At 71.9% G+C, this 57,671-nt stretch carries 45 protein-coding genes, 3 tRNA genes and 3 pseudogenes; 28 read left to right on the top strand and 23 right to left on the bottom strand.

The features are described 5' to 3' along the window. Positions 1-103 precede the first annotated feature (103 nt). Positions 104-409: a YtxH domain-containing protein gene (locus tag HDC93_RS26185; RefSeq protein ID WP_185013385.1), complete on the bottom strand. Its 306-nt coding sequence runs from the start codon at positions 407-409 to the stop codon at positions 104-106. A gap of 160 nt (positions 410-569) precedes the next feature. Here HDC93_RS26185 and HDC93_RS26180 point away from each other — a divergent pair. The 3 genes from HDC93_RS26180 to HDC93_RS26170 all read left to right on the top strand — a co-directional run bounded on the left by HDC93_RS26180 (position 570) and on the right by HDC93_RS26170 (position 987). After that, positions 570-642, top strand: a tRNA-Asn gene (locus HDC93_RS26180). A 5-nt stretch (positions 643-647) separates the two neighbouring features. Then, positions 648-720 (top strand) — tRNA-Asn (locus HDC93_RS26175). Between the two features lie 190 nt (positions 721-910). Continuing rightward, positions 911-987 (top strand) — tRNA-Ile (locus tag HDC93_RS26170). A gap of 672 nt (positions 988-1,659) precedes the next feature. On the opposite strand, the gene HDC93_RS26165 is transcribed toward HDC93_RS26170, so the two are convergent. Beyond that, on the bottom strand, positions 1,660-2,073 hold the full coding sequence (locus HDC93_RS26165; protein WP_185013271.1) for a PIN domain nuclease: 414 nt from the start codon (positions 2,071-2,073) through the stop codon (positions 1,660-1,662). Beyond that, entirely contained in the window at positions 2,070-2,285 is a 216-nt protein-coding gene (locus tag HDC93_RS26160; RefSeq protein WP_018889935.1) for a type II toxin-antitoxin system VapB family antitoxin, read from the bottom strand. Before HDC93_RS26160 ends, HDC93_RS26165 begins: the two co-directional genes overlap by 4 nt. A gap of 739 nt (positions 2,286-3,024) precedes the next feature. On the opposite strand from HDC93_RS26160, the gene HDC93_RS26155 reads away from it, so the two are divergent. Then, positions 3,025-3,474: a hypothetical protein gene (locus HDC93_RS26155; RefSeq protein WP_185013270.1), complete on the top strand. Its 450-nt coding sequence runs from the start codon at positions 3,025-3,027 to the stop codon at positions 3,472-3,474. 125 nt (positions 3,475-3,599) lie between these two features. On the opposite strand, the gene HDC93_RS26150 is transcribed toward HDC93_RS26155, so the two are convergent. Genes HDC93_RS26150 through HDC93_RS26130 form a run of 5 tightly spaced genes read right to left on the bottom strand, consistent with a single transcriptional unit; the run spans position 3,600 to position 9,483 of the window. Beyond that, on the bottom strand, positions 3,600-5,000 hold the full coding sequence (locus tag HDC93_RS26150; protein ID WP_185013269.1) for an MATE family efflux transporter: 1,401 nt from the start codon (positions 4,998-5,000) through the stop codon (positions 3,600-3,602). 44 nt (positions 5,001-5,044) lie between these two features. Continuing rightward, the gene (locus HDC93_RS26145) at positions 5,045-6,103 is read right to left on the bottom strand and encodes a cysteine synthase family protein (protein ID WP_185013268.1); all 1,059 of its coding nucleotides are present in this window, start codon (positions 6,101-6,103) and stop codon (positions 5,045-5,047) included. A 13-nt stretch (positions 6,104-6,116) separates the two neighbouring features. Beyond that, entirely contained in the window at positions 6,117-7,478 is a 1,362-nt protein-coding gene (locus tag HDC93_RS26140) for an alanine racemase (RefSeq protein WP_185013267.1), read from the bottom strand. Then, positions 7,475-8,497, bottom strand: a complete 1,023-nt coding sequence (locus tag HDC93_RS26135) for an ornithine cyclodeaminase family protein (protein WP_185013266.1) — start codon at positions 8,495-8,497, stop codon at positions 7,475-7,477. Before HDC93_RS26135 ends, HDC93_RS26140 begins: the two co-directional genes overlap by 4 nt. Further along, entirely contained in the window at positions 8,494-9,483 is a 990-nt protein-coding gene (locus HDC93_RS26130; RefSeq protein WP_185013265.1) for a TauD/TfdA family dioxygenase, read from the bottom strand. Before HDC93_RS26130 ends, HDC93_RS26135 begins: the two co-directional genes overlap by 4 nt. 286 nt (positions 9,484-9,769) lie before the next feature. Between HDC93_RS26130 and HDC93_RS26125 the strand changes: the two genes are divergently transcribed. The 6 genes from HDC93_RS26125 to HDC93_RS26100 all read left to right on the top strand — a co-directional run bounded on the left by HDC93_RS26125 (position 9,770) and on the right by HDC93_RS26100 (position 16,017). Further along, a complete protein-coding gene (locus HDC93_RS26125) occupies positions 9,770-11,302 on the top strand; it encodes an ABC transporter substrate-binding protein (RefSeq protein WP_185013384.1) in 1,533 nt (510 codons plus the stop codon). Continuing rightward, complete coding sequence (locus tag HDC93_RS26120) at positions 11,287-12,312, top strand: ABC transporter permease (RefSeq protein WP_185013264.1); 1,026 nt, start codon at positions 11,287-11,289, stop codon at positions 12,310-12,312. Before HDC93_RS26125 ends, HDC93_RS26120 begins: the two co-directional genes overlap by 16 nt. Continuing rightward, complete coding sequence (locus tag HDC93_RS26115) at positions 12,309-13,124, top strand: ABC transporter permease (RefSeq protein WP_185013263.1); 816 nt, start codon at positions 12,309-12,311, stop codon at positions 13,122-13,124. The genes HDC93_RS26120 and HDC93_RS26115 overlap by 4 nt, the downstream gene beginning before the upstream one ends. A 35-nt stretch (positions 13,125-13,159) precedes the next feature. Continuing rightward, complete coding sequence (locus HDC93_RS26110) at positions 13,160-14,680, top strand: ABC transporter ATP-binding protein (protein ID WP_185013262.1); 1,521 nt, start codon at positions 13,160-13,162, stop codon at positions 14,678-14,680. A gap of 699 nt (positions 14,681-15,379) precedes the next feature. Continuing rightward, entirely contained in the window at positions 15,380-15,613 is a 234-nt protein-coding gene (locus HDC93_RS26105) for a type II toxin-antitoxin system VapB family antitoxin (protein ID WP_033530157.1), read from the top strand. Continuing rightward, positions 15,610-16,017 (top strand): PIN domain nuclease, encoded by a 408-nt coding sequence (locus HDC93_RS26100; RefSeq protein WP_185013261.1) that lies wholly within the window; start codon positions 15,610-15,612, stop codon positions 16,015-16,017. The genes HDC93_RS26105 and HDC93_RS26100 overlap by 4 nt, the downstream gene beginning before the upstream one ends. Before the next feature lie 541 nt (positions 16,018-16,558). On the opposite strand, the gene HDC93_RS39405 is transcribed toward HDC93_RS26100, so the two are convergent. Both HDC93_RS39405 and HDC93_RS38735 read right to left on the bottom strand, forming a co-directional pair. Continuing rightward, the gene (locus HDC93_RS39405; RefSeq protein WP_311774623.1) at positions 16,559-18,520 is read right to left on the bottom strand and encodes a helicase C-terminal domain-containing protein; all 1,962 of its coding nucleotides are present in this window, start codon (positions 18,518-18,520) and stop codon (positions 16,559-16,561) included. 28 nt (positions 18,521-18,548) lie between these two features. Further along, positions 18,549-18,977 (bottom strand): hypothetical protein, encoded by a 429-nt coding sequence (locus tag HDC93_RS38735; RefSeq protein WP_260419774.1) that lies wholly within the window; start codon positions 18,975-18,977, stop codon positions 18,549-18,551. 1,073 nt (positions 18,978-20,050) lie between these two features. Between HDC93_RS38735 and HDC93_RS26090 the strand changes: the two genes are divergently transcribed. After that, positions 20,051-20,452: a transposase gene (locus HDC93_RS26090; protein WP_398986482.1), complete on the top strand. Its 402-nt coding sequence runs from the start codon at positions 20,051-20,053 to the stop codon at positions 20,450-20,452. 131 nt (positions 20,453-20,583) lie between these two features. Here the strand turns inward: HDC93_RS26090 and HDC93_RS26085 are convergent, their stop codons facing one another. Together HDC93_RS26085 and HDC93_RS38730 are read right to left on the bottom strand one after the other, a co-directional pair. Beyond that, the gene (locus tag HDC93_RS26085; RefSeq protein ID WP_185013259.1) at positions 20,584-21,666 is read right to left on the bottom strand and encodes a class I SAM-dependent methyltransferase; all 1,083 of its coding nucleotides are present in this window, start codon (positions 21,664-21,666) and stop codon (positions 20,584-20,586) included. 106 nt (positions 21,667-21,772) lie between these two features. Continuing rightward, positions 21,773-21,904 (bottom strand): hypothetical protein, encoded by a 132-nt coding sequence (locus HDC93_RS38730; RefSeq protein ID WP_260419773.1) that lies wholly within the window; start codon positions 21,902-21,904, stop codon positions 21,773-21,775. Between the two features lie 81 nt (positions 21,905-21,985). On the opposite strand from HDC93_RS38730, the gene HDC93_RS26080 reads away from it, so the two are divergent. The 6 genes from HDC93_RS26080 (at position 21,986) to dapE (ending at position 29,757) form a co-directional block, all read left to right on the top strand. Next, a complete protein-coding gene (locus HDC93_RS26080) occupies positions 21,986-22,639 on the top strand; it encodes a response regulator transcription factor (RefSeq protein WP_185013258.1) in 654 nt (217 codons plus the stop codon). After that, positions 22,630-23,898 (top strand): sensor histidine kinase KdpD, encoded by a 1,269-nt coding sequence (locus HDC93_RS26075; RefSeq protein ID WP_185013257.1) that lies wholly within the window; start codon positions 22,630-22,632, stop codon positions 23,896-23,898. The genes HDC93_RS26080 and HDC93_RS26075 overlap by 10 nt, the downstream gene beginning before the upstream one ends. Before the next feature lie 39 nt (positions 23,899-23,937). Further along, positions 23,938-25,209 carry a hypothetical protein gene (locus HDC93_RS26070; RefSeq protein WP_185013256.1) on the top strand — a complete coding sequence of 424 codons (1,272 nt, stop codon included), beginning with the start codon at positions 23,938-23,940 and terminating at the stop codon, positions 25,207-25,209. 679 nt (positions 25,210-25,888) lie between these two features. Next, the gene (locus HDC93_RS26065; RefSeq protein ID WP_260419772.1) at positions 25,889-26,902 is read left to right on the top strand and encodes a hypothetical protein; all 1,014 of its coding nucleotides are present in this window, start codon (positions 25,889-25,891) and stop codon (positions 26,900-26,902) included. Positions 26,903-27,232: 330 nt separating this feature from the next. Next, on the top strand, positions 27,233-28,699 hold the full coding sequence (locus HDC93_RS26060; protein ID WP_185013254.1) for an amino acid permease: 1,467 nt from the start codon (positions 27,233-27,235) through the stop codon (positions 28,697-28,699). Then, positions 28,696-29,757 carry a succinyl-diaminopimelate desuccinylase gene (dapE, locus tag HDC93_RS26055; protein ID WP_185013253.1) on the top strand — a complete coding sequence of 354 codons (1,062 nt, stop codon included), beginning with the start codon at positions 28,696-28,698 and terminating at the stop codon, positions 29,755-29,757. Before HDC93_RS26060 ends, dapE begins: the two co-directional genes overlap by 4 nt. 103 nt (positions 29,758-29,860) lie before the next feature. Here dapE and HDC93_RS26050 read toward each other — a convergent pair whose 3' ends face one another. Continuing rightward, positions 29,861-31,513 (bottom strand): helix-turn-helix domain-containing protein, encoded by a 1,653-nt coding sequence (locus tag HDC93_RS26050; RefSeq protein ID WP_311774622.1) that lies wholly within the window; start codon positions 31,511-31,513, stop codon positions 29,861-29,863. A gap of 125 nt (positions 31,514-31,638) precedes the next feature. On the opposite strand from HDC93_RS26050, the gene HDC93_RS26045 reads away from it, so the two are divergent. The 6 genes from HDC93_RS26045 to HDC93_RS26020 all read left to right on the top strand — a co-directional run bounded on the left by HDC93_RS26045 (position 31,639) and on the right by HDC93_RS26020 (position 42,105). Continuing rightward, positions 31,639-32,640, top strand: a complete 1,002-nt coding sequence (locus HDC93_RS26045; RefSeq protein ID WP_260419771.1) for a chorismate synthase — start codon at positions 31,639-31,641, stop codon at positions 32,638-32,640. Next, entirely contained in the window at positions 32,637-33,752 is a 1,116-nt protein-coding gene (gene menC, locus HDC93_RS26040; protein ID WP_185013252.1) for an o-succinylbenzoate synthase, read from the top strand. Before HDC93_RS26045 ends, menC begins: the two co-directional genes overlap by 4 nt. Before the next feature lie 157 nt (positions 33,753-33,909). Continuing rightward, a complete protein-coding gene (locus HDC93_RS26035) occupies positions 33,910-35,529 on the top strand; it encodes a TIGR02677 family protein (RefSeq protein ID WP_185013251.1) in 1,620 nt (539 codons plus the stop codon). Beyond that, positions 35,526-36,764 carry a TIGR02678 family protein gene (locus tag HDC93_RS26030; protein WP_185013250.1) on the top strand — a complete coding sequence of 413 codons (1,239 nt, stop codon included), beginning with the start codon at positions 35,526-35,528 and terminating at the stop codon, positions 36,762-36,764. The genes HDC93_RS26035 and HDC93_RS26030 overlap by 4 nt, the downstream gene beginning before the upstream one ends. Then, positions 36,761-40,861 carry a TIGR02680 family protein gene (locus tag HDC93_RS26025; protein ID WP_185013249.1) on the top strand — a complete coding sequence of 1,367 codons (4,101 nt, stop codon included), beginning with the start codon at positions 36,761-36,763 and terminating at the stop codon, positions 40,859-40,861. Before HDC93_RS26030 ends, HDC93_RS26025 begins: the two co-directional genes overlap by 4 nt. Then, a complete protein-coding gene (locus tag HDC93_RS26020) occupies positions 40,852-42,105 on the top strand; it encodes a TIGR02679 family protein (RefSeq protein ID WP_311774621.1) in 1,254 nt (417 codons plus the stop codon). Before HDC93_RS26025 ends, HDC93_RS26020 begins: the two co-directional genes overlap by 10 nt. 331 nt (positions 42,106-42,436) lie before the next feature. Here HDC93_RS26020 and uppS read toward each other — a convergent pair whose 3' ends face one another. The 4 genes from uppS to HDC93_RS26000 form a co-directional block, all read right to left on the bottom strand. Beyond that, positions 42,437-44,305, bottom strand: coding sequence for a polyprenyl diphosphate synthase (uppS, locus tag HDC93_RS26015; RefSeq protein WP_185013381.1), 1,869 nt, complete (start codon positions 44,303-44,305; stop codon positions 42,437-42,439). A gap of 76 nt (positions 44,306-44,381) precedes the next feature. Next, positions 44,382-45,347 (bottom strand): YihY/virulence factor BrkB family protein, encoded by a 966-nt coding sequence (locus HDC93_RS26010; protein ID WP_185013248.1) that lies wholly within the window; start codon positions 45,345-45,347, stop codon positions 44,382-44,384. A 57-nt stretch (positions 45,348-45,404) separates the two neighbouring features. Further along, positions 45,405-45,647 (bottom strand): DUF6411 family protein, encoded by a 243-nt coding sequence (locus HDC93_RS26005; RefSeq protein ID WP_185013247.1) that lies wholly within the window; start codon positions 45,645-45,647, stop codon positions 45,405-45,407. Between the two features lie 70 nt (positions 45,648-45,717). Continuing rightward, positions 45,718-46,416: an ANTAR domain-containing response regulator gene (locus HDC93_RS26000; protein ID WP_185013246.1), complete on the bottom strand. Its 699-nt coding sequence runs from the start codon at positions 46,414-46,416 to the stop codon at positions 45,718-45,720. Positions 46,417-46,607: 191 nt separating this feature from the next. Between HDC93_RS26000 and HDC93_RS25995 the strand changes: the two genes are divergently transcribed. Both HDC93_RS25995 and HDC93_RS25990 read left to right on the top strand, forming a co-directional pair. After that, the gene (locus tag HDC93_RS25995) at positions 46,608-46,964 is read left to right on the top strand and encodes an STAS domain-containing protein (protein ID WP_185013245.1); all 357 of its coding nucleotides are present in this window, start codon (positions 46,608-46,610) and stop codon (positions 46,962-46,964) included. Then, positions 46,961-47,914: an anti-sigma factor RsbA family regulatory protein gene (locus HDC93_RS25990; RefSeq protein ID WP_185013244.1), complete on the top strand. Its 954-nt coding sequence runs from the start codon at positions 46,961-46,963 to the stop codon at positions 47,912-47,914. Before HDC93_RS25995 ends, HDC93_RS25990 begins: the two co-directional genes overlap by 4 nt. A gap of 14 nt (positions 47,915-47,928) precedes the next feature. Here the strand turns inward: HDC93_RS25990 and HDC93_RS25985 are convergent, their stop codons facing one another. From HDC93_RS25985 to HDC93_RS25970, 4 genes and pseudogenes are all read right to left on the bottom strand, one after another. Further along, positions 47,929-48,966 carry a rod shape-determining protein gene (locus HDC93_RS25985; protein ID WP_185013243.1) on the bottom strand — a complete coding sequence of 346 codons (1,038 nt, stop codon included), beginning with the start codon at positions 48,964-48,966 and terminating at the stop codon, positions 47,929-47,931. A 718-nt stretch (positions 48,967-49,684) separates the two neighbouring features. Beyond that, positions 49,685-49,843, bottom strand: a pseudogene (locus tag HDC93_RS25980) (MoxR family ATPase); the annotation flags it as partial. A 176-nt stretch (positions 49,844-50,019) separates the two neighbouring features. Then, complete coding sequence (locus HDC93_RS25975; RefSeq protein WP_185013242.1) at positions 50,020-51,360, bottom strand: carboxyl transferase domain-containing protein; 1,341 nt, start codon at positions 51,358-51,360, stop codon at positions 50,020-50,022. Next, on the bottom strand, positions 51,353-52,798 hold the full coding sequence (locus HDC93_RS25970; protein WP_185013241.1) for an acyl-CoA synthetase: 1,446 nt from the start codon (positions 52,796-52,798) through the stop codon (positions 51,353-51,355). Before HDC93_RS25970 ends, HDC93_RS25975 begins: the two co-directional genes overlap by 8 nt. 261 nt (positions 52,799-53,059) lie before the next feature. Between HDC93_RS25970 and HDC93_RS39400 the strand changes: the two are divergent. Continuing rightward, positions 53,060-53,152 (top strand): annotated as a pseudogene (locus HDC93_RS39400) (GntR family transcriptional regulator); the annotation flags it as partial. Between the two features lie 40 nt (positions 53,153-53,192). Here HDC93_RS39400 and HDC93_RS25960 read toward each other — a convergent pair. Beyond that, complete coding sequence (locus HDC93_RS25960) at positions 53,193-54,269, bottom strand: MerR family transcriptional regulator (protein ID WP_185013240.1); 1,077 nt, start codon at positions 54,267-54,269, stop codon at positions 53,193-53,195. A 493-nt stretch (positions 54,270-54,762) separates the two neighbouring features. Here HDC93_RS25960 and HDC93_RS25955 point away from each other — a divergent pair, with 493 nt between their 5' ends. Together HDC93_RS25955 and HDC93_RS25950 are read left to right on the top strand one after the other, a co-directional pair. Next, on the top strand, positions 54,763-56,064 hold the full coding sequence (locus tag HDC93_RS25955; RefSeq protein WP_311774620.1) for a transposase: 1,302 nt from the start codon (positions 54,763-54,765) through the stop codon (positions 56,062-56,064). Positions 56,065-56,247: 183 nt separating this feature from the next. Further along, positions 56,248-56,940 (top strand): annotated as a pseudogene (locus HDC93_RS25950) (RimK family alpha-L-glutamate ligase); the annotation flags it as partial. Between the two features lie 25 nt (positions 56,941-56,965). Here HDC93_RS25950 and HDC93_RS25945 read toward each other — a convergent pair. After that, the gene (locus HDC93_RS25945) at positions 56,966-57,535 is read right to left on the bottom strand and encodes a hypothetical protein (protein ID WP_260419770.1); all 570 of its coding nucleotides are present in this window, start codon (positions 57,533-57,535) and stop codon (positions 56,966-56,968) included. Positions 57,536-57,671: the final 136 nt, after the last annotated feature.

Raw genomic sequence — 57,671 nt, 5'->3', positions numbered from 1 at the left:
GTGCGGGCTCGTCGTGGCTGGTCGCGCCCGCGCGGCGGAGCCGCACATCGATACAGCCCCGCGCCCCTTTCCAGGGGCGCGGGGCTGCTCGGCATCAAGAAGATCAGGTATTGCTCGTACCCCAGTCGTCCTCGCCGCCGTTGTGGGTGGCTCGGTCGCGGAGGTGGCGGACTCGTTCCGCCACCGAGTCGGGCACGCGGTCGCCGACCTTGTCGCTCACCATGTGGTACGCCTTGCCCGCGAACTCGCGGCCCTGGTGGGCCGCCGTCTCCGCGGTGTTGCGGACGGCGGGGTTCTGAGCGAACTGCCGGGCTGATGTCTTGAGCTGCTCGTAACGCTCGCGTCCGGCCCTCGTGCCCAGCACGTAACCCAGGACGACTCCGGCGACGAACGTGAGCCGGTAACGCATGGCGGCCACCCTTTCCTTGCGTAGGTCTCCGGTGCGGCGTCGGTGCCGGGGAGTACCGATTGGCGGAGCACCCCCCTGCTTGCGCTAATGTATGTGTCGCAGCGAACGAGCGCCCCCTGGCGGATACCCAGGTAGGTACGTTCGATGCACAACGAGACCTTCCTCGGTAGCTCAATTGGCAGAGCAGCCGGCTGTTAACCGGCAGGTTACTGGTTCGAGTCCAGTCCGGGGAGCTCGGTCCTCCGTAGCTCAATTGGCAGAGCAGCCGGCTGTTAACCGGCAGGTTACTGGTTCGAGTCCAGTCGGGGGAGCAGGATGAACGAGGACCCCTCTCAGGGGTCCTTTTTCATGTCCGTTTCCCTGGTCCGGGAACCGCGCGGCACCGGGCGCAGTCCTCAAGGTCACGTAGGCCGTGCGAAGCCGCCCAGCCGAAGCAGGAGATCGTATGAGCGGCTATGCTGCGGCAGACGGCGCGCACACATGTACGCGACACGCCGCTACGGGGCGGTAGCTCAGCCGGTTAGAGCAGCGGACTCATAATCCGTCGGCCGTGGGTTCGAGTCCCACCCGCCCCACCAGTAGCGCACCCTGACCTGCGGAAACGTCTCTTCCTGGCAGGGAGAGAAGGAACTCTGACTCAACGGAGAGAATCCGCTGCTCAGGGGCGCAGTTGGAAGCCGTAGAGAGTGACCTGACAGATCCAGGCAGGGCCCCTACCTGCAGTGATGCGAGCGATCGAGTGCGCAGGAAACCACCTCGCGGCTCCGTGCTCCAAGATCCAGTGGACGCATAGTGGACGCGAGGGCCTGGAGCTGCATACAGAGCGGCATGGCTCGTTCGAGTGGTGCAGCGGCAGCAGCCGGGCGGTCCACTACAGCCTGGATACGAGCGCCCCGCATGCCCTGGCCCGCCGCCCGCGGTATGCCGGGGGCATCACACCGTGGATCCGCGACAGCGTGAACACCCGCTTCGCATCGCGCAGATGACACCAGGCGTACAGATGCGGAGGGTCCAGGTCGCGCGCGGCCTCGTCCGCCGTCGCGTCCAGCGAATCCGCCAGGACGTCCCGAGAGGCCGACGCACTCAGCGCGGCCAGTGCTTCGGCTGCTGCACGGCGGGCAGCGGGAGCCGGGGCGGCGCGAGCACGACCGAGCCCGGGCGTTGCAGGCGTTCGGTCAGTTCGCTCACCGAGCGCGGCTCCGGGACCGGTCCTCGTCCTTCGCCACGCTTCCGTGTCAGGTTGGAAAGGATCACTGTCTGAGGTCGATCGTGCGTACTGGCTGTCCCGTGGTCCGGGCGATGGTTTCGAAGTCGCGGTCGTAGTGGAGCAGGGTGAGGCCCGCTTCTTCGGCGGCGGCTGCGACGAGGAGGTCGACCGGGCCCGCGCTGCGGTGTTCCCCCTTCGCGGTGAGCTGCTCCTGGACCACGCGGGAGCGGCGGTAGATGCCGTCCGGCATCGGACACCAGACGTAGTGGGCGTCGAGTGCCGCCTTCAGCCGAGCGCGGTCCGTGGAAGAGCGGGCGGAGTAGAGGACCTCAAGTTCCGTGAGGTCGCAGATCGCGACGAGGCCGGCGGCGATCCTGTCGTCCCACTCGGCCGTGTTCTGGGCGAGAAGGACGCGGGCGAGGGCGGAGGTGTCGATGAGGTAGTCGGCGACGGTCACGGCCGGTACTGGCTCTTGTCCAGGAGGATGTTGATGTCCAGGGCTCCGTCGGCCACCAGTTGCCGGGAGTCCTCGAGTGCGCGCAGGCGCCGGTAGCGAGCGGTGACCTCGCGTAGGGCGGTGTTGATCGTGTCGCGCTTGGTGGTGGTGCCGAGTTCCCTGGCGGCTGCCTCCAGTGCCTCGTCGTCGAGGTCGATGACGGTTCGGCTCACTGCGACTCCCTGTGTATACGGCAATGTATATCAGTATGCCTGCTCCACTGTATATCGAGGGGCGGGCTCCAGTCTGGTCCTGATCGGCGGGCTTCTTGGCCGGAAGGCGAGACCGGACGAGGTTCGAGAGCAGGTGCTCGCGCACAGCGAGGGCGGCGACCTGCCTCGCGCCCGGTTCCTCTGGAGCCACCTGCCCGCTGCCGACCGTGAGGTCCCCGCATCCGGCGCGTGGTCCGGTGCCTGCGCACCTGACTGCCAAGACGTGCGGAGCCCCACCCTCGGGCCAAGAGGGCGAGCCCTTGCTTCGCCGGTAAGGCACTCTGCTGCTCGACTCTTCGAGTCACGAGGCCTCTGCCTGCACACCTGCTCTCGGCGAGGTCCCGGTGGCCGCCGTGGATGGCTTGTCGTGCACCGTAGTGGACACGCAGTGGACGGAAGGATCCTGAAGGACTAGGAAGGTCACGCGCGGGTCCGCAGGGTTGCACGCCGCTGACCTGCTGAAATGGGAAGATCGGGGCAGGATCCGGCCGCAAGCGGAAGATCCGAAAAGGACTCATCATCCGTCGGCCGTGGGTTCGAGTCTCACCCGCCCCACTTCAGCAAGGCTGTGACCTGCGGAAACGTTCAATTTGTTCTGTCGGTTGGTCAACTTTGCTTGAACGGAGTGAATCCGCTGCTCGTGAGTTCGGCTCCGTTGCGGTCGGTGTGAGGTCGCATCGCTCTGACCTGCGTAGATGTCGTGTTCGAGGTCCGCACCGCGTGGGACGCCTACCGTGCCTCCGACGCCGTACCGGACCTGCTGGAGCAGCAGATGGAGCGTGACCTCGCCGCCCTGGGGAACGCCGCAGACGGCAAGAAGGCGGTGGACCTCGCCCTGCGCGTCGCCCAGAACGTGACGGACCTGCGGCTCCGCTACGAACCCCTGCCGACGGTCGACCGCGACCGACTCGCCCTCTGGACGCGCCAGTTGACGATCGACGCGAAGGCAGAGAACGAGGGCGCCGTGGCGGGCGACGTCACCAGCCTGCAGCTCGTGTGGGACCGGGTGCGGCTCGAGGCCCAGGGCGCCGCGTCGGTGGACACGCACCTGAAGAAGCTCCGCGCGGCGGCCGATGCCGGGGACATGGCGCAGGTGCAGCGCCTCGCGTCCGAACTCGCCCAGCGTGTCGCAGGGTTGAACGCCTCGTAGCTGCGCGCAGGAGAGCGTGCGCACGGCCGGGTTCCCAGGGACTCTCCGTGTTCCGGATTCCAGGAGTGGGCGACGGGGGTGAGAGCGCAGCGCGATGCCGGATTGCCGCTCCACGGTGCCGGCGGTCAGGCCTGGGACGGCTCCGGTTCCGTGGCCCGGGGCAGTTGGCCGAGGCCCCGGTCGAAGCGGCGTAGGAGGAGTATCGCGGTGGTGGCGAGGCCGGTGAGGAGGCCGAGCCAGATGCCGAGGGTGTCCAGGTCGAGGGCGGGGCCGAGGAGGGCCGCGGCGGGCAGGCCCACGAGCCAGTAGCCGACGAGGGTGACGCGGAAGCCGCCCTTCGTGTCGTCGAGGCCGCGCAGCAGGCCCACGCCGATGTTCTGGGCGCAGTCGAAGAACTGCAGCACCGCGGCGACCAGGAGCAGTTGCGTGGCGATGTCGACCGCCCTGTCGTCACCGCTGCCGAGGAAGGGGGCGAGCACCAGGCCGGGCACGGTCACGTACACCAGGCCGACCACGGCCATCACCGCCGCCGCGCAGGCCAGGGCTGTGGTCTTCAGCCGCTGGGCCGCGGCCAGGTTGTGCAGTGCCAGCTCCCGGCTGACGCCGATGGACGCGGCGTGGGAGAGGCCGACGGCGATCTGGAAGACGATGTAGACGAGCTGGTTGACGGCGGTGTGCGCGGCCAGCGCGGCCGTGCCGAAGCTGCCGGCGAAGAGCGCGACGACGAAGAAGAAGCCCGCCTCGGATCCGTACGTGGCGGCGATCGGCGTACCCAGGCCGGTGAGTCTGCGCAGGGTGGCCGGGCGGGTCTTCCAGATGCTCAGCGACAGTACGGGGGCCAGCCGGGGGTCGCGCCGGGCGGTGAGGTACAGGGCCAGGCAGGACAGGGCGTACACCAGGCTGGTGGACAGGCCGATGCCGGGCAGGCCCAGCTCGGGGAGGATCCAGGTGCCGTGGATGAGGGCCCAGTTGAGGCCCGCGTTGACGGCGATCGAGGCGAGGGTGATGCGCAGCAGGGCCTGCGGGCGGCGCATGCCGACGGTGAACTGCCGTATCGCCTGGAACCACAGGCAGGGGATCAGTCCGGGCGCCATCGTGTAGAGGACGGGTTTCGCGGCGTCGACCACCTCCGGGTCCTGGCCGAGCCAGATCACGGCGTGCCCGATGAGCACCATCAGCACGGCGCCCACGACGCCCACGAGGGTCGACAGCAGCAGGCTCGCCCGGACGAGATCCCGGACCTCGTCCTCGGCGCCCCCTGGTGACTCGGCCGACTCCGCCCGTGCGTCGGCCGCCGCGACCTGGTTGCCGACGGCGGTGACCATGCCGACGCCCATCGTGCGCAACTGGTTGAAGATCACCATGGCGAGGCCGCCCGCCGCCAGGGCCTCGGTGCCGAGCAGGCCCATCATGACGGTGTCGGTGGTGGTGAGGGCGACCTGCGCGAGCTGGGTGAGAGCCAGTGGCACGGCCAGCGAGGCGAGGGCGCGGCTGTCGCCTACGAGGCGGGCGAGGGCGGGCGGCATCGACTTCCGTTCCTGAGTGGAGGAGGAGGCTTACGACGGGGGAGCTACCCCTGGACTTCCGGTGCGACGCGGCGGAGCTTGGCCAGCAGCTCGTCCACCTCGCGTTCGGCGTCTGGGGAGAGCAGGTCCCGGGCGCTCATCCAGTCGTCGTCGAAGACGGTGTCCAGGTACTTCTCCCCGCCGTCGTTGATCAGGGCGACCATAGTCGTACCCGGCGCCAGCGAGGTCATCCGGGTCAGCGCCTCGTACACCACCCCGCCTGCCGAGCCGCCGAGCATGAGCCCCGTGCGGCGGGCCACGGCGCGGGCGGTGGCGAACGCCTCGACGTCACCGACCTTCGCGCCCTCGTCCAGCAGGCCGTAGTCGACCATGGCGCCGATCGTCGCGCCCTCCGGAGTGCCGGTGCCGGACTGGTGGTAGTCGTGCGCGGGCGGCCCGAAGGCGATGGACCCCTTGGGCTCGACCCCGACGATCCGGACGCCGGGCACGGTCCGGCGCAACTCGCCCCCGGTGCCGAACAGCCCGCCGCCGGTGCCGACAGCCCCGATCAGGATGTCGATACGGCCGTCCAGCGCGGTGTCCAGCTCCCGGGCCACCGGGTGGTAGCCGACGCCGTTGGCGAGGTTGTTGTGCTGCTCGGTGAAGTACGCGTTGCCCGACTCGGCGGCCATCCGCTCCGCCAGTTCCTCGCGCGCCGCCGTGGCGAGGTCCTCGTCGCCCGCGTCGGCCACGTAGACCAGTTCGGCGCCCATGGCCTTCATGGCGCGCAGCTTGTCCTTGGACGCGTGGTGGTCGACGACGGCGGTGAACGTGTAGCCGCGCTCGGCGGCGACCACCGCGAGGCCGAGGCCGGTGTTGCCGGAGGTGGACTCGATGATCCGCCCGCCCGGACGCAGCAGCCCGCGCTCCTCGGCGTCGACGACCATCTGCCGGGCCATGCGTATCTTCGCCGTCCCAGTCGGGTTGAACTGCTCCAGTTTCAGCAGCAGCCGGGCGTCGCTCTCCGTGCGGCACAGCTCGAACAGCGGTGTGGCGCCGATGAGTTCGGAGACCTGGCGGACGACAGGCGGGCGGTGCAGGGGGTGGGGGTCCGGGTGGTTCATGGCTGGGAACTCCCTACGGGTGGCGGTCGAGACGCCAGCGGGGGCGGACGGAGGGGGAGTCGTACGCGGCGGCCTCGATGACGACCTTGGGCGGCAGCGGCAGCTCGTGGAACGGGGACTCGTTGGAGTCCATCTGGTACCCCGCCGTGTTGAGGTAGACGAGCAGGTCACCGGTGGCCGGGCGGACGGGGAAGGGGATCTTGCGCCAGGTGAGCATGTCCGACTCCAGGCAGGTGGCGGCGCCCACACAGGCCGGATACGGGCCCGCGTCGGCGACGTCCGCCCGGTCGGTCGGCACGAGCGCCGGATCGGGCAGGAACTCGCTCTCGAACCACTGCTCGGAGAGGCTGAGGCTGCTGCCGTCCACGGTGAGGATGTCGTAGCCGTCCCGTTCCTTGACGCCCTGGACCCGGAAGACGGTGCAGCCCGCCTGGTCCAGCAGCGCCCTGCCCGGCTCGACGAGCAGCGTCACACCGGCCGTCCGTACGAGGTCGGCCAGGCTCGACTTCTCCCCCGCCGGGGTCATCGCGAGCAGGGCGGCGAGGGCGTCGGCACCGGCGACGGGGGAGTGGTACGGGTAGTAGCCGGAGAAGGTCCTGTGCCGGTGGAAGTGCTCGGGGCGGGTGCTGTCGTGGAAGCGGCGCCAGTCCTCCGCGGTTACGTAGTCCACCGCGAAGCCGCCGCCGACGCTGATCCGGTCGGCCCGCAGCCCCAACGTACGGGCCCGCGCGCACAGCCGTACCGACTCGGCGGCGAGATCGGCCCGTTCACGGATGTCGTAGCCAGAGAGGTGGAAGCTGAACCCCGCCATGTCCACGTGCTCGGTGCGGCAGCGGTCCAGGGCCGTCCCCAGCTCGGTGTCGTCCAGACCGAAACGGCTGTGCGGCTGACCGGGGGGTAGGAGACGCAGCAACACCTGGGCGGTGCGGCCGAGTTCGCCGGCCAGGGCGAGGACGCCGTCCAGTTCGTCGAGGGCGTCCACGGCGACGAGTGCGCCGTGCAGTACGGCGACCCGTAGTAGACGGTCGTCCTTGGCCGGGCCGGTGACGACCAAATCCGTGCCGCGCACTCCGGCCGCCAGCGCCTCGCGCAGCTCCCCGTGGCTCGCCACGTCCACGCCCAGGCCCGCGACGGCGGCCCGCTCGGCGAAGACGGCGGCCTTGTTGGCCTTCTTGGCGTAGTACACGCGGCCGTCCACGCCCGCCTCGGCGAACGCTCGCCGGAAAGCGCAGGCGTTGGCGTCGAACCGCTGCGGGAACAGCACGTGGTACGGCCCGCCGAGGGCGTGGCCCAGCTCGTGCAGGAGGGCGCTGCCGGGCGGGTCGAGGAGCGCGCGCACCTCCTCGGTGGTGTGCGAGGCCAGGGAGCAGGTCACGTCCACAGCGGCACCGCCGTGCCCAGTCCCTGGGCGAGCGCGAGCTGGGCGAACCGGTGGCCGAGGGCGATGTCGGTGACGACCAGCCCGCTGTTGTAGGCGAAGATCCGCTGCCCCGGGTCCGTGCGGCCCTCGGCGCGGCCCGCCAGCACCTCCGGGAACTCGGCGTGCACGGCCCGCAGTTCGCCGTCGGAGTCGGCCATGTCCGTGCCGGTGACCCGCATCTGGGCCTCGCTGGTGGCGATGACCCGGTCGGCGGTGTGCAGGGTGGAGGGCGCGATGCCGTACCCGATCAGCACCGACAGTGCGGAGGACTTGAGCCACTCGGCCTCGACGGACGCGGGGGTGCCCGGTCCGGCGGTGGCGAGGACGATGTCCGCGTCCTCGGCGGCGGCCCTCAGGTCCGTGACGATCTCCAACTCCCGCTCGGGGAAGTACGCGTGGAGCTGTTCGCGTACGGCCCGGATGCCGTCGGGGTGGGTCCCGAAGAGCATCAGCCGGTCCAGGTCCGGCAGCGTGGTCAGCAGGAAGGGAAGAGCGAGCCGGCCCTGGATTCCGGTGCCGATGACGAGGGCGCTGCGGCTGCCGGGGGCGGCGAGTTCGCGGGCGAGGAGCGCGGAGACGGCCGGGGTGCGCAGGGCCCCGACGCGTCCGCAGTCCATCATCGCGACCGGCAGGCCCGTGGCGTCGTCGTAGAGGGTCAGCGTCGTGTAGTAGTGCTGCTTGTCGCGGTCCTCGTGGAGGCCGTACTTGTACGAGGTCTTGACCGCGACGACCCCGCGCTCCCCGTCCCGGCCGAGCATCGCGTAGGCCACGGAGTGGCCGTCCTCGGGCTTGACGGTGAGCTTGCGCGGATTGTCGGAGCGGCCCTCGGCCAGTGTGCGGTAGGCCTGTTCCACCACGGAGACGACGTCGGGCAGCGTGATGTCGATACCGGCGACGTCGCTGGTGCTGAGGACGCGCAGGGTCTTGTCGTCGGGCGTCACGGCGTTCCCTCCGGGGCTGTCGATGCGGGTCATGCGTACGCCTCCACGGCGGCCTGGCCGTAGCCGTGCTCTGCCTCCTCGGCGGGCGGCCTGGTACGGCGGCCCTCGACCCGCACGGAGGAACGTTTCAGCCAGCGGTCCGTGCCGTCGTAGCGGGCCTTGAAGGGGACCCGGCCGTGAACGACCAGATCGTTGTCCACGACCAGGACCTCACCGGGGTTCAGGCTCACCGCGACGCTGACGCGGGCGAGTTCGTCCTCCAGCCGGGCGTAGGCCGCGCGATGCTCCTCGGGTGCCTGGTCCAGTGGGGTGTAGGCGGGGTCGAAGCGCAGGGTCAGGCCCTCCTCCGACTGCCACAGCGTGGGCACGGCCGGTGGCGCGCCCGTGTAGCCCTGGGCCTTTTCGTAGGCGTCGTCGGGCAGAATCGGCAGGATCGGACGGCTGAGCAACTCCACTTCACCGGCGTCGAGTTCGACCTGGCGAATGCTGGCCGCCGTGGTGGCGACCGAGTCGTGGTTGCGCAGGCAGCCGAGGACCAGCAGATGGGCCCGGCCGGGATGGAAGGCGTCCTCGGTGTGCGGGCTGAGCAGCACGCTGCTGCTGGCACCGGTCTGTTCCTCCTCGTGGCCGGGAGACGGCACGATGTTGTGTACGAAACGGCCTTCCTGTTGGCCCTCCCAGGCGAGGGGGGTGCCCATCACCGTCGAGAGCAGCAGCAGGACCACGTCGTACACGGCGCCGGCGTCACCGGCGGTCGACCAGTGGCCGGGGGTGGGGCCGATCTCGGTGTCGTCGACGGGCAGACCGCGCAGCACGAACAGGCCGTCGGCGGTGTCCACGGGGCGGCAGGCGTGGCGTATTCCCTCGCTCAGCGAGGCGGCGGCGGAGGGGACTTCTGCCAGCAGGCCGGGGTGGGTGGCCGAGCCGTCGTACTCGGTGAGGAGGGTGCGGGCGGCGGAGATCAGTTCGGCCGCCGAGTCGGGATCGAGCAGACGTACGGGTGCGGTTCCCGTGGGCATGGGGGATCTGTCCGTTCCAGTGCGGGGTGCGGTGCGGGGTCCGTGCAGTGGTCTACGGGCATGGGGAAGAAGGCCTTCCGGGGCGGGCCGCGTGGTCGTGGTGCGGCACCGGGAAGCCCTGCTGAAACATAGCCAGCTCTTAGATATCAGGCAAGGCTTACCTAAGTAGGACCTAGGTCACGTCGAGGCGGTCTTGTCACACAGGAGTCACGCAAGATAGGTAAGGCTAAGCAAAATCGGCCAACTGCGGGAGAACGAGGAACAAGTGGAGCTGACGCGACGTCACATGCTCTGGCTCGGCGGCGCCATCGGCGCAGGCGCCCTGCTCACCGCTTGCGGTGGCGGCGGCGAGGAGCCGAACGCATCCGCCACCGGCGGTTCGGCCAAGCCGGTCAAGGGCGGCACCCTGCGGGTCGGCGCGCTCGGCAGGGCCGGCGCCATCACCCGGGACCCCCACGGCAGCCAGGCCAACGAGAGTGACTACCTCATCCTCAGCCTGATCTACGACACCCTGACCGTCCCCGGTGAAAAGCCCAACACCGAGCCCCGCCTCGCCGCGAGCTGGAAGGCCTCGGACGACCTGAAGACCTGGCGGTTCACCATCGCCAAGGGCGCGAAGTTCCACGACGGTTCCCCCGTCACCGCCGAGGACGTCGTCTTCTCACTGAAGCGGCTGCGCGCGACCCCGGCCGGCGCCTCCCGGCTGCCCGGTATCCAGGAGAAGAACATCTCCGCCGAGGGCACCGACACCGTCGTGATCGTCTCCGACTACGCCAACGCCGAACTGCCCCTGCTGGTCCGGCTCACCACCTTCGTCATCCCCCAGGGCACCACCGACAAGAACATAGCCAAGGCCCCCGGCACGGGCCCCTTCAAGCTCGACTGGTTCCGCGGCGGCAACGCGCGCCTCGTCCGCAACGACGACTGGTACGGCGGCGACGTGTACCTCGACGCCATCGAGGTCAAGATCTTCGAGAGCCCGCAGGCCATGGCGAGCGCCCTGCTAGCCGGCCAGATCGACCTCGCCTCCAACGTCGGCGCCGTCGCCGCCCGCACGGCCGAGAGCCGCAAGGACATCCGGACCGTCCGCCGCCCCAACGACATGGCGATGCCCATCGTCATGCGGACCGCCGGCGGCCCGTTCGCCGACCCGAAGGTCCGCGAGGCGCTGCGCCTGGCCGTCGACCGCGAGGCCATGGTCAAGCAGGTCCTGTCCGGCTACGGCACCGTCGCCAACGACATCCTCGGCACCGGCGACCCCGCCTACGACAAGAGCATCCCCCAGCGCACCCGCGACCTCGCCAAGGCCAAGGAGCTGCTGAAGGAAGCCAAGTTCGACACCTCCAAGACGTACGAGCTCTACACCGCCGAGGACATCGCCGGCCTCGCCGAGTCGGCCACCCTCTTCGCCACCCAGGTCCGTGAGGCGGGCGTGAAGGTAAAGGTCGTCAAGCAGGAGTCGGCCACATTCTGGGACAAGACCTGGCTCAAGGGCGACCTCTACACCACCTACTGGGGCACCAACGACTCGGTGGTCTTCTTCGCCAGCAAGACCATGGTCTCCGAAAGCGGCACCAACGAGGCCGGCTGGAAGGACAAGGCCTTCGACACGGCGTACGAGAAGGCCATCGGCACCGCCGACGCGAGCGAGCGCACCGCACTGCTGAGGGAACTCCAGCAGATCGAGTACGACAGCTCCGGCTACCTGCTGTGGGGCATGGCCGACGGCATCGACCTCGCCGGCGCCAAGGTCAACGGGCTGCCCACGCTCCCCGGTTACGGCAGGGTCCAGCTCGAGCGGGCATGGCTGGCCCGTTGACCGCTGACACGGCCGCACCCGCCGGGCCCTCTCCCGAGACGGAGAGGGCCCGGCGACCGCGTGCCGCTGTCCCGCTGCTCGCTGCCCGGATCGGTCTCGTCGTACTGAAACGGGCGATGCTGCTCGCGGTGCTCCTGGCGCTGGTCTTCGGCACGGTCGAACTGCTGCCGGGCGATGCCGCCGACGCCACCTCGGAGCGCGGCGAGAGCGCCGCCGACACCGAGGCGCGGCGGAAACTGCTCGGCCTCGACCGGCCGGTCCTGGAACGCTTCTGGGACTGGATGGGCGGCCTGCCCACGGGGGACCTGGGAGTGTCGGCGCGCGGAGAGAAGGTCACCGACCTGCTGTCGTCGGCGTTCCCCAACACCCTCCTCCTCGGCGGACTCGCGCTGCTGCTGACCGCGGTGCTCTCCCTCTCCCTCGGCTGCTGGGCCGCGCTCCGGCCCGGCGGACGCGTCGACCGCGCGGTCTCCGGCACCGCCACCGCGGTCCTCGCACTGCCCGAGTTCGTCGTCGCCGTCGCCCTGGTCTTGGTGCTCTCGCTGTGGACCGGCTGGCTGCCCGCCGTCACCCTCACCGACGCCGACGGAACACCCGCCGACTGGACCATGCTGATCCTGCCCGTGCTCGCCCTGACCGTCCCGCAGGCCGGCTGGAACGTACGCATCGTGCGCGCCGCCCTCGCCGACGAGGCCCGCGCCCCGCACGTGGAGACCGCCGTCCTCGACGGCCTCCCGCCCCACCGCGTCCTCACCCACCACGTCCTGCCGGGCGCCCTGCCCACCATCACCGCGGGACTCGCCACCTCCACCGGCATGCTCCTCGGCGGCGCGGTCGTGGTCGAAACCATCTTCAACTACCCCGGCATCGGTTCGGTCCTGGCCTCCGCCGTGACCGACCGAGACAGCCCCGTCATCGCCGGCGTGACAGCCCTGTCGGGAGCGGTCATCACGGGCGTACTGCTGCTGGCCGACCTGGTACGGGACCTGATGGCAGGAGTACGCCGATGAGCCCCCGCACCCGGGCGACAGCCCTCCGCGTGCTGCCCGCGCTGCTGCTGGTCGCTCTCGCCCTCGCCGGGCCCTGGCTGGCCCCGCATCCCATCGACGCCCCGGTCGCCGCCCCGTACGCGGAACCCGGCGGGGACGCCCTGCTCGGCGGTGACCAACTGGGCCGGGACGTGCTGAGCAGGCTGCTGGCCGGTGGACGTGACCTGGTCCTCTCCTCGCTGCTCGTCGCCGCACTGGTCACCGGCAGCGCCGCGGTCCTCGGCGCGATCGGCGCCCTGCGCCCGCGCGTGGGACGTCTGGTGGAACGGGTCGCCGACCTGCTGATGCTGCTGCCCGCCGTGCTCGGCATCCTGCTCGTCACCCTGTCGTGGCCGGACGGCGGCCGGCTCGCCGTGATCGTCGCCGCCGTCGTCCTCGGTGTGCCGTACGCGGTGCGGCTCGCGGCCGGTGCGGCGGCCCCGGTGGCCGCCTCCGGCTATGTCGAGGCCGCGGCAGCGGGCGGCGAACGGCTGTGGCACCTCGTGCTGCGCGAGGTCCTGCCCAACCTGCGAGCCACCCTGCTCGCCCTGTTCGGGCTGCGCTTCGTCGCCGCCGTCTACCTGGTCGCCACCGCGGGCTTCCTCCAGGTCGGGCCCCAACCCCCCGCCGCCGACTGGGCGCTGATGATCCGCGAGAACTCCTCCGGCATCCTCCTCAACCCCTGGTCCGTCGTCGCACCCAGCGCCGCCGTCGGCCTCCTCGCCCTCTGCGTCAACCTCGCGGCGGCCGCCCTCGCCCCCCAGACCGGCCGGAAGGCGGTGACCGTCCTGTGAGCACACCCGACCCGTACCGGAAGGACCACTCCCCGATGCCCGCCACCACCCCGGCGGCCCGGGTCACCGACCTCACCGTGGCCGCACCCGACGGGCGGACCCTGCTACAAGGCGCCCGGCTCACTCTGCGGCCGGGCAGACTGGTCGCGCTGACCGGCCCCTCCGGCTCAGGCAAGACCACGCTGCTGCGCGCCCTCACCGGGCTCCTGCCGCCCGGCACCGAGCACACGTCCGGGCGCGTGGAAGTCCTCGGCAGCGACGTGTTCGCCCTGTCCGAACGGGAGCTGCGAGCCCTGCGCCGCGAGCGGCTCGCCTACGTCGGCCAGGACCCAGGCTCGGGGCTGAACCCCCGTATGCGCGTCCGCTCCCTCCTGCGCGAACTCAGCGACGACCGCACCCCGGAGGCGGTGCGGGCACTCCTCGCCGAGGTGCGGCTCCCTGACGCCGGCCGCCTCGTCACCCGGCGGCCGGCGGCCCTGTCCGGCGGACAGCAGCGCCGGGTGGCCCTCGCCCGCGCCCTGGCCCGCCGCCCCCGGATCCTCCTCCTCGACGAGCCGACCGCCGGCCTGCACCCCGAACTCCGGGATGCAATCAGCGAGTTGCTGCGCCACCTCACCCGCGAGCACCAGCTGGCCGTCGCACTCTCCTGCCACGACCCCGAACTCGTCGAGCGGATCGCGGACGAGGTGGTGGAACTCCGCACGCAGGTCCCACGGCCGCGTTCGTCCCGCGCGATCGACGCGCCGACCGAGGACCTGGTGGAGCGTCGGCCACACAAGACCGGATCGGCGGACGTACCCGTGCTCGACGTGTGCGATCTCCGAGTCACCTTCGGCCGACGCTCGGACGTCCCCACGCTGGACAGCGTCTCGCTGACTGTCGCTCGTGGATCGGCGACCGGCATTGTCGGCGCCTCGGGATCCGGAAAGACCACCCTCGTCCGCGCCGTGGTCGGGCTGCAACCGATGACCGCCGGGACGATCCGCCTCGACGGGGTGCCGCTGAGCACCGGTCTGCGCGGCCGCAGCCGCGAACAGCGCCGCCGCATCCAGTTGGTCACACAGAACCCGCTCGGCGCGCTCAACCCCAGCCGCACGGTCGGCGCCGCGCTCGGCAGGCCGCTGCGGCTGCACCGGCGGTGCGCGTCCGGTGAGGTGCCGGCCCGGGTGGCGGGCCTGCTCGAACAGGTGGGGCTGCCTCCCGAGTTCGCCTCCCGCTACCCGCACGAACTGTCCGGCGGACAGCGTCAGCGGGTGGCCATCGCGCGGGCGCTGGCGGCCGATCCGGACGTGCTGATCTGCGACGAGGTGACCTCGGCGCTGGACTCCGCCACCGCTGAGGCGGTCATGGACCTGCTGGTCCGGCTGCGAAAGGAGCGCGGCATGGCCCTCGTCCTCATCAGCCACGACCTCCCGCTCATCGCCGACCGCACCGACACGGTCACCGTCCTCGACGCCGGTCTCACCGTCGAGACCGGCCCCACGGCAACCGTCTTCACCACTCCGAGCCACTCGGCGACCCGGGCTCTCCTGCGGACGCCGGCGGGGATGGCGTGACGTACCCGGTCTTCTCTCCGGGGAGACATCCCGGCCTTCGACGTGGGCTGTCGAGGCTCTGTTCCGGACAACGGATCGATGCTCTTGCGCGAGGGAAGGACAATCCGCTGCGGACGCTTCGGAGGGCCCTTTCCGAGCAGGAGAGACGGCCACCGAACCGGTTGGGCTTGTCCCTCCGGGACGCGTTCTGGACGCAGGTTGGACACAAGGATCGGAAAAGACTGACAAGGGCCGAGAAGGTCTGAGGCGTCAAGCATCGTCTGACCTGGGGAAACGACCAAGATGGGCATTGATCGACAAGGGTCGCCAAGATCCTCAAAGGACTCATAATCCGTCGGCCGTGGGTTCGAGTCCCACCCGCCCCACCACTCGCTACGCGAGGAGAAACCGTCTGACCAGGCGTTTTCCCGGTCAGGGTGAGAGTCGGAGGGTCCTGGCGGCCCGTGGTGATCATGATTTCTTGATCGTCTGGACAAAGTCTGGACGCCGATTCCGGTTAAGTCGGGCATCGCGCTGATGGGGTGTTTCGTGTCGGCGTCGGATAAGTCTCCACTAGCTCGTCCCGCAGTGAGAAGTGGGCCCATGTGAACGCCTTGACGCCGGCGCGCCTCCCCTGCGTGGTCTGTTTGTGATTGATGGTCGCGCTCGATGTTGGTGATGTATCCTGGGTGCATACATCGTGGACGTTGGAGGTGTGCGATGTCCGTCACGCAGATTGATCTCGACGACGAGGCACTGGCCGAGGCCATGCGGCTCATGGGTGCCACGACGAAGAAGGAGACCGTCAACGCGGCCCTTCGGGACTACGTAGCGCGGATCAGGAGGCTCGAGGCCGCGGAGAAGCTGGCCGCGCGAGGTGAGCGCGGCGAGTTTGAGCAGGCCGCAGCGGCGCATGAAGCCGAGAAGCGTGCGCGGCGCGAGGCCTTCGAGTGATCACGTATCTGGTCGACACCTCGGCTCTGTGGCATCTGTTCCGTACCCCAGGTGCGCTGCGCCCCTGGGAGGGACACATCGCCGCCGGGGTGTTCCACGTCTGTGAGCCGACACGAGCCGAATTCCTCTACTCGGCGACCAGCCCCTCTCACCGAGATGAGCTGGCCGAGGAACTGGACGCGCTCTGTCTGCTCTCTCCGGTTCCGAAGAGCGCCTGGCGGTGGGTCGACACCGCCCAGTACAAACTGACCCAGAGGGGCCAGCATCGGGCGGCGGGAGCGATCGACCTGTTGGTGTGTGCGACAGCTGTACACCATGGGCACACCGTCCTCCACGTGGACAATGACTTCGCGACGGTGGCCGGAGTCCTCAAGGAAGTTCAGCAGCGAGACGCACGAGCCTGATCTCCGAAGGCAGGTCACGTCGGTCGGCCTCTGACCTCGGTGATCGATGTCTCCTGGAGCGCACCAGCCGTCCTTCTGGTAATGGGGCCGACTGTACGCACCACCGCGCGCCACGGGCCTCCTCGTGGATCGCGGGATCGCTTGGGCCAAGGCGGTTCCTACCGGGCCTGGCGGCCATCGGCGAGCTATCCCCGCGTGCACGGGGCTCACGCCAAGACGAACATCCGTGGCAGCCTCAACGTGGAGTCATCCCCGCGTGCGTGGGGCCGACGACGTGGCCCAACCGTGCCGCTGTACCTGCACGGGGCTATCCCCGCGCTCGCGGGTATAGCCCCGTCATCCAGCGCGAGACCGGTACGGTCTCGTATTCGGCCCCGCGCTTGCGGAGATAGGTCCAAGGCTGGCGTCGAGGGGTCCGAGACGGTCAAGTCGGCCCTGCCCACGTGGGGATAGTCCGTACGGTGTCACCCTTGAGGCGGCGGAGGAAATGTCGACCCCGCGTACTTGGGGGCGATCCACCTGCCCTTCAGTCGCCCGGGCGTTATGCCGGGGGCATCACCGTGTGGATCCGGGACAGGGTGAACACCCGCTCCGCACCGCGTAGATGACACCAGGCGTACAGATACGGAGGGTCGAGGTCGAGGCCGCTGATGGTGCGGATCGTGCGGCTGCCCGTGGTGGCGACGTACTCGATGGTGACCGCCGTCCCACTGTCGACGGCGTGGGCGAGTTGGCGGACATCGGCGTGGGGGATCTGGGTCGCGTATCCGGCGATGGTTTCTTCGGTATCGGTGGCGAAGGGGATGTCGTTGCAGGGGTCGGGGGCGGGATGGGTCAGTGGGGCGCCCGCGAGTCGGGTGGCCAGCGCGGCCAGCTCGGCCTGCTTCGGGGTGGCGGTCGTGCGGGATGGGGTGCTGGGCCTGCTGACCGCTCTGCGCGGGGGCGGTACCGGCGCGGTCGCCCGGGGGCTGCGGGGTCGTTCGACGCGCACGGTTCCGTCGGCTGTCTCCGCGACCGGCGCGTATCCCTCGGTCCGCAGTGCGGCGAGGGTTTTCTCCAGCGGGGTGCGGCTGACGAGGACGGTCGGCGCAAGGTGCCGCAGGCCCAGTCTGGAGAGTTTGCGGTGGGCGGCGATCTCGGTGAGGAGGGCGGGTTCCTCGCCGTGGATGACGCAGGCGGCCGAGGCGATGCGGATCCGGCCGTGGCTGCGTGCCGTGTCCGTGATCAGGTAGGACAGGAGCTGGGGCACCGGGCCCGCGGCGACGGCACCCAAGTCGGCCTCGATGGAGTCCGGGCGATGGCCGGCGTCCACGGCGCGGCGGACGCTCGCCGGGCTGAACCGCCACAGCGAGGCCGTGCCGCTGGTCTCCCGGTCGGCGACCGAGTCCAGCAGCGTGACCAGCCGCGCGGCGGGCGTGCCGGTGACGACAGCGGTCAGGTCGCTGCCGAAGCGGGCCGTCGCGGTGGCGGCGGGAAGCAAGTGGTGGCAGGCGGCGGCCAGTTCCTCGGTGCTGTCGGCCGACAGAGCGGCGCCGATCGGGGACAGCGCACCGCGAGCGAGGACACCGAGCAGCTCCGCCTCCCGGATCACGGTGGCGAACGGCATCGCGTCCTGTGGCAGCACCTCGGCGAGTGGCCGTGACCAGTGGGCAAGAGGCCCCAGTTCGGCTGCGTTCTTCGCGCCTTGCCCGGCCGGAAGCCGGGAAGCGGCGGTGAGCAGCCCCTGCCGGGCCTGGAGGCAGCCGGCGCAGGACGGGGTCCCGGCCAGGGCGGGCAGCACCTTGTTGTCGTTGTCGCGGGCCTGCGAGGGGGTGAGCCCAAGTGTCCACCAGGCGTGCAGCAATACCGGAAGTCGCTCTGCGGGCTCCGACTCGGCCCAGGTGTCGTAGGCGTCCGTCGTCGCGACCCGGTCGCCGTCACGGGCCATGAGACCGGCTTCGTACGCCGTCTCGAGGGTGAGACGTACGACGGTCTCCTCGCAGCGTGCTGCCTTGCCGATCCTGGCCAGTTCGCGTGCTCCGACGCCGCCGGACTTCAGCCGGGCGGGCGGAGCCGTCGCACACACCGACAGGACCGAGGCGGCGTGGGCGGCGAACGCCATGGCCGCGGCGGACGCCTCACTGTCGACTTCCGCCGGGGAGACGGGCACCAGGGGTGTGACGGGCGGCGCGGGGTCGAACGGAGGATGCCAGCCTGGTCCGCGCAGCGCGAGCGCCACCTCGGCGGGCATCCGTGCGGGGCCGTAGCCGTATCGATGCTGGACCAGCAGCCCCCGCTCCAGCGCCCAGCGCGTACCCGGTTCAGAAGCGGGCTGGCTCCCGAAGAGGACGAATGCCTGCGGTCGGTACGCGGGGTCCGCTCTGCGTTTCAGCAGTTTCCGGGTGTCGGCCGGTGCCTGGGCTACCACCGCGGCGACACGTGCCCGGTCGCTGTGGTGCTCCACGAGCGATGCGAGGCGCTGCGGTTTGGTGCCGGGAGGCCACACGCCCAGAGCTGTGAGCATGCGGCGCAATTCCTCGGAGGTCGTGTCCTTAGACAGCGCCGCCAGCGGCTGGTCCAGCCCGAGCGGCGTGTCCCACGCCTGCCGCAGGGGGCGCGGCCATGCGCAGTGCTCCCTCGCGGTCCGGCCAGACCAGCGCATGCGTGGACAGCGTCTGGAGCGCCGTTTCCAGACCGCGTGCGGCCCGGCCCTCCGTCGCGTTCAGCAGGTCGGCCAGGACGTCCCTAGAGGCTGGCGCACCCAGCGCCGCCAGTGCCTCGGCTGTCTGCAGGGCGGGCAGCGGGAGCCGGGGCAGCGCGAGCGCGACCGAGCCCGGGCGTTGCAGGCGTTCGGCCAGTTCGCTCACCGAGCGGGGCTCCGGCGGGGACACGGCGTCCGGCCGTGCCGCGAGTACCCGCTCCAAGTGTTCGGCGCTGAGGCGGTGGAGCCATGCTGCGAGGGTTGACTTACCGGACTTCACTGATCAGTGCACCTCGTCGAGGGAAACGCCACGCTTCGCGCCCACAGGCTGGGCGAGACGCGCGGTGCCGTACGGCCTCCAAGCATGGCGCATCCGGCGGGTGCCGCAGGGCCGTCGTCAGAGATTCGCGGACATGGCCGCGCCGGGTCTCTCTTCCCACACAAAGTCGTCGCCGTGTGGCAGATGGAGAAGCCGGAGAGGGATCGGTCGTGCAAGGCGAGAGGGAACCGTAGCCGTGCGGAGGGCTGCATGGTGGGCCCGTACTGGACACGCAGTGGACGGAAGGACCGGTAACGATCAGGAAGACCGGAGCAGGAAGCGGCGGTCGCCACCCTTGTGACCTGCATAAAGAGGAAGGCAAGGGAAGGAATCCGGACGGGAGCGAAACACCCGTAAGGACTCATGATCCGTCGGCCGTGGGTTCGAGTCCCACCCGCCCCACCTGTGCAGGGCTCTGACCTGCGGAAACGTTCAATTTGTCCTGCCGGATCGTCAACTTCGCCTGAACGGACTGAATCCGCTGCTCGCAAGTTTGGCGCCTGACCGTGTCTGATTCGACAGATGGCCTACTGACCTGCACGAATGCGTGCCGATGTGCTCCCATCGGGGCGTGTCCTGCTCGGCGTAGTTGTGGCAGGACCATGTGTTGAGGCCATCCTGAGGCCGGAGGCGCGGGGGAATGCCTCGGAGTCGTTGTTCGACGAGTCGTCCGCATGTTGCGCAGGGCGATTCACGTGGCGATCGTCTGGGGTTCCTGGCCTTGCGAGGAGTGCACCCCGCAAGAGTCCTGAGGAGCCAAGGAAACGGCCCCAACAGAAAACTGGCCTGGAGGGCGGTCGACCTTTCCCATGCCGCCATGACGCTGGTCTGGGACGTCATCGGACCTACTCGTGGCGCGAGACCGCGGGGAGGCGAGGCCGAGCCCGACCATCCGTCCTACAGGGATGCGACTCGGCCCGTATGGGTTTTCGTGCGGTGTCCGTACAAGATCGACCCAGGAGGCGGAGGGCGCTGCACGCAACCACCACGGTCGCAGGTGCCGTTGCTGGTGCCGCAGCGAAGGACGACATGCCATGCGCACGGACGTGTTCTACTCGGTCCGCGAGTACCGGGGCCGCAAGGGCGAGCCGAAGGGCATCGGCTGGCGCGACCTGCTGGTCAGGGCGCACATCCAGCTCGGTGGCCCGATCGTGCTCGTATGGGACAACCTGCGTATGCGCCTGGTCGAACCGATGCGCCGGTTCATCGCCGACCACGCGGACCGGCTCACCGTCTTCCAGCTCCCGAGTCACTCACCGGACTTGAACCCGCAAGAGGGCATCCGGTCGCTGGTCAAGCGCGACATCGGCAACATCGCCGCAGCCGACCTCGGGCAGATCACCCGGGCCGTCAAGCGCAGACTCAAGCAGATCCAGTACCGCCCGGACCTGGTCGACGGGTGCCTGGCCGGCACCGGCCTGGTCACAGATGGCTGACAGACATCACGAATCCAAGTCCCGTAGTCGGCGTGGCACGGCCTCGTACCGATCGCGGCCTTCATGCTGACGCGGCACATCGGCTCCCGGCGGGAGGCGGGGGATTCGCTTGAGGCGACCCGTGCGTCGACTCAGGGCTTGGTCGCGACATAGTAGACGTTGAACGGGTCGCCCTCCACGGTCTTGATGTCGATGCTCTCGAAGCCGGCGTCCCGGAGCATCCGCTCCGCCGTCTCCTGGCCCCAGGCCGTGCCCAGGCCCGCGCCGCAGGCGCTGAGCGAGGTCGTCATGCAGTAGAAGACGGAGAACGTGTAAAGCGCGGGACCGAAGGGGTGCCCGATGTTCTCCTCCAGCCTGCTGGAGGCGGCGATGTCGCCCATGAGGAAGGTGCCGCCCGGGCGCAAAGCCTTCGCAATCGCCGTCAGGGTCTCGGCCGGCCGCGCCAGGTCGTGGATCACGTCGAACGCGGTGATGACGTCATATTCCCCGGTGATCCGTGTTGAATCGGCCGGCGTGTAGTGGAGGTTGTCGAGCCCGGAGCGCGCCGCCTCGGCGCGTGCGGTCTCTATGGCGGATTCCGACTGGTCCAGGCCGCTGAAGCGACTGGCGGGAAACTCTCGGGCCAGGACGAGCGGAGCATGCCCCTGCCCGGTGCCGACGTCCAGGACGTCGACGCCCTCCCTCAGTCGCTCGGCGAGTCCCGGCACCAGCGGCACGATCGTGTCCACGAGCGCCAGGTCGTACACCCGGGCGCTCTCCTCGGCCTGCAGCCTCTGGAAGCGCGGATAGGCCGAGTACGGTACGCCACCGCCCTCTCGGAAGCAGCGCACCACCTGTTGCTCGACCTCGCCCATGAGTCCGAGGTACTGCATGATCCCCGCCAGGTTGTCGGGGCCGGCCGAGCTCGTCAGGCAGGCGGCGTGTTCCGGTGGCAGGACGTAGGTCCGCCGCTCCGGGTCGTACTCCAGGAATCCGCCGACGACCATGCCGCCCAGCCACTCGCGCACGTACCTCTCGTTCAGGCCCGCCGCCTCGGCGATCTCGGCACTGGTCGACGGCGGGAGGGCGGCCAGCGTGTCGAATAGGCCGCACTGGTGACCGGCGCTGGTCAGCAGTGCGAGTGCGCTCTTGTTCAGGACGTCGAGGACTTCACCCGCGAACGCCTCCTGCTTGGCGGTGTCCAGAGGAGGCTGCGGTGCTGCGGGAGTGGACATGGCCGTTCCTTCCGCCAAGTGTCAATGCGCGCGCACTGAGAGCGGTACCTATTGTCACAATACGTCTGGAAAGCGGAATCGGTCCTGACGGCCCGATCGCTGCCAGTCAGGCCGTATGCGCGAGAGCGGCGGCGATGACCTCGGCGGTCTTCCGCGGTGCCTCGTCCGCCAGGATGAACACCGCGCCCGGGATCGTCACCACCGGCGTCGGCCAACCCGCGCTCTGCGCGTATCTCACGGTCCAGGGCTACCGTAGCGAACCGCCACCGTCAGACGAACGGCTCCGACATCACCCAATCAAGCTCAGTAGGGTCAGCACGTGGCCTTCATCCTGGTGTGCGAAGACGACGCGGCGGTTCGCGGCATCCTCAGGCGTGCCCTGGAGCACGACGGGCACACCGTTTTCGTTGCCGCCACGGCAGACAGCCTGCTACGGCAGCTCGCACCCATGCCCCAGTTGGTCGTCCTGGATCTCGGGCTGCCGGACGCCGACGGCCGCGATGTCTGCCTGGCCCTGAGGGCTCGCGGCGTCGACGTGCCGGTGCTGATGCTCACCGCCCTGGACGGTCTGCACCACAAGGTGGGCGGTTTCGAGGCGGGCGCCGACGACTACCTGACCAAACCCTTCGACATCCCGGAACTGCTTGTCCGCGTCCGGGCCCTGCTGCGCCGGGCCACCGTGGCGCCCGCATCACACGAGGTCGTCCTCGATCCGGCGAAGCACATGGTGACCTACGACGCGGTGAGCATGAGCCTGACCCCGACCGAGTTCCGGCTACTGGGCCGCCTGATCGCCTCGCAGGGCGACGCGGTGCGCCGCCACGCCCTCGTCGCCGCCGGCTGGCCGCACGGGGCGCATGTCAGCGACAACACCCTCGACTCGTATGTGCGCCGGCTGCGTACCAAGCTCGGTCCGCTGGGTGTGGCCGAACGGCTGGCGACCGTCCGCGGCGTGGGCTACCGATGGCAGTGACGGGATTCCGCAGAAGCGTCGTCGCGCTCACCGTCCTGATCGCCACCGTCGTGGTCGCCATCCTGGTCGTCGTCTCGCACGTGCTGTTGAGCAGGGTGACGGACGCCGACGCGCACGATCTGGCCCGTACGCGCGCTGAGGCGGTCGCGGCGAACGTCACCGCGAAAGGCGGCCGTGTCGTGCTTACGGAGAACGGCAGTGAGGCGTTGGACGAGGTCGCCTGGGTGTATGCGGATGGCCGCCTGATCGACGGGAATGTACCGGCAAGCGTGGTCGGGCGGGTCGAGGAGCTGGTGGACGCGGGGCGTTCGCAGACCGTGACCGTCGGCGACTCCCTCCTGTACGCGCGGAGGGTCCCGGTCGACGACCACCACGGGATGGTGGTCGTCCGGGTGGACCTCACGCCTTATGAGACGTCCGAGCAGCGCAGTCTGACCTTGTCGCTGATCCTGGGCGGCCTCACGATCGTCCTCGCCGGCGGTGTCGCGCATGTAGTGGTGCGCCGCGCGCTGCGAGTCGTGCACGAGATGGCCGCCCTCGCCGACGAATGGGGCCATCACGAACCCGGGCGCCGCTTCGATCTCGGCGTCCCCCGGGATGAGTTCGGGGAACTGGGACAGACGCTGGACCGCCTCCTGGAGCGCGTCGACAACGCACTCGCGGACGAACGCCGGCTCACAGACGAGATCGCCCACGAGCTGCGGACGCCGCTCACGGTCCTGCGGGGCGAGGCGCAGCTGGCTCAGCTGTCCAGCGAGCCGGTGCCGCCGGAGGCGGTACTGAGCGAGGTCGACCGCCTCGACGCGGCGATCACGACGATCCTGCGTGCCGCGCGCGCCCGCAAGGACGAGGGGACCCGGTGCGATCTGCGCTCCGCCGCGCGGCAGGCGATCGGCCCTCGCGCGGTGGAGGTCGACGTTCCGGCGAAGACCGAGGTGGCTGTCGCGCCCGATGTCGTCGTGTCGCTGCTGTCACCCCTGCTGGAGAACGGCCTGCGGCATGCGAGGACGCGGGTGTGGATCACCGCGCGCATCCAGGGGGCGGCCGTCGTGGTCGATGTCCTGGACGACGGCCCGGGCTTCGATCCGGCGGACGTCGAGCGGGTTTTCGAGGCGGGGGTGACCGGCGGCGACGGATTCGGGCTGGGGTTGCCGGTGGTCCGGCGCGTCGCCGCCTCGGCCGGTGTGGAGGTCCGCGCGATCGCGGACGGCCGCGGTCATGTCGAGGTGACGCTCCCGGCCGCCGGTACGGTCACGTAGTCAGGTTGCTTGCAGGTTCCCCGCGCGAACCTGGCCTGCATGACAACGACAACGGAAGCGCGCACGCGCAACGGGCGCCTCATGCTCAACAAGGTCCCCGAGGTCACCGTCTGGTTCTGGGTGATCAAGATCCTGTGCACCACCGTAGGTGAGAGCTTCGCCGACTGGATCAACATGAAGCTGGGCGTCGGCCTGGTGAACACGGCCTGGATCTTCACCGGGGTGTTCGTGGTGGTCCTGGCCGTGCAGCTACGGCTGAAGCGGTACGTCCCGTTCCCCTACTGGCTGACCGTGGTCGTTGTCAGTGTCACGGGGACCCTGTACACCGACATCCTCACCGACCAGCTCAATGTGCCGCTGTGGATCAGCTCCGCGGTCTTCTCGGTGCTGCTCGCGGTGGTCTTCGGCGTGTGGTGGCTGCGCGAGCGCACGCTGTCGATCCACTCGGTCACCACGCTGCCGCGCGAGTCGTTCTACTGGCTCGCCGTACTCGTCACCTTCGCGCTCGGCACCGCGACCGGCGACTGGACCCTCGAGCTCACCGGCTGGAGCCCGGGCGTGTCGGTCCTGCTGCCGCTCGGCCTCATCGCCGCGATCACGCTGCTGTGGAAGTTCGGCGCGAACCCCGTGCTGTCCTTCTGGCTCGCCTACATCCTGACCCGCCCGCTGGGCGCGAACATCGGCGACTGGCTCGCCTCCCCGAAGGTCGCGCAGCCGGGCGAGCCGACCGGTCTGGCGCTGGGCACCTTCACCACCAGCCTGATCTTCCTCGGCCTGATCCTGGCGACCGTGGTCTACCTGACGGTGACGCGCTCGGACGTGACCGAGACCTACGAGGCCGCCCACGCCGCCCACAGCACCGGAGACCTGCGCAAGGAGCGCGTCGCTCTGGCCGGCTTCGGCCTGCTGGCCGTCGCCACCACGGGCCTGCTGATCTGGGCCCACAGCCAGCCGCACACCGGCCCGGCGCCGGAGGAGGACAACACCTCCGCCGTCCAGCTGGCTCCCGGCGAGGCGGTGAAGAAGTTCCCGCCCGCCAAGGTCGCCGCCCTGAAAACCCTCGCCTCCACCTCGCTCAAGGACGCCCGCTCCGGGAACGAGAAGGGAGCGCACGCGGCCGCACAGTCGCTGCGTGACCTGTGGGACGCCGACCAGGCCTCGCTGCAGCCGCTGGACCAGACCGGGTGGACCTCCATCGACGCCCAGATGGACAAGGTGCTGAGGACCTTCGGCATCGACCACTCGAACCCGCCGATGCCGCCCGCGCAGCAGGAGAAGGAACTGAACGCCCTCCTGACGGACATGGGCTGACCGGTCACCCCCTCTCCGCGAACCCCGTCGGGGCGGTCGAAGCCGGTGCCGATGGCTCCGACCGCCCCCGTGTCCCGCAGCAGAGCCCACCGGGGCGACACAGCGCGCGGCCTCACCTCATACCGCCGCGTGCGCGCCCCTGTCGCGCTGTGACACGGCCAGGTAACCGACGAATCCGATGATCGCCACCGTCCAGGCGAGGGTGACCGGAGCCAGGCCGAGGGCGAGGCCGCCGAGGGTGCCCGCCCACGGCCAGCCATGCAGTTTCCGTGATCAATGGAAAGCGGAGAGTAGTGAATGAGGTTAACGTGTGTCAACCGTTGAGTGATCGCCGATCCGATCCGCGCTGGTCGTTGTCGTGGAGAGGGCTGCCCATGGCCGAAAGGGAATGCTCATGCACTTCGTATCCCGCGGAACTCGTCTCAGCAGGGCCGTCGTAGCGGCGTGCGGGCTGTCGGCGTTGCTCGCCGCCTCCGTAACGGCTGGCTCCGGTGCCGCTGCCGCCGAGCCGCGTCCCTCCAGGAGCAACCACCCCTCCGGGGGCGCGGTCATCACACTCAGGACCGTCAAGGTCGGCGCGCCCGGTAACCCTTCAGTGGGCATTCTCCCGTTCAAGGATGCCCTGTACCGCTCGTGCGCCGAAGCCCCGTCCCCGAGCAAGTGCCTGACGGTCGGCGGCGTGCGCCATCGCTACGAGATCGGGCAGCTCGAAGTCACCGTCGGACAGTGGGTGGCGTTCCTGAATACGGCCGACCCGGATGGCGGCAACCGTCTGGGTCTCTATGACGGGACGGAGAGCCCGTCCGAGTGGCCGAAGTACGGTCAGATCAACTTCTCTCCCAGTGCTGCCAGTGGCAGTCACTACTCGGTGGCGTTTCCGGAGTGGGCGGACAAGCCGTACGGCTTCGCGAACTTCCTGAGGGCGGCACGCTTCGTCAACTCGCTCTACAACGGCCGACTGATCTCCAAGCGGTCCAGCGGCAATGGCCGCTTCGACTACGTCACCTACCAGGTCAGGCTGTCGGCGCGGACCGAGAGAGGGATGTACGACCTGGCCCGGCCGAAGACGACCCGAACCCATCGCACGGGCTTCGTGCTGCCGAGCCAGGACGAGTGGATCAAGGCGGCCTACTACGACCCGCGCGGCGGCGGTACCTACTCCTACTGGAAGTACCCGACCAACCCGGGAGTCTTCGGCGACGGAGCGGCGACCGCTCCCAACCCCAGCGTCCTCAACCCAACCACCGGTGATGTCACCAACGCGGCGACCCAGCCACTGGCCTCGTACCACGCGGACGGAAAGCCGGCACCGACGTGGTGCCCGGGACAGCTGCAGCCCGACGCCTGCTCCACCGTCAACCCGTTCGGACTTGACCCCAACACCTATGCCCAGGTCTACCAGGGCAGCCTCGGTACGGTCGGCGGGGCGAGGACCACCTCGCCGTGGGGCACGCTCGACCAAGGCGGCAACGCGGTCGAGTGGACCGACACAATCACGGCGCCCCCTTCCGGGCGGGGCTCCCTGCGGGTGTGGCGGCGGCTGCACGGCGGAATCTCCAACGCACCAGCCTTCCAGATGTGGCCCTCCGCTGTCGGGCTGCAACCGCAGGACAACGTGTTCTACAACCACACCTATCCGTGGCTGGGCATCCGCATCGGGGTAATCGGCGATCTGACGCCCGGCAAGTCCTAGGGCGTTTCTGCCAGGGACTTCCGGGGTCGCAGAAGTGGACCGGGACCTCGGTGGCGACGCTGAAGGCGTGGTGGGCGGCCATCTCCTTTCGGTGGGCGCCGGTCTGCGGCTGACCGGAGTCCCACGGCAGTGCAGCCCCCGGCGGGCTTCAAGCCGACGCTGCTGGACAATTGACGGCCGCAGTCTTCGGGATGCCGAACACCTCCACCCTCGGCATTGGCCGGAACGCCAAAGCACCCCCCGCCGTCTTGGCCGACACGCACACCTCTCCCCGCCCCGCCCTTCCGCATCATCAAGGGCCGGAACGGGAGCTGTGAGAGGAGTGGGCGCGTGGACATCGTGCAGACGACACCGCAAAGACCCGCGGGTGAAGGCGGGACCGCGAACAGGTTGACGCGGCGGCGGGGTGTCGCCGATCTGGTTGCCGAGGCCCGGGGTGGTGAGCTGCGGCGGACGATGGGGCTCACACAGCTCACGCTGCTCAGCGTAGGTGCCACCCTCGGTACGGGAATCTTCGTCGTCCTCGGCCAGGCGGTGCCGGAGGCGGGCCCCGCGGTCGTGATCTCCTTCGTGCTCGCCGGGATCACCGCACTGTTCTCCGCACTGTCCTACGCCGAGCTGGCGGGCATGATCCCGGGCGCCGGATCCTCGTACAGCTATGCCTATGCCACGCTCGGCGAGCTCGTTGCCTGGGTCTGCGGCTGGTGTCTGGTGCTGGAGTACGGCGTCTCGGTCGCCGCTGTCGCGGTCGGCTGGGGCCAGTACGTGAACGAGCTGCTGGAGCTCACCGTCGGCTGGACGCTGCCCGAGTCGCTGGCCGCCCCGCCCGGCGTGGGCGGCGTGCTGAATGTTCCGGCCGCCGCGATCGTCGTCCTCGCCATGGTGGTGCTGCTGCGCGGCGCCCGCGAGAGTGCCGTCGTCAACACGATCATGGTGACGGTGAAGGTGGCCGCCCTGGTGATGTTCTGCGCTGTCGCTTTCACCGCGTTCCGCGCCGGGAACTTCCAGCCGCTCTTCCCGCTCGGCATGGCGGGTGTGAGCGCGGGCGCCGCCTCGCTGTTCTTCTCGTACATCGGCTTCGACGCCGCGTCGACGGCCGGTGAGGAAGCGAAGAACCCGCAGCGGGACCTGCCGCGTGCCATCCTCCTCTCCCTCGGACTGATCACCGCGGTGTACTGCGCGGTGGCGATCGCGGCGGTCGGCGCGATGCCGTGGCAGAGGTTCGCGGGTACCGAGGCCACCCTCAGCGAGGTGCTGGTCCGCTCGGTCGGCGGCGGCAACCTGTGGCCGATCCTGCTGTCCGTCGGCGCGGTCGTCGCCACCACGAGCGTCGTCCTCGCCGTGCAGTACGGGCAGACCCGCATCCTGTTCTCGATGGCGCGTGACGGGCTCGTGCCGCCGCTGTTCGCCAAGATCCACCCGAAGACGGGGGTGCCCCGCGCCAACACGGTCATCGTGTCCGCGTTCGTCATGGTGCTCGCCGCGCTGGTGCCGCTGGGCGCGCTCGCCGACGCCACCAGCATCGGCACCCTGTTCGCGTTCGCGCTGGTCAACTGTGCCGTCCTGATCCTGCGCCGGCGCAGCCCCGAGGCACCGCGCGGCTTCCGGGTACCGCTCGCGCCGGTGACGTGCGTGCTGGGCACGTTGTGCTGCGGCTATGTGATGTGGGGGCTCGGCACCGACACCTGGATCGCGTTCGGCCTGTGGATGGCGGTCGGGCTCGCGATCTACGCGCTCTACGGCATCAAGCACTCCCGGCTGAACCGCCCCGCCCCGCAGGAGGAGACCGCCGTATGACCTCCCTGAACCCGACCGGCGACGTGGTGGACCTCACCCGGGCCCTGGTGGACACCCCGTCCGAGAGCGGGGACGAGGCCGGTCTCGCGGACGCCGTGGAGTCCGCGCTGCGCGCCTGCGCGCATCTGACGGTCGAACGCGTCGGCAACTCTGTCGTGGCCCGCACCGACTCGGGCCGCGCCGAGCGGGTGGTCATCGGCGGCCACCTGGACACCGTCCCGGCCTCCGGGAACCTGCCGTCCCGACTGGACGGAGAGCTGCTCCACGGGCTCGGGGCGTGCGACATGAAGGGCGGCGTCGCCGTCGCCCTGCGCCTCGCGGCCACCCTCACCGCACCCGTTCGCGATGTCACGTACGTCTTCTACGAGTGCGAGGAGGTCTCCGGCGACCGCAACGGCCTCAGCCGTATCGCAGCCGAACGCCCCGACCTGCTCAAGGCGGACCTCGCGATCCTCATGGAGCCGTCCGACGCGGGCGTCGAAGCGGGCTGCCAGGGCGTGCTGAACGCGGACATCACGGTGCGCGGCGAGCGCGCGCACACCGCCCGCTCCTGGATGGGTGTCAACGCCGCGCACCGGGCGGCCGCCGTGCTCCAGCGCCTCGACGACCACACCGCCGAGCGGATCGTCATCGACGGCCTGGAGTACCGCGAAGGGCTGAACGCGGTCGCCGTCCGCGCGGGCATCGCCGAGAACGTCGTCCCCGACACCTGTGTGATCACGGTCAACCTGCGGTTCGCGCCCAGCCGTTCGGCCGGGCAGGCCGAGGCGTATCTGCGCGGACTCTTCCCCGAGCACGACGTCGAGGTCACCGAGGCCGTGCCGGGAGCCCTGCCCGGCCTCGGAGCGGGCCCCATCGCCTCGCTCGTCGAGGTCCTGGGCGCGGCCCCCCGCCCCAAGCTGGGCTGGACCGACGTCGCCCGCTTCACCGCGCTCGGCACACCCGCGCTCAACTACGGCCCCGGCGACCCGGCCCTCGCGCACACCGCCGGGGAGTACGTACCCGTCGGGCAGCTGAGGGAGTGCGAGGCCCGGCTCGCGGCCTGGCTGCGCGGCTGAACCCACCGGGCCGCATTGCGACCGGCCGGTGGACCGCATGTGCCGTCAACCGCTGCATCCCACGACGCCGACCGGCGCCCCCACCGCGGGACGGGGGTAGGGCTCACCGGTCGGCGCCCCGCAGGCCCCCGAGCGTCCGCAGCTGCAGCCACAGCACCAACCGCTCGTCCGGGGCGTCCAGATCGATGCCGAGGTGCTGCTGCACCTGCCTGAGACGGTACCGGCAGGTGTTGGGGTGCACGGCGAGCAGCTTCGCCGCCCGCGCCATGTCGCATCCGGCGTCCAGCCAGCACACCAGAGTCCTGGCGTAGTCGGTGCCCTGCTCGGCGTCGTACGCCAGCACCTCCCGCCAGGCACCTGCCGTCAACTCCCGCCGTTCACCGATGAGTTCCCGCAGCCGGAGCAGGGTGACACGGGCGCGTACCTCGGCCACGGCGGCGACGTCCTCGTCCGGCCCGAGCACCCGTAGGACGAGGTCGGCGTCGTCCCGTGAGCCGCGCACGGCCGCCAGGTCCGCGACCACGTCCCCCAGCCCCGCCCGCACCGGCACCCGCAGTGCCTGACCAGCGCGCCGCACGATGTCCTCGACAAGCCGCTTGTGCCGCTCCCCACCGCTCACCCGAGCTCTCGGCTCCGCTCGAGCAGGGGGTACCCCCGTACCGGCCACCGGCAGCAGCGCGTACACCCTGCCGTCCACCAGCACGCACGCGTGCCGCCCGTAGCGGGCCTCGCACTGGAGCCGTACGAGGTCCAGCAGCCGCAGCGCGGTCTGTTCCCCGTCCGGCGCGGACACCGCGCCGTCGAGCGCGAAGGCCGCGACACGGACCGGGGCGTCGGCGGCGAGGCCGAGGCGGTGCGCGGCGCCGGCGGGATCGGCGGTGCCGTCGAGGAGACGGCGCAGCAGGTCGCTCGTCAGATGCCGGGACAGCTCCTCGCCGGCCCGGGCCCGCAGCAGGAGCAGGGCGGCCGTGGACGCGCCCTGGGCGAGGGCCTCCTCGGCATCGGGGCTGAGGTGCCCGCCGTCGACGACCCACACCGACCCCAGTGTCTCGCCACCGGCGCGGATCGCGACGGCGAGCCGCGGCAGCTCGCCGCCGTCGAGTGCGGCGAGCCGTACGGGTCCGGGGGCGGCGAACAGGACGCGGTACTGCTCGGTGTTGTCGGGGCTGCTGGGCACCTGGCGGCCCAGGATGCCCTGCCGCCGGGCCTCGTCGACGGTCTGCCCGGGGACGGTGGAGTAGGCCAGGATCCGCTGGCGGGCGTCCTCGACGACGGTCGCGCCGCCGACGGCCGCGGCCACCGCGTTGGCCAGCGCGAACAGGTCCCCGAAGGCGGCCCCGCCGCCCGTGGGGCCGGGCCGTGCACCGATCGCGGACGCCAGCAGCAGATGGACGTGATGCCAGGCGGCCTCCTCGTCGACGGCGAGCAGCGCGAGGCCGTGATCCTTCGCCGCCGCTGTCGTGCCGGACTGCCCATGGCTGTCCCGTACCACGAGCCCGGCCATCCCGGCCGCCGCGGCATCGCGGGCCAGCGGCTCGATCTCACCCGCTCGCGCTCCGACGCACAGCAGCAGGGCGCCGGGCGCGCTGCGCGGCAACGGGGCCCCGGCGTCGTACAGAAGGACCTCCGAGACACGTGCGGTTCGGCCGTCCGGGGCGGTCAGCACGCGGAACATGGGCTCCCCGAGAGTGTCGAGAAGCTCCTCGAGGGTGCAGGCGTCCATGGGCGGGGCGGTCTCTCGGGTGGGGACGGTCACATGGGGACGATGGCGTTTTTATCGGACGGCGCCGCTGATGGGTTTGGCCGGTCGCAACAAAGGCGTGGGGTCTCATTGTGCCTGACGACAATGGCCGACAGATCGTGGCCCCGGAAACTCGAGGCATGACACCTGTGACGAGCTCCGCCGCCGGGTCCGGTGCGGCGGACGATACGCCGAACGTGGGCACCCTCGCCGGGGACGTGGTCGGTGGCGCCGCGGACGCATCCCGCATCGCCTGGGAGTGCCTTGCCGACGCGGCGGCCCGTACCGCCGGGGTCACGGTGCGTACCGTGCACGACGTGGCCGGTATCCGTGCCGTGGCCGACTTCTTCGCCGATGTGTGGCGGACGCCGCGCGCCACCCCGCCCTACCCCTCGGAGGTGCTGCGCAGTCTGGTGCACGCCGGTGGCGCGGTGCACGCGGCGTACTCCGCCGGGCCGTCGGGTGAACGGCTCGCCGGGGCGGCGGTGGCGGTGTTCGGACCACCCGCGGAGCGGGACGTGTACTCGTTCGTGGCCGCGGCGACCGAGTCCGGCCGGGGCGTCGGCTTCGCGGTCAAGCAGGCCCAGCGGCTGTGGGCGCTGAAGCGGGGCGCGACCACCATGCGCTGGACCTTCGACCCGCTGGTCAGCCGCAACGCGCGCTTCAACCTGGTCAAGCTGGGTGCCGTCGGCAGTGAGTACCTGGTCGACTTCTACGGACCGATGAGCGACGGCGTGAACGACGGTGACGAGAGCGACCGGCTGACCGTCGTGTGGGACCTGGTGACCGGGACCACGCGGAAGGACAGCCCCGCCGAGGGCCGCTTCGCCGCCGACGTCTTCCGCCGGGCGCCGGACGGCGGCCCGCTCGCCCTGGGGGACGCGGACAGGCTGTGGTGCCGCGTGCCCGAGGACATCGTCGCTGTGCGCGCCGCCGACCCTGCGCTCGCGCTCGACTGGCGGCATGCCGTGCGCGAGGTCTTCACCGAGGCGTATGCCGAGGGCCTGCGCGCGACGGCCATGTCCCGCGACGGCTGGTACCTGCTGACCCGCCGCCGGTCGACCGACCTTCCGACGCAGACCAGCGCCGGGGCCACGGTTGGGACCTTTTCCGAGAAGACCTCTTCCGAGGAGCAGGCATGAAGCTCGAACGCGTTGAACTGCTCCACGTCGTCATCCCGCTCGTCACCCCGTTCCGCACCTCGTTCGGGACGATGACCAGCAAGGACACCTTCCTGTTGCACGTGGTGACCGACGAGGCCGAGGGCTGGTCGGAGTTCGCCGCCGACCCGCAGCCGCTGTACTGCTCGGAGTTCGTGGCCGGTGCCGAGATCGTCATCCGGGACTCCCTGCTGCCCCGCGTCGCCGCCCTGCCCGAGCCGACGACCGCGGTCGTCGCCCCCGCCCTGGCCTCCGTCAAAGGCCACGAACTCGCCAAGGCAGCCCTTGAAACCGCCCTCCTGGACGCCGAACTGCGCGCCTACGGGATGTCGTTCGCGACCTTTCTCGGCTCGGTCCATGAGCGGGTGCCCGCCGGAGTCTCGGTCGGCATCAAGAACTCCCTGCCCGAACTGCTCGACGACGTCGAGCGGTACCTCGCCGAGGGCTACATCCGCATCAAGCTGAAGATCGAGCCGGGCTGGGACGTCCAGCCGGTGCGCGCCGTACGCGACCGCTTCGGCGACGAACTCCCGCTCCAGGTCGACGCCAACACCGCCTACACGCTCGCCGACGCCGATCACCTGCGGAAGCTCGACGATTTCGGGCTGCTGCTGATCGAGGAACCGCTGGAGGAGAACAACCTCCACGCCCATGCCCGGCTCCAGAAGCGTCTGGCCACTTCGGTCTGCCTCGACGAGTCGATCCACTCCGCGCGCGACGCGGCGTCCGCGATCGCGATGGACGCCTGCCGGGTCGTCAACGTCAAGCCGGCCCGCGTCGGCGGCTATCCAGAAGCCCGTCGCATCCACGACGTGGCCGCCGCCCACGGCGTGCCGGTGTGGTGCGGCGGGATGCTGGAGACGGGCATCGGCCGCGCTCCCAACCTGGCGCTCGCCGCCCTCCCGGGCTTCACCCTGCCTGGCGACACCTCCGCCTCCAGCCGGTACTTCGCCGAGGACATCACCGAACCGTTCGTCCTTCAGGACGGCCACCTGCCCGTGCCCACCGCCCCGGGCATCGGCGTCGACCCGCTGCCGGACGCCCTTGCCCGGTTCACGACGGGGACTCGGGAGTTGTACGCGGCACGGAAATGATCAGGCGATGTATATACAGCCTCATATACCAACATGCCTGATCGAGTATGTCTGGGTGGGGGGTACGTGTTCCGAGTCGTCTGCGCAGGGCAGCCCAGCGTAAGGGTCTGGCCGGAATTGCCACTGGAGAGGTCTCATCGGGAACAATGCCAGGACGATGACGTCACGCCCTGCGGAACCGGACCGCATCCGCCCCGACGAGGCCGCCGCATCCGCGGATTCCTCCAGCGAGACCTCGTACGCCCCGTTCGCCCACCTCACCGCACCCAACGCCGCCCTCTACCGCCAGGTGATGCGTGTGTTCCTGCTGGCCAAGGAGCAGTTCGCGGTGCATCTGCGGCCCGAGGACGTGCACGCCGCGCTGCCGTCGAAGCACCGCCCCGCCGCCCCGGACGCCGTGGTCAAGGCGCTGGACAGCCTCGTCGGGTGGGGCAATCTGCGGGCCGATCCGGACACCTCCCGGGTGGCCGCGGTCGAGGACTTCTACCGCAGGCGCTTCATCTACCAGCTCACCCAGGCCGGCGAGGCCGCGGAACAGGCGCTGTCCGTGTACGACGAGGCGCTGGGGCGTCGCGGCGCGCTGCAGGCGGTGGCGCTGCACGACATCGTCACGCAGCTGCGCGCCCTGCTCGTGATCGCCGCCGAGCACGAGCAGGGCGAACCGGATCCGGCCAAGGCCCACCTGGCGCTGTCCACGCTGACGAACCGGTTCGAGGCGCTGGCGGAGAACGCGCGGGCCTTCATGGGGTCGCTGCAGCGCACCATCGACCTGCACGGCGTCGAGGTCGAGGTGTTCCTCGCCTACAAGGACCGGCTGATCCAGTACCTGGAGCGGTTCATCCAGGACCTGATCACCCTCGGCGGGCGGATCGCGCGGCTCATCGGCGAACTGGAGGAGCAGGGCCGGGTCGGCGTGCTGCTGCGGCTGGCGGCGGCGCGGGAGGCGGCCGACGCCGCCCCGGACGAGGCCGAGAGCGCCGAGGCGCGGGCGCATGCGCGCTGGGCGGCGAAGTGGGCGGGCCTGTCCGCCTGGTTCGTGTCCGCCGACGGCCGCGGGTCCCAGGCCCGGCTGCTGCGCGGTCGCGCCCTCGGCGCCATCCCGCAGCTCCTCGCGGTCGTACGGCAGTTGAACGAGCGGCGGGCCGGGCGTTCGGACCGGTCGGCGGACTTCCGCACCCTGGCCCGCTGGTTCGCCGAGGCCCCCGACGCCGAGGCGCGGCACCGGCTGTGGCGCGCCGCGTTCGGTCTGTACCCGGCCCGGCATCTCACCGTCGACGCCGACACCCTCGCCGACCGCGCGGCCCGCCCGGTGGCCGCCTCCACCCCGTGGGCCGAGGCCGAGCCGCTGCGGATCAGCCCGCAGCTGCGCCGCACCGGCAGCTATGAGCGGCGCGGAAAGCCCCGCAAGGTGCAGGACCGCTCCGAACAGCGGCGGCTGCTGGAGGAGATCGCCGCCAGGCAGGCGGAGGAGATCGCCGCGGCCCGCGCCCGGCTCGCGACGGACGGCACCACCCGGCTGTCCGCGCTGGGCGAACTCGACCCCATGGCCTTCGGCCTGTTCCTGCGGCTGCTCGGCGACGCCCTGGCCACCTGGCGGCCCGGCATGACGACGACCGTCACCACCAGCAACGACGGCACGATGGACATCCGGCTCACCGCGCTCGACGACGGTACGACGGCCGAGATCCGCACGCCGGGCGGGGTGTTCCGCGGCCCCGACCACCTCGTCGAGATCACCGACCTGACCGCGGGTGTCCCCGCACGGGAGGCGCGATGACCACACCCCTGGGTGAGGTGCTGGACGGCCGGCGCACCGCCGAGTACCAGAAGGCCGCACGTGCCCTGCTCAAGGAGCCGCTGCTGCTCGCGCACGGCCCGGACGCCGACGCGTACCGCCTGGTCAGGCAGTACGCCGGCGAGCTGCGCGACTGGTTCGAGCGCAACACCGGCTGGTCGCTGCGGGTGGACGCGGAGGTCGCCCGGCTGCGCAAGACGCCTGGCACCCTCGCCGACGCCGCCCACCCGGCGCGCGAGGCGTCCCGCGCCGGTGCGCCGTTCACCCGCCGCCGCTACGTGCTGCTGTGCCTGGCGCTCGCCGTACTGGAGCGCGGGGAGGCACAGATCGCGCTCGGCCGTCTCGCCGAACAGGTGGTGCTGGAGGCCGCCGACCCGCACCTGGCCGCGGCCGGGTTGGAGTTCACGCTGGAGCGGCGCGACGAGCGAGGAGACCTCGCCGCCGTCGTACGGCTGCTGCTGCGCCACGGCGTGCTGCGGCGGGTCGCCGGGGACGAGGACGCCTACGTCAGTGGAACGGGCGATGTGCTCTACGACGTCCAGCGCCGTGTCCTGGCCGGACTGCTCTCCGCCCGCCACGGCCCCTCCACGATCACGGCCGACGGCTTCGAGGAGCGGCTGGACCGGCTCATCGCGGAGAGCGCGCTGGACAGCGACGAACTGCGGTTCCGGGCGATCCGCCAGAAGCTCACCCGCCGCCTCCTGGACGACCCGGTGCTGTACTACGACGAGCTGAGCGACGAGGAACTCGCCTATCTGACCCGCCAGCGCGCCTTCCTCACCGCCCGCGTCGGCGAACTGACCGGCCTGGTGGCGGAGGTGCGCGCCGAGGGCATCGCCATGGTCGACCCCCAGGACGACCTCACCGACGTACGGATGCCGGAGCAGGGCACCCACGGGCACGTCACCCTGCTGCTCGCCGAGCACCTCGCGGCGGCCGGCGGCGAGGTGAGCCGCGAGGAACTCGAGCGCCGGGTGCGGGAACTGGCCGTCGAGCACGGCGGGTTCTGGTCCAAGAGCGCCAAGCAGCCCGGCGCGGAAGGGGAGCTGGTGGAGCAGGCTCTGGCCAAGCTGACCGCGCTCGCCCTGGTCACCCGCACGCCCCAGGGCGTGGCTCCGCTACCCGCACTCGCCCGGTACGCGGTCGGCGAGACCGTTGTCGTGGAACCGGGAGTCCGCAGTCCCCGCACCTCTCGACGAAAGGCACCGCAGCCGTGACCGCCCTGCCCCAGCCCGCTCCCGGCCGCTGGCGACCGCTGCGCATCGGCCTGGTCGACCTCTTCTACTACGACACCGAGGAGTTCTGGTTCCGCGACGGACGGCTGCTGCTGCGCGGCAACAACGGCACCGGCAAGTCCAAGGTCCTCGCCCTCACCCTCCCGTTCCTGCTGGACGGCGACCTGTCCGCGCGCCGTGTGGAGCCGGACGCAGACCCGAACAAGCGCATGGAGTGGAACCTGCTGCTGGGCGGGGAGCACCCGCACCCCGAGCGGCTCGGCTACACCTGGATCGAGTTCGGCCGCGTCGACGCCGACATCGGAAAGGCCCACTTCCGCACGCTCGTCTGCGGGCTGAAGGCGGTCGCGGGCCGCGGCATCGCCCGACACTGGTACGCCGTCACCGACCAGCGCGTCGGCGAGGACCTGAGCCTGCTGGACGCCACCGGCACCGCGCTGTCCCGGGACCGGCTCGCGGACGCGGTCGCCGGACGCGGCATGGTGTACGACACGGCCACCGCGTACCGCAGGGCGGTCGACGAGGCGCTGTTCGGCCTCGGCGAGCGGCGCTACGCCGCCCTGGTCGACCTGCTGGTCCAGCTGCGCCAGCCCCAGCTGTCGAAACGGCCCAACGAGACCGCCCTGTCCCGGGCGCTGACCGAGGCGCTGCCGCCGATGGACCAGGCGGTCGTCGCGGACGTGGCCGAGGCGTTCCGGTCCCTGGACGAGGAGAAGGAGGAGCTGCGGGCCGCCGCCGAGGCGGAGCGGGCCGCCTCCGCGTTCCTGGACCACTACCGCCGCTACGCCCGCGTCGCGACAAGGCGCCGGGCCCGGCTGCCCCGCAGCGAGCACGCCCGCTACGAGCAACTGCACCGCGACCTGGCCCAGGCCCGTGCCGAACGGGAGGAGGCCGAGCGGGACCGGGCCGCTGCCGCTGAGCGGATCGCCGAGCTGGGGGAGAACGCCACCCGTCTGAAGGCGCAGGAGGCGGCCCTGCGCGAGGGCCCCGAGATGCGCAGCGCCCGGGAGCTGGAGCAGGCGGCGGCCGATGCCCGCCGCACCGCCGGAGAGCTGGCCCGCGCAGAGGCCGACCGGGACGAGGCGGCCCAGGCGCACACCCGGGCGCTCGGCCGCCTGGAGACGGCCCGGCGACGCCTCGACGCGGCCGAGGAGCGGATCGCCGACACGCTCATCCGCGAGCGGGAGGCGGCAGCCGAGGCCCGGCTCGACGGCGGGCTGCGCACCGACGGCGTACCGGAGAGCGAACTGCGGCGTACGGCCGAGGAGTCCGTGGCGCGCCGGCGCCGCACCGTCGAGCACGTGGAGGAGCTGGCGGCCCGCGCCGACGAGGCCGCCGCCGAACGGCGGGCCGCCGCCCGCCGGCTGGACGAGGCCGAGACCGAGGCCGGCCACTCCGCGGGGCGACAGGCCGAGGCCGAGGAGCGGGCCGCCGGGGCGGGCCGGGACCTCGTGGCCCGCGTCCGCGCGCATCTGGACGCCTGCCAAGAGCTGGCCGTCGCCGATCCGGCCGGGCTGCTGGACGGCCTCCAGGACTGGGTGACGCACTGTCAGGGCTCCTATCCCGCAAGGGAACACGCGGCTCAGGCCCACCGCGAACGGGCCGCGCGTCTGGCCGACCGGACGGCGGCCCTCGGACAGGAACTCGCCGGGCTCCGGGCCCGGTCAGCCGAGGCCGAGCGGGAACTGGCCGAGCTGGAGGCGGGCGGCCAGCGCGGCCCCACGGCACCGCACACCCGGACGCCCGGCGTCCGCGACCAGGCGCCGGGGGCGCCGCTGTGGCGGCTGGTCGACTTCCGCGAGCAGCTGCCGGCCGGTGAACGGGCGGGCCTGGAGGCCGCGTTGGAGGCATCCGGTCTGCTGGACGCCTGGGTGCACCCGGACGGCACCGCCGTGCACGCGGACGGGCACGACGTTCTGCTGTCGCCGGGTGCCCCCCTGAGCGGGCCGACGCTCGCCGACGTGCTCCGCCCCGCCGTCGACCACGGCGACGCCCGGGCCCTGTCGGTGGGTGAGGAGACCGTCTCCCGGCTGCTGGCGGCCGTGGGTCTCGGCTCCGGCCGATCCGGTGACACCTGGGTGGCGGCCGACGGCCGCTTCCGTGTCGGGGCGCTGACCGGCGGCTGGTCGAAACCGGCGGCCGTGTACGTCGGCGAGGGCGCCCGCGAGGAGGCGCGCCGGGCCCGGATCGCCGCCCTGCGTGACGAACTCGGCGCCCTGGCGGGCGAGATGGACCGGCTGGACGCCGAGCGCGCCGACGTGGACCGGCGCCGGGGCACCCTCGACACCGAGCTGGCCGCCCTTGCCGACGACGCCGCCCTGCGCCACGCGCACGCGCTCGCCGCCGCCGCCGCCGACGCCGCCCACCGGGCCCGTGCCCGCCGCGACGAATGCTCGGCCGAACTGGCGGCCGTGTCCCGGCAGGAAGCCGAGGCCGCCACCGAAGTCGCCGAGACCGCGGCGGCGGTGAACCTGCCCGCGGACCGGGGCGGCCTGGCCGTAGTCCGCCAGGCCCTGGCCGACTACGGTGCCGTCCTCGCCGCCCTGTGGCCCGCCCTGCGTGAGCGCACCGACGCGGCGCGCGCCCTGGCCGACCAGCGGACCGAGACCGAGCGGGTCGGCGCCCGAGTGGCCGAACTGTCACTGCGTACCGAGGAGTCCGCCCGGCTCGCCGCCGCCGCCGACGCACGCCACACCACGTTGCGCTCCACCGTCGGCACCGCCGTGGCGGAGCTTCAGCGGCGCCTCGCCGAGACCGCCGACGCGCTGGCCGCCTGCGAGGGAGACCAGCGGCGGGCCCGCGAGGACCACACGGCCGCCGACCGGCGCGCTCACCTCGCCCAGGGGCACATCGAACGCCTGGACGTGGACGTCAGTGAGGCGACCGCGGCCCGCGCCGAGGCCATAGCCGCCCTGCAGCGGTTCGCGGCCACCGGTCTGCTGTCCGTCGCCCTGCCCGAAGCCGCAGTACCCCCGCTCGACGCCGGGCCCTGGGCCGCCACCCCGGCCGTCGCCCTCGCCCGCTCCATCGAGACGGAACTGTCCGGAACTGATGATTCCGAGGGGGCCTGGGAGCGGGTGCAGAAGCGGCTCAGCGAGGAGTACAGGAAGCTCCAGGACGCCCTCTCCCGCGGCGGCCACAGCGCCTCCGCCCGGATGGCCGAGGAGGGCATGGTCGTCGAGATCGTCTACCAGGGCCGTCAGCGGGCCGTCCCCGAGCTCGCCGAGGCCCTCGCCGCGGAGGTCGCCGAGCTGACCCGCATCCTGTCCGCGCACGAACGCGAGATCCTCGAGACCCACCTCCTCACCGAGGTCGCCGGCACCCTGCAGGAGCTGATCGGCGCCGCCGAGCGGCAGGTGCGGGCCATGAACGCCGAACTTGAGGAACGGCCCACCTCCACGGGCATGAGGCTGCGCCTGGTGTGGCGCCCCTCGCGCAAGGCCCCGGCCGGGCTCGCCCAGGCCCGCGAGCGGCTGCGCCAGTCCGCCGACGCCTGGACGGTGGAGGACCGGGCCGCGGTCGGCGAGTTCCTGCAGGCCGAGATCGCCCGCAGGCAGGCCGGCGACAGCGCGGGCAGCTGGCTGGAGGTCCTCACCGAGGCCCTCGACTACCGCGCCTGGCACGAGTTCGGCATCGAACGCCACCAGCACGGCAAGTGGGTCCCGGCCACCGGGCCCGCCTCCGGCGGCGAACGGGTCCTGGCCGTGAGCGTGCCGCTGTTCGCGGCGGCCTCCTCGCACTACGCCACGGCCGCCCCGCACGCCCCGCGCCTGGTCACGCTGGACGAGGCCTTCGCCGGGGTCGACGACGACTCCCGCGCCAAGTGCCTTGGTCTGCTGCACGCCTTCGACCTGGATGTGGTGATGACCAGCGAACGCGAATGGGCCTGCTACCCGCAGGTCCCCGGCATCGCCATCGCCCAGCTCTCCCGCGTCGAGGACATCCCGGCGGTCCTGGTGACCCGATGGGAATGGGACGGAGCCGAACGGGTGCGGGGTAGGGAGCCGGGCCAGGGGCTCGTGTCCCTGCCCGCGCAGGCCGTCGCCTCCACCGCTGAGGGCGAGGCCCTGTGGCCGTGAACGACGGGCGGCCCCCGGCGCCCGTCGACCGCGACCGCCTGGCCCGGCTGCTCGGTGGCCCGGACCTCGCCTGGCTGGTCGACCGCGTACGCCGCCGCATGGCACGGGAGGAGCCCCTGACCGGCCCGGTCACCCTGGCCGGCCCCACCCCCGCGCAGCGCGCCGCCGCCGAACGGCTGCTGGGCCGTGCCCCCGGCACCGGATGCTCGCTCAGCGTGCGCCTCGACACGGTGGACGCCGTCCTGCGCCGCTCCGGCGTCAGCCCTGGCGGCCTGGGCTTTGCCGTCACCGCCCTCACCGGGCCCGTCGCCCGGGTCGCCGACGTTCGCGAGCGGCAGGAGCAGGCCTGGCGGGACGCGTACGCCCCGCTCGACGAGCTGACCCGCACCCACAGGCCCCAACTGGCCGGCTGGGCCGAGCGGCTGCGCGCGGACGGCCTCGTACGCCGGCTCGCCCGCACCCCGCAGGCGGCGAAGAACCTTCTGGGCGGCACGGCCGAGGCCCTGCGCCGGCTGCCCGCAGACCCGGCCGTCTCCCTGTCCGTGTTCGCCGCCGCCACCCTCAACGACGCCCACGCCCTCGACGACGGCACCCCGCTCGCCACTCTCGTCCTGTCCGGTGCCCGCGCCCTGACCGGCTTCCCGGAGGGCAGCGGAGCCGAGTGGCGCCGTGAGGCCTGGGCCTCGGCCGGGCTCCTCAGGGACGCCCTGTCCGCCACGGTCCTGACCCTGGGCCTGCACGGCTCCCCCGCCCTCGACTGGGCGGCCGGCGAGGGCGAACCCGCGGTCCTGACGCTACGGCAGCTCACCCGGCAGCCGCCGCGCACGGCACCTGCCGTCGTCCGCGTCTGCGAGAACCCGGCCGTCCTGGCCGTCGCGGCTGACACCCTGGGCACCGCCTGCCCGCCGCTGGTCTGCCTCCAGGGCCAGCCCTCGGCCGCCGCCCTCACCCTGCTGCGCCACCTGCACGCCCACGGAACCACGCTGCGCTATCACGGCGACTTCGACTGGGGCGGTCTGCGCATCGCCTCCGCCCTGCTGCGCCGTGTTCCCTGGCACCCCTGGCGCTACACGGCCGTCGACTACCGTGCCGCTGTCGCGGCCACCCCCCTGGCCCCGCCCCTGACCGGCACGCCGACCACCGCCGCGTGGGATCCGGACCTGCCCGCTGCCCTCACGGAACTCGGTGTGCGCATCGAGGAGGAGACGGTACTCGACGACCTGCTGACCGATCTCGGCCAGTGAGCGGGGCGGCTACGGCACCGTAGCCCTCCCCTGCGTGTCCCAGGCTCCTCCCACGGGGAGGCTCCCAGGACCGCCAGGGGACACGCAGCGGACGGAAGGACCCGGAAAGATCAGGAAGGCCGACGCGGAGAGAACGGCAAAGTGCCTCTGACCTGCTGCTGTAGGAAGACCGAGGCAACAGCGGGGGCGGATCGGAAGATCAGAAAAGGACTCATGATCCGTCGGCCGGGGGTTCGAGTCCCACCCGCCCCACCACGCGCTACATGCGCAGAACCGTTTCTGCTCGCAGGAGTGCGAGAAGGGCGGCGCCGCACCCGAGCGGCTCACCGGTTCACCCGCCCGGCCCCGCCGCAGGGGCCGTCGAGCAGTGGGCTGCTGACGGTCCGTCGGTGGGGGACGTGGCCGGGGTCGCGCCGTGGTGGCGCTGGCGGTGGGTGTACGCGGTGAGCGCCTGCCAGAGGTCGCGGCGGTCGGTGTCGGGCCAGAGGCCGGGTGTGAAGTGCAGCTCCGCGTAGGCCGCGTGCCACGGCAGGAAGTTGGAGACGCGCTGTTCGCCGCCCGTGCGCCAGAGCAGGTCCACGTCCGGCATGTCCGCCAGGGGCAGGTGCCGCGCGAAGTCGTCCTCGGCGATCAGGCCGGGCTCCAGGCTGCCCTCGCGGGCCCGGCGGGCCAGGGCGGCGGCCGTGCGGGTGAGCTCGTCCCGGCCGCCGTAGTCGATGCACATGGTCAGGGTCAGGCCGGTACGGGCGCGCGTGGTGCGCTCCCTCAGGTGGAGCAGGTCGACCAGGTCGGGGGGCAGGCGGCCGGCGCGGCCGTGCCAGCGCAGCCGGACGTCGAGGTCACGGAAGGGGTTCTCGGCCAGTTCGCGGTGCAGCAGGTCGAGGATCGCGTCGACCTCCTCCGGGTCCCGGTGCCAGTTCTCGGTGGAGAAGGTGTAGAGCGTCAGATGGCGCAGGCCGACGTCCAGGGCGCCGTGCACCACCTCGCGGACCGCGGTGGCACCGGCGCGGTGGCCCTCGTGCCGGGGCAGACCGCGCTGCTGGGCCCAGCGGCCGTTGCCGTCCATGATCACGGCGACGTGGGCGGGCAGATCGCCGGGCGGGATCTCGGGGGGCCGCGCGCCGCTCGGGTGGGGCGGCGGCAGCCGGAAGGTGCCGGGGGCGGATGCCGGCCGGGCCGGTGCCGGTGGCCGGTGGGCGCCGGGGCGTTGCGGCGGCGGCACGGTCAGCGGGGTCAGGCTCCAGGCCAGGGCCGCACGGGTCCGGGCGGGGGCGAGGATGCGGGCCCGGGTGCGCAGCGCGGGCCGGGGCGGGGAACGGAGCAGGGCCGGACCCGCGGCGTCGATCGCGTCGAGCTGGGCGCGCAGCAGGGCGGCCATCGTGTGCAGGACCGTGGCGGGGCCGGGGTGCATGCCGCGGGTGAGCGACTCGTGGCTCACCCACTGGCGGGCCAGCCCGGTCAGATGCGTGACCAGGGCGGCGACGGCGGGACTCCAGCGGCGCCGCGTCAGGTCGGCCGCCGACCCGGGGTGGAGGTCGAGGGCCTCGGCGGGCAGCAGGAGGTCGCCCTGGGGGAGGTCGGCGGCCAGGTCGGTGAGGATGTCGGTGAGCCGGACGCCGTCGAGGAACTCCTCGTAGGTCTCCCGGGTGTCCAGACGCAGGGCGACGGGGACTCCGGCCCGGTCGAAGACCGTGCGGACCAGGCCGAACCAGGGCAGGAGGTTGTCCCGGCCCCAGGTGCGCCACTCGGCCCAGTCGGTGAAGTGCCTGCCACCGGTGTCGTCCCGGACCTGGGCCATGGCGTCCCGCAGCTCGGACACGTCCAGGCGCCAGCGGTTCGCGGTGTCCACCAGGGCGCGGCGGACCGGGTCCGGGCTCGATCCGGTGGGCAGTTCGCGGTGCAGGGCGCTGATCCAGGCCCCGACCCGGGCGGCCCGCTCGGCGGCGGGCGCGGTGCGGTCGTCGCCCAGGTCGTCCAGGGCGTTGGCGGCCGCCCACAGGGCGTGCAGCGCCGGGCGCAGGGCCGCGGGCACCAGCTGGATCAGCGCGTACTCCGCCGGGTCCTCGTCCTTCGTCCGGCGCCGGCACAGTCGGTAGGCCGCCCGCAGGGCCGGGTCGTCGCCGGACACCGGGGGGCCGGCCGGTCCGGGGGGCGCGGAGGTCGCTTCGAGGTCTGCCGGTGCTGTGGTCGCGGGGGGCACGTCGCTCACACCGAGGACGATACGTCCTGGTTCTGCGCGGTGAGCACAGGGGCCGGGCGCGCGTCAGCGGGGGTCGTCACGGGCCCGGCCCCGGGTCCGGGCGCACCGCCTCGGTGATGCCGGCCCGGGCCGCCTCCAGCTGTGCGGCGAAGGCGATGCCGAGGAAAAGGACCACCCCGGTCAGGTTGGCCCACAGCAGCAGGGCGACGAACGCCGTCAGCGGCCCGTACACCTCGCCGAAGGAACCGCTCTCGGCGACGTAGAGGGCCAGCAGCCAGGTAGCCGCGATCCACAGCACCAGATGGACCGCCGAGCCGAACGCCAGCCAGGTGTAGCCCGGTTGGTCCCGGCGGGGCGCCCAGCGGAAGATCGCCGACGAGGCGACCCAGGCGAGCACCACGCCCAGGGGCAGGTCGAGGGCGCCCCACCAGTCGAGCCAGGTGCGGGACCAGCCGTAGGCCTCCACCACCGCACTGCCGACGGCGTCGCCGGCGACGAGTACGAGGAACCCCAGCACCATCGGCATGCCCGCGGCGAGGGCGAGGAGCAGGGCACGGCCGTACTTGGCCAGGAAGGGCCGGTCGCGCTCGATGCCGTAGATGCGGTTGGCGCCCCGCTCGACCTGGGCCATCGCCGAGGCCAGGTTGAGTACGGCGAAGGCCAGGCCCGTCCACATGGCGACGGCGCCCCAGGCGCCGGAACCGGCGCTGCGCTCGGTGCCGTCGAGGGCGTCCTCGATCAGCTCCGCGCTGGCGCCGGGCACGATCCGGCCGAGGGTGAGTTCGATGACCCGCCCCACGCTCTCGGTGTGCACGGTGGTGGCCACGCCGACCAGGGCGATGGTGAACGGCACCATCCCGAGTACCACCTGGAAGGCGAGGGAGCGGGAGTTGCTGAAACCGTCGGCGTAGCGGAACCGGGTGAACGCGTCGACGAGCAGCCGGCGGCCCCCGTAGCGCCGCAGCGCGGTGAACGCCTCGTCTCCGGAGAGTTCCTCCCCGATCATGTCCCGCGTCTGCGGGACATGTACTGCGGTGCCCATCGAGAAGGTCCCCTTCTGCCTGCCCTGCTGTACCGGACCAGCATGCCGGGCGGTACGTCAGAAGGGCATACGACCACGCGTGCGGCGACCGGCCGAGCCGCTGCGGCTCACCGCGCGGGAGCTCGTGTGGAAGGGCTTGCTGAAGAGCCTGCCCAGGACGCCGGGGGCCTTGCTGCCGGCGCGGGCACCCGCGCCGAGCGAACGCTGGGTCCCGCGCTCGGGGTGGCGCGAGAGACGGGGGACGAGGAAGGCGAGCAGGGCCAGGACGACGCACCCGGCGATGACGACCGCGATGATCACGAGTAACTCCCTTGACTGGTTGGGGAGGTACGGGTGCCCCGTCGTACCGCCTCCATGTGGCCTTGTCCGTTCAGCCCCGGCGGCGCCGCGCGACAGCCCGCTGCAGCGCGGCGCGCAGTTCGGGCGACGGCGGGGGCCCGCCCGCTTCCGCGCTCGCCGTCACCGCCGCCGCGACATCGCGCAGCTTGGTGTTCGACAGCTGGGACGTCTCCCGCAGGATGTGCCACGCCTCGTCGGACGTGCAGCCGTGCGTGGCCATGAGGATGCCCCGGGCCTGGTCGATGACCGGGCGGGAGGCGATGGCCTGGCGGAGCTGCTCGACCTCCTCCTGCAACACGTGCAGGCACTCCGCGCGTTCCAGGGCGACCGCCGAGGAGGCGGGAGCGGTCGGCGGCCCGGCGGGAATCGGGCCCGTGACGGCCAGGCCGGTCAGCGGGTCCGTCGTGTCGAGTCCCGCCAGCTCCAGGATCCGGCGCGGCTGGCCGTTCCAGTTCGTCGCCGTCACCGTCAGGGACCGCCGCCGGCCGTGGTCGGCCAGCACGTCCAGGAACTGCAGACCGGCCGTGTCCATGAAGTGCACGCCCGCCATGTCCAGGTCGACCCGGGTGACGGTGGCCGGCAGACCGGCCAGGGTCCGGGCCAGGATGTCCGCGCAGCCGTGAACGAGCTCACCCCGCGGGGTGAGCTCGGCGCGGTCCGCGTCGACGCGGCCACAGATGACCAGGGTGTCCAGCCCTCCCGTGAGATGTGGTGATGCCGCTGAGGTCATGTCACCGCCTTGTCGGTCCTCGTCGGTCGTGTTCGTCTCGCTCGCCGGACTGCGCGACGTCACTCGCCCCCCGTGGACGTCGGTGTGAGGTGCGCCTGCCCGCCGTACGGCGTACTACACACCCTTCGGGGGAATGAGCTCTCGTCGTACGGGTACGAGCGCAGTGGGTCCAGAAGCATCGGGAGAGGGCCTTGAACACTCGGCATCAGCTGTCGGAGACCGGCCCGCGAGGCCCGGTGCCGGGCCTCGCGGTGTTCCCGCTGGCCGGGCAGCATGGCGTCCGGGCGGCCGGCGAGGTCGGCCTGACGACCCGCGCGATCTGGGAAGGCGTACTGGAACAGGCTGTTCGCGAGGACGATGACGTGTACCACCTGGAGCTGTCCGGCGTGACGTTCGTCGACGTCGCGGGCGTCGGCGCGCTCGCGGCCGCCGCCGGGCGGCTCCGGGACGGCCGGCGGTTCGTGGTGCGCAGGCCGCCGCCCGCCCTGCGGCGCATGCTGGACCTGCTGTGGCCGGGCCAGAGGGGAATCGAGGTGTCGACGTCATGACCGCTGCCGTCACCGAGGCCTTCGGGCCGCTCGACCCCTTCGCCCACCCCGCGCTCTTCTACCGGGACGAGCAGGAGTACCTCGACGGCACCCTGCCGTTCGTGCACGACGGCCTGGACGCCGGTGAGCCGGTCGCCGTCGCCGTGCCCGGCAAGAACCTCGCCCTGATCAAGGACGCCCTGGGAGACGCCGCCGGAGCCGTGCGGCTGCTGGACATGCGCGAGGCCGGACGCAACCCCGGGCGGATCATCCCCGGCGTGCTGCGCGCCTTCGCCGACGCCCAGCCCGCCGACCGCCGGGTGCGGATCATCGGCGAGCCCGTCTGGCCGGGCCGCTCCGACACCGAGTACCCGGCCTGCGCCCAGCACGAGGCGCTCATCAACGCCGCCTTCCGGGGGCGTACGGCGACGATCATGTGCCCGTACGACGTGGCGCGGCTGCCCGAGCACATGGTCGCCGACGCGTACGCCACCCACCCCGCCGTCATCCACCCCGGCTCCCGCACGGCGCGCGACAACGACGCGTACGCCCCCGAGGAGGTCGTCAGCCGCTACAACGAGCCGCTGGCGCCGGTGCAGGACGCGCTGACGTTCTCCTTCGTCTCCGACTCGCTCTCCCACGCCCGGCACGTGGCCGTCGGGGAGGGCGCGCGGCTCGGCCTGACCGGCGTGAAGCTGGACGACCTGGCCCTCGCCACGGCCGAACTCACCACCAACAGCGTGGTGCACGGCGGTGGTTCGGGCGTCCTGCGGGTGTGGGCCGAGGACGGGTACGTGGTGTGCGAGGTCCGCGACGAGGGACAGCTCGCGGACATCCTGGCCGGACGCCGGCCCGTGCCCCGCGAACAGCGCGGCGGGCGCGGGGTCCTGCTGGTCAACCTGATCGCCGACCTGGTGCGGGTGCACCGGAGCGACACCGGGACGACCGTGCGCTGCTGGTTCGCCCGCTGACCGGCGCCTGACGCTCAGGTGCTCAGCGGGTCCAGCGCCAGCGGCGCGATCCGGCCCTCCAGCATCGCGCCGAGACCCTGCACGGCGCACACGTCCGGGCGCTCGGCGATGTGCACCGGCATGCCCGTCGCCTGACGCAGCATCTGGTCCAGGCCCGGCAGCAGGGCGCTGCCGCCGACCATCATGATCCCCCGGTCGCCGAGATCGGCGACCAGGTCGGGCGGGCAGGACCGCAGTACCTTGCCGATGCCGTCGAGGACCGCGGTGAGCGGCGTCTGGATGGCGTCCCGGACGGCCGCGGTGTCGACCTGGACGGAGCGGGCCAGGCCGGTGGCGACGTCCCGGCCGTGGATCTCCGTGGAGGCCGGGCCCTGCGCGGTGAGGCCGTTGCCGGACAGGGCCAGCTGCAGCGGCCGTACCGACTGGCTCGGCAGCATCAGCTCGTGCTCGTGGCGCAGGTGCTGCACGATCGCCTGGTCGACGGCCTCGCCGCCCACCGGGATGCGCTCGGCGGTGACGATCGAGCCGAGCGACAGCACGGCCACCTGAGTGGCCGCCGCCCCGCACACCATGATCATGGTCGCCTCGGGCTGCTCCATGGGCAGCCCGCAGCCGACGGCGGCGGCGATGAGCGTGTCGACCAGCTCCACGCGGCGCGCACCGAGGCCGACGAGCGTCTCGATCGCGGCGCGCTGGGCCAGCGGGTCGGCGTCGTGCGGGGTGCAGGCGGCGGCGCGCAGGATCGGCTTGCGGCGCAGGCTGCGGCGCATCTTGTCGCCGAGCAGGTGCCGCAGCATGCGCTGCGCCATCTCGATGTCGACGACGGTCCCGCCGGAGACCGGCCGGACCACCCGGATGTAGTGCGGGGTGCGGCCCGTCATCTTCTCGGCGAGCTCGCCGACCGCGATCAGCGCGCCGGTGCGGGTGTTCACGGCGGCGGCCGACGGCTGGTCGACGACGAGCCCGGCGCCCTTGACGTAGACGCGTGTGCGGGCCGCCCCCAGGTCGACGGCGAAGTGGCAGCGGCGCAACTGCTCCAGACTGGCGGTCATGGCAGGTCCTCCCGAGAGCACAGACCGTGGGGGGCCGCCAGGTGGCGGGCCTCGCAGACGTGGGTCCGCCGGGATGGCGGGCCTCTTTCGCATCGTGCGCGGCAGGGGGCCGGGCCGCCTTTCCTGGGGGGCCGGGCGGGGCGCCGCCGAACGGGGGGTTCGCCGTTCTAGTGCCGCAGCAGGCAACGTTCGCCCCGTCGCGACGCCCGGCACGCACTCTCGCCGCACCGGGCACAAACCCAAGTACATCCAGTACGAGGGCATGCACCCGGCACGCCGAGAGCACGCACCGGACGCCGCTCCTTGACGGGCAAACGTTGCCTGCCGCGGCACTAGGTCACAGGGAGTACGCGGCCTCCAGCAGGGGCGCGAGGGAGGTCACGGTCGTCTCGCGGCCGGCGTCGCGCAGCTGCCGGCCGGTGGTGGTGTTCCGGGCGAGGCCGACGAAACGCAGCCCGGCCCGCTGGGCGGCGGCGAGCTCGGCGACCGTGGAACCGACGACCAGGCCTGTCGCGGCCGATCCCTCGCAGGCGTCGAGGGCGCGCAGCACGCAGTCCGGGTGCGGGGTGAGCGGCGCGAGGTCCTCGCCGCGTCCGTGGACGCCGGCCAGGGGCAGGGCGCCGCAGGGCCGCAGACAGCGGGGTACGGCCTCGGCGCAGACGTCCGTGATGCGCAGACGCGGCGCCCTCAGGCGTGCAGGGTGCGCACCAGGGACGCGGAGTTGCGGGTCGCCGGGGCGGCGCAGCCTCAGCCGCACGCAGCGGTGCAGGAAGGCGGGCGGGAACTCGCGCTCCCCGTTGCTGGTCAGCACGACGAACGGAAAGGCCCGGCAGCGGACCCGGCCGCGGCGGACGGCGACGGGGGTGTCCGTGCCGTCGCCACGGGAGACCAGGCGCGAGCCGGACCGCTCCTCCACCGCCTCGACCGCGACCACGGCCCCGTCACCGGTCTTGAACTCGACCAAACCCGTCCACGACACCCCGTCGTCCGATTGCGCTGGGCAGCCATATGGTGACGGAAGGTACGTGAGGACGCCGAGGGCATTCGCGGAACTCACCCACCGACCGTCCCCCGGATCACCCCCAGCTCCACCAGGTCCTGCGGCCGGATGCGGAGTTGGTCCGCCGTCGACTCGACCTCGCGCGGGGGCCGTTTGAGGATGGCCGCGGCCAGTTCCGGCGCGATCACCGAGAAGTAGCTGTCGGGTGTGGCCCAGGTGTTGCCGGGGGCGGCCAGGGCCAGGGCGCCGCCCGAGCCCCCCTCGCCGATCACCAGCGTGGTCACCGGGGTGCGGGCGCTCGCGATCGCGCCGAACAGGTCGGCGATGGCCGCGCCCGCGCCCTGCCGCTCCGCCTCCGCGTCGTTGGCCGCACCCGGGGTGTCCACGAGGGTCAGCACCGGGACGCCGAGCCGGTCCGCGAGGCGGATCAGCCGGGCGGCGGTGCGGTATCCGGCGGGGCGGGTCGCGGTCCCGGTCTGCGCGGCGTACGCGACCGTACGGCCCTCGTGCGTGCCGAAGCCGCACAGCATGCCGTCCGGGTCGGTGCCGCCGCAGCGGTCGCCGCTGATCTCCGTCCTCTCGGTGAAGTAGGCGTCCAAGTAGGCGTCGGCGCGCGGGCGCTGCGGGGAACGGGCCCGGCGGACGGCGTCCCAGCCGGTGACGGGCAGGACCGCGCACTCGCCGAGCGGTTCGGGCGGCGGCGCGGGCGTGGTGGACGGGCGGGTCAGCAGCCGCAGCCAGAGTCCGAGCATCTCGCGCAGCTCCTGAGGCCGTACGACCGCGTCCGCCGCGCCGGCCGCGACCTGCGCCTCCGCCGTGTACGCCGCCGGGTCCGCGTCCGAGGGCCGCACCCGGGACCCGGCGAAGCCCACCTGGGCCCCGGGCAGCGCGAGCACCACGTCCGCGCCCGCGCCCAGGGTGGCCCAGCCGCCCCCGGTCGTCGGGTCGCGCAGGACCGCCACCTGCGCGAGACCGGCCTGCCGGGTGAGCGCCGACTGGCGTGCCACCCGCTGGAGTTGGGTCAGCGCGAGCATGCCCTCCTGCATGCGGCTGCCTCCCGTCGCCACCAGGGGCACGACCGGGAAGCGCCGTTCGCGGGCGTACGCGTACGCAGCCTCCAGCCGGTCTCCGGTGCGCTGACCGAGGGAGCCGCCGAGGAAGCCGAACTCGAACGCGATCAGCACGGCCCGGACGCCGCCGACGCGGGCGGTGCCGCAGACCACGGACTCCTGCTCGCCGGTGCGTTCGGCGGCCCGGGCGCGGGAGTCGTCGTAGCCCGGCCAGGCGAGTGGGCCGTCGGGCCGCGACTGCCGTGCCGGGGCGGGGAGTTCGGCGAAGGTGGCGTCATCGGCGAGGGCGGTGACGACCTCGCGCGCGGAGAGGCGCTCAGCCATGGGCCAGCGCCCGCTTCATGATCTTCCCCATGTCGTTGCGGGGCAGCGCGTCCAGGTGGTGCACGACCCGCGGCCGCTTGTGCGGCGCGAGCCGCCGCGCCACATGGTCCGCCAGCTCCTCCAGTGCCGGGGGCGCCTGGGGGTCCGCCGGCACGATCCACGCCACGATCCGCTCGCCCAGGTCGGCGTCCGGCTCTCCGGTGACGGCCGCCTCCCGCACCCCGGGGTGTTCGAGGAGCGCGTTCTCGATCTCACCGGCCCCGATCTTGTAACCGCCGCTCTTGATCAGGTCGGTGGCCTTGCGGCCGACGATCCGGACGTAGCCGTCGGGGTCGCGCACCGCCATGTCGCCGGTGCGGAACCAGCCGTCGGCGGTGAAGGCGGCGGCGGTCGCGTCGGGGCGGTTGAGGTACTCGGTGAACAGGTTCGTCCCGCGCACCTGGATCTCGCCCACCGTCTCCCCGTCGTACGCGGTGACCTCCGAGCCGTCCTCCTCGACCAGCCGCAGCTCCACGCCCGGCAGCGGCATGCCGACCGTGCCCGGGCGGGCCTCGCCGTCGGCACGGACGCTGGTGTTCATCAGCGTCTCCGTCATGCCGTACCGCTCGATCACCCGCCGCCCGGTCGCGGTCGCGATCCGGCCGTGGTCGTGCACCGGCAGCGCGGCGGAACCGGAGACCAGCAGCCGGGCTCCGGTCAGTGCCTTCACCAGGTCCGGGTCGCTCGTCACGGCCTCGGCGATGCGGTGGTACATCGTCGGCACGCCGAACAGCATGGTCGCGCCGCCGCTCAGCTCGCGGGCGACGCCCTGGGTGCTGAAGCGGCCCAGGTGCCGCACCGATCCGCCGCGCCGCAGCGGGCCGAGGGTGCCCAGGACCAGGCCGTGCACGTGGAACAGCGGCAGTGCGTGGACGAGGACGTCGTCGCCGGTCCACTGCCAGGCGTCGGCCAGCGCGTCCAGGGTGCTGGCGACGGCCCGGCGCGGGATGACGGCTCCCTTGGGCGGGCCGGTGGTGCCGGAGGTGTAGACGACCAGGGCCGGGTCCTCGTCCGCGGCGCGGTCCTCGGGGGCCGGGCCGGTGGCGTGTACGTCGACGTCCACGCGGGTGAGGTCCCGCAGGGGCGCGGGGAGCAGGTCGCCGGGAGCGGTGAGCACGAGTTCGGGGGCGCTGTCGGACAGGATGTGCCCGAGTTCCTTCTCACCGGACTTGGGGTTGAGCGGCACGGCCGGGACTCCGGCCAGCAGCGCGGCGACCACGGCGACGGCCGTCTCCATCGTGGGCGTCGCCCAGACGGCGACCCGCGTGGCTCCGCCGATGCGGCCCGTGAGCGCTCCGGCCGCGGTGGCGAGCTGCGCGTAGGTGAGGGAGCGCTCGCCGAACCGGAGGGCCGGACGGTCGGCCGGGCTGTCGGTCAGGGCCGGGAAGAGAGGGATCACGCGTCACATCTCCTTGGCTGGTGCCTGCTGGTGCCTGCTGGTGCCTGCTGGTGCCTGCTGTTGTCCGTGGGCGGTCGTCCCCGGCCGGGTCATCCCCAGCCGGGGACGACCATCACCAGCCAGGCCGCCGCCGGTACGACCGCCACCACAATCCCTCCGTACACCATCAGCTGCCGGAACAAACGCTCGCGGTCCAGGTCCGGGGCGGCGGCCAGCACGAGGGCGCCGTTCGTGGAGAACGGGCTCACGTCCACGACGGTCGCCGGGCAGCCCCGGCAGGCCGCCGCGGCCATGCGGCGCCACGTCCGCACAGTGGCGAGGGTGCGGCTGCTGGACTGGGAGCCGGGGGAGGAGAGCCAGGACCCTGGGGGCGGTCGGGTTCTGGGTCGTCCGGTCAGCTCCCCACCACGTCCGCCACCACACAGCTGACGTTGTCCGGGCCGCCCGCCGCGTTCGCCGCCGCGACCAGGGCCTGGACGGTCTCGTCCGGGGACGCGGGCGCGACGAGGAGTTCCCGGACCCGGTGCTCGGGGACGACGGCCGACAGGCCGTCGGAGCAGAGCAGATAGCGGTCGCCGGGGCGAGCGTCGTGCAGGCGCAGGTCCGGGACCGCGCCGGTGCCGCCTCCGGTGAGGGCCTTCAGGAGCATCGCGCGCTGGGGGTGGGAGACCGCCTCCTCGGGCGCCAGCCGGCCCTCGTCGACCATCGACTGCACCATCGTGTGGTCGTGGGTGATGCGGAACAGTTCGCCGTCGCGCAGCAGATACGCGCGGGAGTCGCCGATGTGCACCAGCGCCAGCCGCGAGCCCGTCCACAGCAGGGCCGTCAGGGTCGTGCCGATGTCGTCGGAGCCGTCGGCGACGTCCCGCACGGCCTGTTCGGCGCCCCGCACCGCGTCCTCCAGGACATTGAGGACGCCGCCGGCCGGCACCTCGTCCGTGTCCAGGAAGCGCAGTGCCTCCACGGCGGCGCTGCTCGCGGGCGCGCCCGCCGGCCCGTAGCCGTCGGCCACGGCCAGCAGCCGGGTGCCCGCGTAGGCGGTGTCCTGGTTGGCGGGGCGCACGCGGCCGGTGTCCGAGTGGGCGGAGTAACGCAGTTCCAGCATGGCGGTGTCCTTCCCGGGCCCGTTGGGGTCCGTCGTCAGGTGATCGACCAGGAACGCGGCGAGGTCCCGCCGGACCGCCGTCTCCGCCTCGACCCGCGCCCAGTAGGCACGGATCTCGCGGGCGGCGGCCGACGGATCGCGGTCGTGCAGGAGACACACCCGGTGGATCTCGGCCAGCGGCATACCCAGCCGCCGCAGCCACGCCACCAGCCGGGCCCGCTCCAACTGCCCCGCCGCGTAGTACCGGTATCCGGTGTCCGGATCCACGCGAGCGGGCCGCAGCAGGTCCAGCTCGTCGTACAGGCGCAGTGCCTTCGGCGAGAGCCGGCACGCCTTCGCGAACGCACCGATCGTGAGCATGGTCATGCGTCCCCCTGCGGTCCCCGCGCTCGTTCTCGTTCCGCCACCGATGCTGGGGCTTCACCGAAGGTGAAGGTCAAACGGGCTGTCACGGGTTCCGGAGGGGATTGTTAGCCTGCGACGGACATCGAGTCGATCGCCCGTACGAGAATGGAGTCGCCGTGGCCGGCACCCCGCGCATCGCCGTCGTCACCTACGACCCCCGCGGCGAGGAGCACAAGGACCGGACCTGCCGGTGTTGGTGGCGGCGCTGCGGGAGGCCGATGCCGTCGCCGTCCACCTTGCTTGCCGGGCAGGGGAAGCTGAATCGTCGCCAGGGCGATTCGGCGTCTTGGGAGAGACGGCGGTGAGGCTGGCTTCGGGCCGTTCGTGGTGTCGGCGGGTTGGGGGTCCTGTGGTCGGGGGCTGTCCTGGAAGGTGAAAGAGTGCCGGTCACTCTCACGGGTGATGCTGAGCGAAGGTGTGCGCGGGAGGCGAACGGGGTGGCTAGGTTCGTGGTGTGTCACGTTTCCGGATGTATCCGTCGCCCGCGCAGGCCGAGCAGATGCTCACGCACTGCGCGCACGCCCGGTACGTCTGGAACCTTGCCGTTGAGCAGCATGCGCACTGGCGGCGGTGGCGTAGGAGTGCGCCCGGTTTCGCGGAGCAGTGCCGTCAGCTGACCGAGGCCCGGCAGGCAAACGAGTGGCTGGGCTCGGGGAACGCGGACGTGCAGCAGCAGGCACTGAAGGACTTCGCCAAGGCCAAGAACGCCAGGTTCGCGTCCGGGTTTGGTGAGCCGACCTGGCGCAGGAAGTACCGGCACGAGGGCTTCAGGGTTATCGGCGCCGGCCGTGTGCCGGAGTGCAACGCTGACGGGTCGCCGAAACTGAACGCGAAGACCGGCAAGCAGGTCATGGGCCGGTCGGTCGTCGTGCACAGGCTCAACCGGCGGTGGGCTCAGGTCAAAGTGCCCGGCTGCGGCTGGGTCCGGTTCCGTCTCAGCGCCAAGGGCAAGGGCGCGAAGCTGCCCGAGGCGAAGACGTTCCGGGTCACCTTCCGCAACGGGCAGTGGCACATCGCGTTCGCAGTCATCCCTGAGCCGATCCCGGCGCCCGGCACGGGCAAGGTGATCGGCATCGACCGGGGCGTCACGATCACCGCTGCCCTCTCGGACGGCCGGAAGCTGAACTGCCCGCAGCTCACCGGCAGGGAACGCGCCCAGGTCCGAAAGCATGAGCGGCGGGCGGCCAGAGCGAGGAAGGACAGCCCCCAGAAGGCGGCCGAGTACGCGAAGGCCGCCAGGCTCAAGGCGCGGGAGGCGAACCGGCGCAGGGACTGGTGCGAGAAGACCAGCACCATGCTCGCCCGCTCTTATGGCCTTGTCCGGTTCGAGAAGCTGAACATCCAGAACATGACCCGCTCCGCGAGAGGAACGGTGGAGCAGCCCGGCACGAACGTGGCGCAGAAGTCCGGCCTGAACCGGTCGATCCTCGCCCAGGGCTGGGGCCTGCTCCGCCAGCGCACCGAGCACAAGGCCCCCGGCCGGGTCGAAGACGTTCCCGCCCCCTACACCAGCCTGCGGTGCAGCGCCTGCGGATGGATCGAGAAGAAGTCACGCAAGAGCCAAGCTGACTTCGAGTGCGTATCCTGCGGCTTCACCTGCAACGCGGACAACAACGCAGCAACCAACGTCGCGGCAGGACAGGGCGGGATCCCCCGCCCCCGGTGCTCAGCCGGTGCCGGAGGGGCGACAACGGCCACCAGCCGTTCGAGCGCCCGTGAACCTCAACCCAACTGGGTTGGAATCCCCCTCTTTTAAGGGGTCCTTTCACTATGCCCGTCCGGGTCGCGCGGTCTGGCACCGCACCTCGCCGCGTTGCCGAAAAGCCCTAGTAGCTCCGCTACGAGGGCTTCCCGGCGCCTTGCGACGCACGGCACCAGACCACGCGCCCTGATCGGACGCTCATAGTGAAAGGACCCCTAAGAGGGGGAGGATGTCAACTGGGACTACAGCTGGCGCGCCGAGGAGTTCACGGCGTGGGCCGAGCGGTGCGGGAAGGCGACACGGCTCGCCAACCCGGTGGACATCGTGCGGTGGAACGCCGACAAGCGCTACCTCGGGCAGCTCGCGGAGGCCGGAGTGCCCGTCGTGCCCACCCGGTACTTCGCGCCCGGTGACCCCGTCGACCTGCCCGCCGACCGCGAGTACGTCGTGAAGCCCGCCTCCGGGGCCGGTGCCCGGTACGCCGCCCGCTACCCGGCCGGGGAGCGGGACGCCGCCGTGCGGCAGGTCGAGCGCATGCACGCCGAGGGGTTCACCGTCATGGTGCAGCCCTACCTGACCGGCATCGACATTTACGGCGAGCGGGTCCTACAGTTCTTCGGCGGACGCCTGCTGCACGCCGGCGTCAAGGGCGCCGTCCTCGCGCCGGGCACGCCGTACGACGCCGACAAGGTAGCCCACCCCGACCTCCGGCCCTGGGAGCCGACCGCCGCCGAACTGGCCGTCGCCGAGCGGGCGCTGGCCGCCGTGCCCGGCGATCAGGAGCCGCTGTACGCGCGCGTGGACCTCGTCACCGGGCCGGACGGCGAGGCGTGCGTGATGGAACTGGAACTGATCGAGCCGAACCTGTTCCTGTGGCTCCACCCGGGTTCCGTGCCGAGGGTGGTCGAAGCGGTCCTGGCCGCCGCCTGATCACGACGCCGGGGGCAGGGATCTCTCAGTCCTGACGGCCGGTGACGGCCACCCGCTGCACCAGCCCCCACGTGAACTCCGCGACGGCCTCCCGCCTGACGCCCTCGGCGTCGGGTGCGGTGAACGCCAGACCCCAGCGGGTCGGTGCCGTGCCCTCCAGGGGGCGGGCCGGGGCGAAGGCGCGGGCCGCCTCGTCGACCGTGCAGGACCAGGGCGTGAGGTCGTCCAGCGTGCGCAGCTCGGGGCCCTTCGCGCCCGGCGCGCGGACCAGCCACTCGTTCCACACCGCGCGGTTCGGGGCGGTCAGCACCTCGAAGCGCAAGGAGGGCCACAGGGGCACCGGCCACAGCCAGGCCTCGCAGTCGAGATCGCCGATCCGCCGCGGCGTACGGGACTCCGGCTCGCCCAGCACCTGGCGGATGGGGGTCCCCCCTGTTCGAGCGGAGCCGAGAACTTGGGGGAGGGACAGGGACGCCCGGGAGCGCGGGGAGCGGACCATCGCCTGCCAGCGCCGGTTCGCCTCGCGCATGTCCGCGATCGACACCCCCAGTTCATGGCGGGCGTCCTCCACGAGCCCGGGGTTGTGGTCGGCCATGCGGCGCAGCAGGACCAGCTGGAAGTCGAGCGGGGTGAAGGGGCTAGTGCCGCGGCAGGCAACGTTTGCCCGTCAAGGAGCGGCGTCCGGTGCGTGCTCTCGGCGTGCCGGGTGCATGCCCTCGTACTGGATGTAC

Source organism: Streptomyces sp. AK010, assembly GCF_014207295.1.
Lineage (GTDB): Bacteria > Actinomycetota > Actinomycetes > Streptomycetales > Streptomycetaceae > Streptomyces > Streptomyces massasporeus.
This window is presented reverse-complemented; position numbering and strand designations above follow the sequence as displayed.

Bases quoted from the DNA above. Each gene is read 5' to 3' on its own strand.
- HDC93_RS26125 (WP_185013384.1), top strand. From the start codon at position 9,770: ATGCTCTGGCTCGGCGGCGCCATCGGCGCAGGCGCCCTGCTCACCGCT.
- HDC93_RS26035 (WP_185013251.1), top strand. From the start codon at position 33,910: ATGACGTCACGCCCTGCGGAACCGGACCGCATCCGCCCCGACGAGGCC.
- HDC93_RS25990 (WP_185013244.1), top strand. From the start codon at position 46,961: ATGACCGCTGCCGTCACCGAGGCCTTCGGGCCGCTCGACCCCTTCGCC.
- HDC93_RS26045 (WP_260419771.1), top strand. From the start codon at position 31,639: ATGACACCTGTGACGAGCTCCGCCGCCGGGTCCGGTGCGGCGGACGAT.
- HDC93_RS26135 (WP_185013266.1), bottom strand. From the start codon at position 8,497: ATGACCCGCATCGACAGCCCCGGAGGGAACGCCGTGACGCCCGACGAC.
- HDC93_RS26105 (WP_033530157.1), top strand. From the start codon at position 15,380: ATGTCCGTCACGCAGATTGATCTCGACGACGAGGCACTGGCCGAGGCC.
- HDC93_RS26070 (WP_185013256.1), top strand. From the start codon at position 23,938: ATGACAACGACAACGGAAGCGCGCACGCGCAACGGGCGCCTCATGCTC.
- HDC93_RS26010 (WP_185013248.1), bottom strand. From the start codon at position 45,347: ATGGGCACCGCAGTACATGTCCCGCAGACGCGGGACATGATCGGGGAG.
- HDC93_RS26130 (WP_185013265.1), bottom strand. From the start codon at position 9,483: ATGCCCACGGGAACCGCACCCGTACGTCTGCTCGATCCCGACTCGGCG.
- HDC93_RS25945 (WP_260419770.1), bottom strand. From the start codon at position 57,535: ATGGCCGACCACAACCCCGGGCTCGTGGAGGACGCCCGCCATGAACTG.
- HDC93_RS26150 (WP_185013269.1), bottom strand. From the start codon at position 5,000: ATGCCGCCCGCCCTCGCCCGCCTCGTAGGCGACAGCCGCGCCCTCGCC.
- HDC93_RS25975 (WP_185013242.1), bottom strand. From the start codon at position 51,360: ATGGCTGAGCGCCTCTCCGCGCGCGAGGTCGTCACCGCCCTCGCCGAT.
- HDC93_RS26185 (WP_185013385.1), bottom strand. From the start codon at position 409: ATGCGTTACCGGCTCACGTTCGTCGCCGGAGTCGTCCTGGGTTACGTG.
- dapE (WP_185013253.1), top strand. From the start codon at position 28,696: ATGACCTCCCTGAACCCGACCGGCGACGTGGTGGACCTCACCCGGGCC.
- menC (WP_185013252.1), top strand. From the start codon at position 32,637: ATGAAGCTCGAACGCGTTGAACTGCTCCACGTCGTCATCCCGCTCGTC.
- HDC93_RS26120 (WP_185013264.1), top strand. From the start codon at position 11,287: ATGGCTGGCCCGTTGACCGCTGACACGGCCGCACCCGCCGGGCCCTCT.
- HDC93_RS39405 (WP_311774623.1), bottom strand. From the start codon at position 18,520: ATGCTCACAGCTCTGGGCGTGTGGCCTCCCGGCACCAAACCGCAGCGC.
- HDC93_RS26110 (WP_185013262.1), top strand. From the start codon at position 13,160: ATGCCCGCCACCACCCCGGCGGCCCGGGTCACCGACCTCACCGTGGCC.
- HDC93_RS26000 (WP_185013246.1), bottom strand. From the start codon at position 46,416: ATGACCTCAGCGGCATCACCACATCTCACGGGAGGGCTGGACACCCTG.
- HDC93_RS26030 (WP_185013250.1), top strand. From the start codon at position 35,526: ATGACCACACCCCTGGGTGAGGTGCTGGACGGCCGGCGCACCGCCGAG.
- HDC93_RS26115 (WP_185013263.1), top strand. From the start codon at position 12,309: ATGAGCCCCCGCACCCGGGCGACAGCCCTCCGCGTGCTGCCCGCGCTG.
- HDC93_RS25985 (WP_185013243.1), bottom strand. From the start codon at position 48,966: ATGACCGCCAGTCTGGAGCAGTTGCGCCGCTGCCACTTCGCCGTCGAC.
- HDC93_RS26085 (WP_185013259.1), bottom strand. From the start codon at position 21,666: ATGTCCACTCCCGCAGCACCGCAGCCTCCTCTGGACACCGCCAAGCAG.
- HDC93_RS25960 (WP_185013240.1), bottom strand. From the start codon at position 54,269: ATGACCATGCTCACGATCGGTGCGTTCGCGAAGGCGTGCCGGCTCTCG.
- HDC93_RS26075 (WP_185013257.1), top strand. From the start codon at position 22,630: ATGGCAGTGACGGGATTCCGCAGAAGCGTCGTCGCGCTCACCGTCCTG.
- HDC93_RS26090 (WP_398986482.1), top strand. From the start codon at position 20,051: ATGCGCACGGACGTGTTCTACTCGGTCCGCGAGTACCGGGGCCGCAAG.
- HDC93_RS26145 (WP_185013268.1), bottom strand. From the start codon at position 6,103: ATGAACCACCCGGACCCCCACCCCCTGCACCGCCCGCCTGTCGTCCGC.